This window comes from Pseudovibrio sp. W74 (assembly GCF_001623085.1).
GTDB lineage: Bacteria > Pseudomonadota > Alphaproteobacteria > Rhizobiales > Stappiaceae > Pseudovibrio.
The window spans coordinates 139,232-196,497 of the sequence record NZ_LMCJ01000021.1 but is presented as its reverse complement, the minus strand read 5'-3'; the positions used below and the strand labels follow the sequence as shown (position 1 = coordinate 196,497).

53 protein-coding genes (2 of these 53 running past the window's edge) are annotated in these 57,266 nt (G+C 52.6%); 32 read left to right on the top strand and 21 right to left on the bottom strand.

All coding sequences use genetic code 11. From position 1 onward, the window contains the following. Nucleotides 1-1,213 carry the 3' end of a heavy metal translocating P-type ATPase gene (locus tag PsW74_RS15490; protein ID WP_208988003.1) on the top strand. The gene continues 1,247 nt to the left of window position 1, outside the view, so only the last 1,213 of its 2,460 coding nucleotides appear in the window; its start codon lies off the left edge, out of view; it ends in the stop codon at nt 1,211-1,213. A gap of 16 nt (nt 1,214-1,229) precedes the next feature. Continuing rightward, the gene (gene cueR, locus PsW74_RS15485; RefSeq protein WP_063288854.1) at nt 1,230-1,637 is read left to right on the top strand and encodes a Cu(I)-responsive transcriptional regulator; all 408 of its coding nucleotides are present in this window, start codon (nt 1,230-1,232) and stop codon (nt 1,635-1,637) included. A 10-nt stretch (nt 1,638-1,647) separates the two neighbouring features. On the opposite strand, the gene PsW74_RS15480 is transcribed toward cueR, so the two are convergent. Further along, nucleotides 1,648-2,001, bottom strand: coding sequence for a YbaN family protein (locus tag PsW74_RS15480; protein ID WP_057466196.1), 354 nt, complete (start codon nt 1,999-2,001; stop codon nt 1,648-1,650). A gap of 279 nt (nt 2,002-2,280) precedes the next feature. Here PsW74_RS15480 and PsW74_RS15475 point away from each other — a divergent pair, with 279 nt between their 5' ends. After that, nucleotides 2,281-3,030, top strand: coding sequence for a DUF502 domain-containing protein (locus PsW74_RS15475; RefSeq protein ID WP_057466305.1), 750 nt, complete (start codon nt 2,281-2,283; stop codon nt 3,028-3,030). Between the two features lies 1 nt (nt 3,031). Here the strand turns inward: PsW74_RS15475 and recG are convergent, their stop codons facing one another. Beyond that, nucleotides 3,032-5,134 carry an ATP-dependent DNA helicase RecG gene (gene recG, locus PsW74_RS15470; RefSeq protein WP_063288853.1) on the bottom strand — a complete coding sequence of 701 codons (2,103 nt, stop codon included), beginning with the start codon at nt 5,132-5,134 and terminating at the stop codon, nt 3,032-3,034. Between the two features lie 177 nt (nt 5,135-5,311). On the opposite strand from recG, the gene PsW74_RS15465 reads away from it, so the two are divergent. The 10 genes from PsW74_RS15465 (at nt 5,312) to lipA (ending at nt 17,663) form a co-directional block, all read left to right on the top strand. Beyond that, nucleotides 5,312-5,617, top strand: coding sequence for a succinate dehydrogenase assembly factor 2 (locus PsW74_RS15465; RefSeq protein WP_057466199.1), 306 nt, complete (start codon nt 5,312-5,314; stop codon nt 5,615-5,617). Nucleotides 5,618-5,700: 83 nt separating this feature from the next. Next, complete coding sequence (mfd, locus tag PsW74_RS15460; protein ID WP_063288852.1) at nt 5,701-9,189, top strand: transcription-repair coupling factor; 3,489 nt, start codon at nt 5,701-5,703, stop codon at nt 9,187-9,189. Nucleotides 9,190-9,444: 255 nt separating this feature from the next. Further along, nucleotides 9,445-9,711, top strand: a complete 267-nt coding sequence (locus PsW74_RS15455) for a septum formation initiator family protein (RefSeq protein WP_057466201.1) — start codon at nt 9,445-9,447, stop codon at nt 9,709-9,711. Nucleotides 9,712-9,896: 185 nt separating this feature from the next. Next, nucleotides 9,897-10,946, top strand: coding sequence for a pyruvate dehydrogenase (acetyl-transferring) E1 component subunit alpha (gene pdhA / locus PsW74_RS15450; protein WP_063288851.1), 1,050 nt, complete (start codon nt 9,897-9,899; stop codon nt 10,944-10,946). A gap of 17 nt (nt 10,947-10,963) precedes the next feature. Then, entirely contained in the window at nt 10,964-12,349 is a 1,386-nt protein-coding gene (locus PsW74_RS15445; protein WP_063288850.1) for a pyruvate dehydrogenase complex E1 component subunit beta, read from the top strand. Nucleotides 12,350-12,365: 16 nt separating this feature from the next. Beyond that, nucleotides 12,366-13,703: a pyruvate dehydrogenase complex dihydrolipoamide acetyltransferase gene (locus PsW74_RS15440; protein ID WP_063288849.1), complete on the top strand. Its 1,338-nt coding sequence runs from the start codon at nt 12,366-12,368 to the stop codon at nt 13,701-13,703. 118 nt (nt 13,704-13,821) lie between these two features. Further along, a complete protein-coding gene (locus PsW74_RS15435; RefSeq protein ID WP_063288848.1) occupies nt 13,822-14,685 on the top strand; it encodes an N-acetylglucosaminyltransferase in 864 nt (287 codons plus the stop codon). Between the two features lie 24 nt (nt 14,686-14,709). Next, nucleotides 14,710-16,152 (top strand): dihydrolipoyl dehydrogenase, encoded by a 1,443-nt coding sequence (gene lpdA, locus PsW74_RS15430; RefSeq protein WP_063288847.1) that lies wholly within the window; start codon nt 14,710-14,712, stop codon nt 16,150-16,152. Between the two features lie 93 nt (nt 16,153-16,245). Next, entirely contained in the window at nt 16,246-16,515 is a 270-nt protein-coding gene (locus PsW74_RS15425; RefSeq protein WP_244271761.1) for a hypothetical protein, read from the top strand. Between the two features lie 152 nt (nt 16,516-16,667). Beyond that, complete coding sequence (lipA, locus tag PsW74_RS15420) at nt 16,668-17,663, top strand: lipoyl synthase (RefSeq protein ID WP_057466208.1); 996 nt, start codon at nt 16,668-16,670, stop codon at nt 17,661-17,663. 79 nt (nt 17,664-17,742) lie between these two features. Here lipA and PsW74_RS15415 read toward each other — a convergent pair whose 3' ends face one another. Beyond that, a complete protein-coding gene (locus PsW74_RS15415; protein ID WP_063288846.1) occupies nt 17,743-18,657 on the bottom strand; it encodes a DMT family transporter in 915 nt (304 codons plus the stop codon). 120 nt (nt 18,658-18,777) lie between these two features. On the opposite strand from PsW74_RS15415, the gene PsW74_RS15410 reads away from it, so the two are divergent. Next, a complete protein-coding gene (locus tag PsW74_RS15410) occupies nt 18,778-19,350 on the top strand; it encodes an Ada metal-binding domain-containing protein (RefSeq protein ID WP_063288845.1) in 573 nt (190 codons plus the stop codon). A gap of 41 nt (nt 19,351-19,391) precedes the next feature. On the opposite strand, the gene PsW74_RS15405 is transcribed toward PsW74_RS15410, so the two are convergent. Further along, a complete protein-coding gene (locus PsW74_RS15405) occupies nt 19,392-20,183 on the bottom strand; it encodes a crotonase/enoyl-CoA hydratase family protein (RefSeq protein WP_063288844.1) in 792 nt (263 codons plus the stop codon). A 79-nt stretch (nt 20,184-20,262) separates the two neighbouring features. Here PsW74_RS15405 and PsW74_RS15400 point away from each other — a divergent pair, with 79 nt between their 5' ends. Further along, complete coding sequence (locus PsW74_RS15400; protein WP_063288843.1) at nt 20,263-20,844, top strand: TetR/AcrR family transcriptional regulator; 582 nt, start codon at nt 20,263-20,265, stop codon at nt 20,842-20,844. Between the two features lie 53 nt (nt 20,845-20,897). On the opposite strand, the gene PsW74_RS15395 is transcribed toward PsW74_RS15400, so the two are convergent. Further along, nucleotides 20,898-21,851: an alpha/beta fold hydrolase gene (locus PsW74_RS15395; protein ID WP_063288842.1), complete on the bottom strand. Its 954-nt coding sequence runs from the start codon at nt 21,849-21,851 to the stop codon at nt 20,898-20,900. 258 nt (nt 21,852-22,109) lie between these two features. On the opposite strand from PsW74_RS15395, the gene PsW74_RS15390 reads away from it, so the two are divergent. Further along, nucleotides 22,110-22,562 carry a type II toxin-antitoxin system RatA family toxin gene (locus PsW74_RS15390; RefSeq protein WP_082597188.1) on the top strand — a complete coding sequence of 151 codons (453 nt, stop codon included), beginning with the start codon at nt 22,110-22,112 and terminating at the stop codon, nt 22,560-22,562. A gap of 93 nt (nt 22,563-22,655) precedes the next feature. On the opposite strand, the gene PsW74_RS15385 is transcribed toward PsW74_RS15390, so the two are convergent. The 4 genes from PsW74_RS15385 to PsW74_RS15370 form a co-directional block, all read right to left on the bottom strand. Then, a complete protein-coding gene (locus PsW74_RS15385) occupies nt 22,656-23,108 on the bottom strand; it encodes an NUDIX hydrolase (RefSeq protein ID WP_063288841.1) in 453 nt (150 codons plus the stop codon). A gap of 130 nt (nt 23,109-23,238) precedes the next feature. After that, entirely contained in the window at nt 23,239-23,751 is a 513-nt protein-coding gene (locus tag PsW74_RS15380) for a hypothetical protein (RefSeq protein ID WP_208980785.1), read from the bottom strand. 116 nt (nt 23,752-23,867) lie between these two features. Beyond that, nucleotides 23,868-24,368, bottom strand: a complete 501-nt coding sequence (locus tag PsW74_RS15375; protein ID WP_063288840.1) for a CinA family protein — start codon at nt 24,366-24,368, stop codon at nt 23,868-23,870. A 31-nt stretch (nt 24,369-24,399) separates the two neighbouring features. After that, nucleotides 24,400-25,614 (bottom strand): bifunctional 2-C-methyl-D-erythritol 4-phosphate cytidylyltransferase/2-C-methyl-D-erythritol 2,4-cyclodiphosphate synthase, encoded by a 1,215-nt coding sequence (locus tag PsW74_RS15370; protein ID WP_193775957.1) that lies wholly within the window; start codon nt 25,612-25,614, stop codon nt 24,400-24,402. A 229-nt stretch (nt 25,615-25,843) separates the two neighbouring features. Here PsW74_RS15370 and dusB point away from each other — a divergent pair, with 229 nt between their 5' ends. The 10 genes from dusB to PsW74_RS15320 all read left to right on the top strand — a co-directional run bounded on the left by dusB (nt 25,844) and on the right by PsW74_RS15320 (nt 38,622). Next, entirely contained in the window at nt 25,844-26,839 is a 996-nt protein-coding gene (dusB, locus tag PsW74_RS15365; protein ID WP_063288839.1) for a tRNA dihydrouridine synthase DusB, read from the top strand. Beyond that, nucleotides 26,839-27,987 (top strand): nitrogen regulation protein NR(II), encoded by a 1,149-nt coding sequence (locus PsW74_RS15360; protein WP_082597189.1) that lies wholly within the window; start codon nt 26,839-26,841, stop codon nt 27,985-27,987. The genes dusB and PsW74_RS15360 overlap by 1 nt, the downstream gene beginning before the upstream one ends. Nucleotides 27,988-27,991: 4 nt before the next feature. Next, nucleotides 27,992-29,431, top strand: a complete 1,440-nt coding sequence (ntrC, locus tag PsW74_RS15355; protein WP_063288838.1) for a nitrogen regulation protein NR(I) — start codon at nt 27,992-27,994, stop codon at nt 29,429-29,431. 239 nt (nt 29,432-29,670) lie between these two features. Next, nucleotides 29,671-31,908: a PAS domain-containing sensor histidine kinase gene (locus PsW74_RS15350; RefSeq protein ID WP_057466221.1), complete on the top strand. Its 2,238-nt coding sequence runs from the start codon at nt 29,671-29,673 to the stop codon at nt 31,906-31,908. An 18-nt stretch (nt 31,909-31,926) separates the two neighbouring features. Continuing rightward, entirely contained in the window at nt 31,927-33,294 is a 1,368-nt protein-coding gene (locus PsW74_RS15345; RefSeq protein WP_063288837.1) for a sigma-54 dependent transcriptional regulator, read from the top strand. A gap of 35 nt (nt 33,295-33,329) precedes the next feature. Next, a complete protein-coding gene (trkA, locus tag PsW74_RS15340) occupies nt 33,330-34,706 on the top strand; it encodes a Trk system potassium transporter TrkA (protein WP_057466224.1) in 1,377 nt (458 codons plus the stop codon). A gap of 327 nt (nt 34,707-35,033) precedes the next feature. Continuing rightward, nucleotides 35,034-35,912 (top strand): D-amino-acid transaminase, encoded by an 879-nt coding sequence (locus PsW74_RS15335; RefSeq protein WP_063288836.1) that lies wholly within the window; start codon nt 35,034-35,036, stop codon nt 35,910-35,912. 164 nt (nt 35,913-36,076) lie between these two features. After that, on the top strand, nt 36,077-36,334 hold the full coding sequence (gene hfq / locus PsW74_RS15330) for an RNA chaperone Hfq (protein ID WP_008546823.1): 258 nt from the start codon (nt 36,077-36,079) through the stop codon (nt 36,332-36,334). Next, on the top strand, nt 36,334-37,809 hold the full coding sequence (gene hflX / locus PsW74_RS15325) for a GTPase HflX (protein WP_063288835.1): 1,476 nt from the start codon (nt 36,334-36,336) through the stop codon (nt 37,807-37,809). The genes hfq and hflX overlap by 1 nt, the downstream gene beginning before the upstream one ends. A gap of 195 nt (nt 37,810-38,004) precedes the next feature. Beyond that, on the top strand, nt 38,005-38,622 hold the full coding sequence (locus PsW74_RS15320) for a YdcF family protein (protein ID WP_063288834.1): 618 nt from the start codon (nt 38,005-38,007) through the stop codon (nt 38,620-38,622). Between the two features lie 50 nt (nt 38,623-38,672). Here PsW74_RS15320 and mazG read toward each other — a convergent pair whose 3' ends face one another. Next, nucleotides 38,673-39,506, bottom strand: coding sequence for a nucleoside triphosphate pyrophosphohydrolase (gene mazG, locus PsW74_RS15315; protein WP_063288833.1), 834 nt, complete (start codon nt 39,504-39,506; stop codon nt 38,673-38,675). A gap of 236 nt (nt 39,507-39,742) precedes the next feature. After that, entirely contained in the window at nt 39,743-41,104 is a 1,362-nt protein-coding gene (locus tag PsW74_RS15310) for an aspartate aminotransferase family protein (protein WP_063288832.1), read from the bottom strand. A 311-nt stretch (nt 41,105-41,415) separates the two neighbouring features. Between PsW74_RS15310 and arfB the strand changes: the two genes are divergently transcribed. Then, complete coding sequence (gene arfB, locus PsW74_RS15305) at nt 41,416-41,850, top strand: alternative ribosome rescue aminoacyl-tRNA hydrolase ArfB (RefSeq protein WP_057466233.1); 435 nt, start codon at nt 41,416-41,418, stop codon at nt 41,848-41,850. A 226-nt stretch (nt 41,851-42,076) separates the two neighbouring features. Beyond that, complete coding sequence (locus PsW74_RS15300) at nt 42,077-42,931, top strand: methyltransferase domain-containing protein (RefSeq protein ID WP_063288831.1); 855 nt, start codon at nt 42,077-42,079, stop codon at nt 42,929-42,931. Nucleotides 42,932-42,997: 66 nt separating this feature from the next. On the opposite strand, the gene aroQ is transcribed toward PsW74_RS15300, so the two are convergent. Next, a complete protein-coding gene (gene aroQ / locus PsW74_RS15295) occupies nt 42,998-43,441 on the bottom strand; it encodes a type II 3-dehydroquinate dehydratase (RefSeq protein WP_063288830.1) in 444 nt (147 codons plus the stop codon). A gap of 38 nt (nt 43,442-43,479) precedes the next feature. Beyond that, nucleotides 43,480-44,103, bottom strand: coding sequence for a TetR family transcriptional regulator C-terminal domain-containing protein (locus PsW74_RS15290; RefSeq protein ID WP_063288829.1), 624 nt, complete (start codon nt 44,101-44,103; stop codon nt 43,480-43,482). A gap of 150 nt (nt 44,104-44,253) precedes the next feature. On the opposite strand from PsW74_RS15290, the gene PsW74_RS15285 reads away from it, so the two are divergent. The 3 genes from PsW74_RS15285 (at nt 44,254) to PsW74_RS15275 (ending at nt 48,105) form a co-directional block, all read left to right on the top strand. Further along, nucleotides 44,254-45,630, top strand: a complete 1,377-nt coding sequence (locus PsW74_RS15285) for an MATE family efflux transporter (RefSeq protein ID WP_063288901.1) — start codon at nt 44,254-44,256, stop codon at nt 45,628-45,630. A 298-nt stretch (nt 45,631-45,928) separates the two neighbouring features. After that, nucleotides 45,929-47,269 carry an aspartate aminotransferase family protein gene (locus PsW74_RS15280; protein WP_063288828.1) on the top strand — a complete coding sequence of 447 codons (1,341 nt, stop codon included), beginning with the start codon at nt 45,929-45,931 and terminating at the stop codon, nt 47,267-47,269. Then, nucleotides 47,269-48,105 (top strand): 3-keto-5-aminohexanoate cleavage protein, encoded by an 837-nt coding sequence (locus PsW74_RS15275; RefSeq protein ID WP_063288827.1) that lies wholly within the window; start codon nt 47,269-47,271, stop codon nt 48,103-48,105. Before PsW74_RS15280 ends, PsW74_RS15275 begins: the two co-directional genes overlap by 1 nt. Nucleotides 48,106-48,165: 60 nt before the next feature. Here the strand turns inward: PsW74_RS15275 and PsW74_RS15270 are convergent, their stop codons facing one another. From PsW74_RS15270 to PsW74_RS15255, 4 genes are all read right to left on the bottom strand, one after another. Then, nucleotides 48,166-48,498 carry a hypothetical protein gene (locus PsW74_RS15270; RefSeq protein WP_057466239.1) on the bottom strand — a complete coding sequence of 111 codons (333 nt, stop codon included), beginning with the start codon at nt 48,496-48,498 and terminating at the stop codon, nt 48,166-48,168. Between the two features lie 128 nt (nt 48,499-48,626). Continuing rightward, nucleotides 48,627-49,361, bottom strand: coding sequence for a pyruvate formate-lyase-activating protein (gene pflA, locus PsW74_RS15265; protein ID WP_063288826.1), 735 nt, complete (start codon nt 49,359-49,361; stop codon nt 48,627-48,629). A 308-nt stretch (nt 49,362-49,669) separates the two neighbouring features. Next, on the bottom strand, nt 49,670-51,961 hold the full coding sequence (gene pflB, locus PsW74_RS15260) for a formate C-acetyltransferase (RefSeq protein ID WP_208980784.1): 2,292 nt from the start codon (nt 51,959-51,961) through the stop codon (nt 49,670-49,672). Between the two features lie 680 nt (nt 51,962-52,641). After that, on the bottom strand, nt 52,642-53,769 hold the full coding sequence (locus tag PsW74_RS15255) for an alanine racemase (protein WP_063288825.1): 1,128 nt from the start codon (nt 53,767-53,769) through the stop codon (nt 52,642-52,644). Nucleotides 53,770-54,053: 284 nt separating this feature from the next. Here PsW74_RS15255 and PsW74_RS15250 point away from each other — a divergent pair, with 284 nt between their 5' ends. After that, nucleotides 54,054-54,428 (top strand): carboxymuconolactone decarboxylase family protein, encoded by a 375-nt coding sequence (locus PsW74_RS15250; RefSeq protein WP_057466242.1) that lies wholly within the window; start codon nt 54,054-54,056, stop codon nt 54,426-54,428. Nucleotides 54,429-54,497: 69 nt separating this feature from the next. Here the strand turns inward: PsW74_RS15250 and mgrA are convergent, their stop codons facing one another. The 4 genes from mgrA to erpA form a co-directional block, all read right to left on the bottom strand. Continuing rightward, nucleotides 54,498-55,559: an L-glyceraldehyde 3-phosphate reductase gene (gene mgrA / locus PsW74_RS15245; protein ID WP_063288824.1), complete on the bottom strand. Its 1,062-nt coding sequence runs from the start codon at nt 55,557-55,559 to the stop codon at nt 54,498-54,500. Nucleotides 55,560-55,672: 113 nt separating this feature from the next. Continuing rightward, on the bottom strand, nt 55,673-56,455 hold the full coding sequence (gene xth, locus PsW74_RS15240) for an exodeoxyribonuclease III (RefSeq protein ID WP_063288823.1): 783 nt from the start codon (nt 56,453-56,455) through the stop codon (nt 55,673-55,675). Between the two features lie 112 nt (nt 56,456-56,567). After that, a complete protein-coding gene (locus PsW74_RS15235) occupies nt 56,568-56,834 on the bottom strand; it encodes a hypothetical protein (protein ID WP_063288822.1) in 267 nt (88 codons plus the stop codon). 247 nt (nt 56,835-57,081) lie between these two features. After that, on the bottom strand, nt 57,082-57,266 hold the 3' portion of the coding sequence (erpA, locus tag PsW74_RS15230) for an iron-sulfur cluster insertion protein ErpA (RefSeq protein WP_063288821.1). It continues 157 nt past the right edge of the window; the window shows 185 of its 342 coding nt (coding positions 158-342); its start codon lies off the right edge, out of view; the stop codon is at nt 57,082-57,084.

Here is a 57,266-nt window from a genome sequence, read left to right as displayed (position 1 = left end):
CACGTCGTGGTTTGTGCCAGCCGTGATTACTATTGCGATCCTCACCGTTGCTGTGTGGTTCTTGTTTGGTCCTGATCCCGCGCTTAGTCTTGCTTTGGTTGCCGGTGTTGCTGTGCTTATCATCGCTTGCCCATGTGCCATGGGGCTGGCAACGCCAACATCCATTATGGTTGGTACAGGCCGCGCGGCTGAACTCGGTGTTTTATTCCGCAAAGGCGATGCGTTGCAGATGCTCCAGGAAACCAAGGTGGTTGCCTTGGATAAGACCGGCACGCTCACTGCCGGACATCCGGAACTGACAGATATTATCCTGCAAGAAGGTTTTGAGGAGGACGATGTTCTGCGATTGGTCGCAGCTGTTGAGCAAAGCTCCGAACACCCCATTGCAAAGGCGATCGTGCAGGCCGTCGAAGAACGTGGCATTGCGCTTCCAAAACCAGAGAGCTTTAACTCCTTGACCGGATTTGGTGTTAGTGCGGTTGTGCAAGGGCACGATGTTCTGGTTGGTGCAGATCGCTTGATGGACCGTGAAGGCATTGCACTGGAACAGCTTTCTGTTGATGCAACCGTACTTGCAACTAGAGGAAAAACCCCGCTTTACGTTGCTATTGATGGAAAAATTGCAGCGGTAATTGCAGTTGCTGACCCAATCAAGAAAACAACTCCGGATGCGATCAAGTCCCTTCATGGGCTTGGCTTGAAGGTTGTGATGATCACGGGTGATAACCAGAAGACAGCCAACGCCATTGCAGCCGAACTTGGTATCGACAGCGTGGTTGCCGAAGTTCTGCCTGACGGCAAAGTCCGTGCGCTGGAAGACTTGCGTAAGAACGCTTCCGGTAAACTGGCCTTCGTGGGCGATGGCATCAATGATGCGCCTGCTTTGGCAGCAGCAGACGTTGGTATTGCGATTGGAACTGGCACTGATGTGGCAATTGAAGCTGCGGATGTCGTTCTGATGGCAGGAGATCTGAACGGTGTGGTCAATGCGTTCCACATCAGTCAGCAAACCATGCGCAACATCCGCCAGAATCTGTTCTGGGCATTCAGTTACAATACACTGCTGATCCCGGTTGCTGCTGGCGTGTTATTTCCATTCGGTGGCCCGCTTCTGTCTCCTGTACTGGCAGCAGGTGCTATGGCACTTTCAAGCGTGTTTGTCTTAACCAACGCTTTGCGGTTACGCTGGATCAAAGCAACAATTGCGCATTAAGAGGGATGGAACGACGATGAATATTGGCGAAGTAGCAGAACGCTCCGGCATCCCGACCAAGACCATCCGTTATTATGAGGATATTGGGTTCCTTCATCCCAAACGGAATGAAAACGGCTATAGGATCTTTGAGGAAACGGAGCTGCACAAGCTAACATTCATTGGCCGTGCCCGTTCTCTCGGGTTCAACATCGAAGAGTGCCGGGCCTTGCTGGCACTCTATGAAGACAAAGAGCGCGGTAGCTCTGACGTCAAAAAGATCGCGCAACAACACGTCAAAGAAATCGAGGCTAAAATCGCCGACCTCATCGCCATGCGCGACACACTCACCCACCTCATAACCGCCTGCGCCGGCGACCACCGCCCCGACTGCCCAATCCTTGATAATTTGAGTAACGGGAAGGGGGAAGTAGCGGGTGGTTAGCATTCACACTTCAAGTGGCCAGGGGTTTGGAGGGGCGGCTGGCTATGTAGGCGGCTATGGCGCACATCATGAGGGCGACTGCTACGGCGAGCAGGATTGTTGGGTGAGACATTTTCAGGAACATCAGGTAGCCAAAGATAAGGCCTGTGAAGGCAAAAAACTTTGCTCTTTTGGGGATGACTTTATGTTCCTGCCACTGGATGACACTTGGTCCGATCTTTGGATGTGTCAGGATCCAGTTTTCCAGGCGCGGGTTGGACTTTGCAAAGCAACCTGCTGCAAGGATGAAGAAAATCGTTGTCGGCAGCAATGGCAGAAAGATGCCAACAATCCCTGTGGCCACAAGGGCTAATCCAAGCGTCATATAGAATAGCTTCTTCACAGAGAGCTCCACTTCCGGCAAGCATGATATGCCTTATACGCCGTGTTGGTGAGTGCTGACAATAGTGGGAGTTTGGCTATTGGCGCATCAACCGGCGACCATGGCTAACATATCCACCCTCTTAGATGAGAAGCATGAATTCTTTTTCAAGAGGAACTTGCAAAACCGACAAAATACACTAGTTCGTAAAGAAGCACGGATATACCTGCGCCTTGTCGCTGAAATAAAGCGGAAGGTTCCCGAATTATGAAAGTTTGGCCGATGGGATCTGACGGGGATAAAAAGCCGAAGCGCGTTGGGTTTATGACGCGGCTGCGGAACTATTTCTTTACTGGCCTTGTGATTACAGGTCCGGTTGGCATTACGCTTTACCTGAGTTGGTCCTTGATCCAATTGATTGATGGTTGGGTGAAGCCCTTCCTGCCATCCATCTACAATCCAGATAACTATCTGCCGGTGGAAGTTCCGGGTTTTGGATTATTTGCGGCGTTGCTCGCAATCACGGTGATCGGCTTCCTGACAGCTAACATTGCGGGACGCTCGCTCATCAGCGTTGGCGAGTCCATTCTTGGTCGCATGCCGTTGGTGCGGAACCTTTATTCTGCGTTGAAGCAGATCTTTGAAACTGTTTTGAATGACAGCGGGCGCAACTTCACCAAAGCAGGGCTGGTTGAGTATCCGCGCAAAGGTTTGTGGGCGATTGTGTTTCTTGCCACGGACACCAAGGGTGAAGTTGCTGCGCATCTGGAAGAACAAGCGGATACGGTTTCTGTCTTCTTGCCAACCACGCCGAACCCGACCTCTGGTTTTTTGCTGTTTGTGCCGCGCGATGACATTATCGAGCTTTCCATGAGCGTTGAAGATGCCGCAAAGCTGGTGATTTCAGCTGGTCTTGTTAGCCCGGAATATCCGAAGCTGTTAGAGGGCGAGGATAAAAAGGCCGTTGAGGCGCATCAGCGTAAGAAAGCTGGCAAAAGCGGCGATGGTCCAGAGACTGTCGCAGCTGAATAGATCAGCCGGCTCTGAGCAGTTTGATAGCTTCGTCTCTGGCGAAGAGGTACAGGAGGTGGCGCAAGGCGTCGCCTCTTTCTGTTTCTAGCTCTGGGTCCGTGGCCATGATGAGTTTTGCATCATCACGTGCGATCTCCATCAAATCGGCATGATCTTCAATGGAGGCAAGCCTGAAACCGGGTGTACCGGACTGACGAGTGCCCAGGAGCTCCCCTTCGCCGCGCAGGCGCAGATCTTCCTCTGCGATAAGAAAGCCATCGTTGGTTTGACGCAGGATGTTGAGGCGGGATGCTGCAGTCTCATTAAGAGGGGCTTTGAAGAGGAGCAGACATGAAGAGGCTAGACTTCCACGGCCAACACGTCCTCTGAGCTGGTGCAGCTGTGCAAGCCCGAAGCGTTCGGCGTGTTCAATTACGATGATGGTTGCGTCCGGGACGTCAACGCCAACTTCGATCACAGTGGTTGCCACAAGTACGCGCGCGCCACCATTTTTGAAGGCATCCATGGCGGCTTGTTTTTCATCGGCCTTCTGACGTCCATGCACAAGAGCGACAACCGGGCCAAGAGCGTTCTGCAGGTCGTTGAAGCGTTCTTCGGCAGCGGCGAGATCGATCTTTTCAGACTCTTCCACCAGAGGGCAGACCCAATAAATCTTCTGTCCCTGTGCAATCATCGCTTTCAGGCGGTCAACAACTTCACCGATGCGATCCAGGGATATGGAGACGGTTTTGATTTCCTGACGGCCTTTTGGCTTGTCGGTCAGGCGGGAGACGTCCATATCGCCGAAATAAGAGAGGACCAGCGTGCGTGGGATTGGTGTTGCTGTCATCACAAGCACATCCACGTGGGCGCCTTTGGAGGACAGAGCCAGTCGTTGGTGGACACCAAAGCGATGTTGCTCGTCTACGATTGTGATGCCGAGGTCTTTGAAATTGACCGTTGACTGGAAGAGCGCGTGGGTGCCGACGATCAGGTCGATTTCACCAGCTTCCAGCGCTTCGCCAATCTCGCGTTTAGTTTTGGCAGTGTCTTTACCTGACAAAACGGCAGTGCGGATGCCTGCTGCATCGCAGAGGGGTTTCATGGAGGCGTAGTGCTGGCGGGCCAGAATGTCTGTTGGGGCCATCATAGCGGCTTGAGCGCCTGTCTCGATAACTGCTGCCATTGCCATGAGGCCGACGACCGTTTTACCTGAGCCAACATCGCCCTGTAGTAGTCTCAGCATGCGGGTTGGTTCTTCCAGATCCGCGAAGATCTCTTTCAGCGCTTCTTCCTGACCGCCTGTGAGTTCGAACGGGAGGGCTGCAAGGATCTTTCGGCGTAACGAGCCGTCGCCTTTGCGGGCTTTGCCGCCCATGTGGCGCAGAGAGTTGCGTACAAGAGCAAGGGCTAGCTGGTTTGCCAGAAACTCATCGTAAGCGAGGCGTTCGCGGGCTTTGCCTTCTGGTGCCAGATCTCTGGCATCTTCTGGTTTATGTATGGACCGCAAGGCAACATCAAACGGCGGGAAATCGCGTTGTTCTATGAAGGGCTGATTTTGCCACTCAGGCATTTGCGGGAGAAATTCAAGAGCGGTGCCCATTGCGCGTTGTAGCGTTTTGGAGGCAAGGCCCGCTGTCATTGGGTAAACTGGCTCTACGAGTGGCAGATTTTCAGCTTCTTCCTCAGAGACCATGTGATCTGGGTGCACCATTTGGGCGCGGTCGTTAAACCATTCGACCTTGCCAGAGACGATGCGCTTCTCGCCCTCGGGCAGCGTGCGATGCAAAAAATCGCCGCGTGCGTGGAAGAATACCAGCTCAATGGCTCCGGTTTCATCATGCGCGAGAACCTTATAGGGAGCACGGCTGCCGCGTGGAGGTGCGCGGTGCTGGTCTATGTGAAGCACAAGCGTCACGATTTCCCCTTCGGGGGAGCCGGAGACACCTGGGCGCAAGCGTCGGTCGATAACATTTACCGGAACATGGAAGAGCAAATCGGAAATGCGGGCGTCGCGGTCCGGGCTGCCGACAAGCAGATTTGTTATGGTCTTCGCAATCTTGGGGCCGATACCCGGAAGTTTGGTGACCGAAGCGAAAAGAGGATCAAGGCGAGTAGGGCGCATACCATATAGACCAGAACGTGAACAGCAGATCTGATCTGTGCCATGTTCCTGTGATTTGTGCAACGCCCTTAAGAAAACACTGACAGATGAAAATAAGGGTTGTATACAGGCGAAACATTTTGGCCCTATCTATTTGCAGATAGTGACAAGGATCAGCGACCTTCTAAGGAAACGACGATGGATCAGAGTGCGCAGAGCGAAGATCAAAACGAGAACACTGGGCTGGATAACCGCCGTAAACGTATCATTTTCCGCTGTCACCATCGTGGCATGAAGGAAATGGACATCATGCTTGGCGGCTACGTTGAAAAGCATATTGTTCAGATGAGTGATGAAGAGCTGGATGAGCTGGAAGTGTTCCTGCAGCATCATGATCAGGATCTCTTCTCATGGTTTATTGGTACGAAGCCGGTCCCCGATGAAGCGAACACAGATCTGTTCCGCAAGATCCTCGATTACTACAAGGACAAGGCTGGAAGCTGATTGCGCTGTTGTATCTGATTGGCTGTAGATCAGATGCTTGTTATTGCCCGCCGACGATTTGAAATAATAAGGTTGCCCCTCCCGTGTTTGAAAGTTTGCTCAAAAAAAGTGAAAACATCACGCTTGCTTCCGTTCCTGATGGAGCAGAAGCCTACGTGCTTTCAAAAGTGCTTGCTGAAGTTGAGGAGGGCGGCCTTGCGCTGACTTATGTTGCGCGGGATGCAACTCGTATGGCGGCGCTGACAGAGGCTCTGGGGTTCTTTGCGCCTGATGTGGAAGTGCTTCAGCTGCCTGCATGGGATTGCTTGCCGTATGACCGTGTTTCACCTCATGGAGCGATTGTTGCGCGCAGGTTGCTGACGTTGCTTCGGTTGGCAAAGGGGCTGCCGAAGAAAAAGAAGTTTGTTCTGATCACAACAGTGAACGCAGCTTTGCAGCGAATGCCTGTTCGTGAGTGGACGGCCAATCATATTCTCTCGTTTATGCCGGGCAACCGTATCAATCCCGATAAGATCGTTAAGTGGCTGGAAGTCAACGGCTTTGCCCGTACGCCAACAGTGCGTGAAACCGGGGAGTATGCGGTGCGCGGCGGCATTATTGACCTGTTTTCTCCGGCAACCAAAGAGCCTGTGCGTCTGGACTTCTTCGGGGATACACTGGAGTCCATTCGTTCCTTTGATACGGATAGTCAGAGAACGCTGGCGCAGAAGAAGGGTCTCACGCTTGTTCCTATGAGCGAGATCATTCTAGATCCTGAAACGATTTCGCGATTCCGTCGTAACTATGTGACTGCTTTTGGGGCCGCTGGGCCTGAGGATGTTCTCTATCAGTCCATCAGTGAGGGACGGCGTTATGCGGGGATGGAGCATTGGTTGCCTCTGTTCCATGATAACCTTTCTACCCTGTTTGATTATATTGGTGAAACGCCAGTTGTGCTGGATGCCAGTGCAGAGGACATGATCAAGGAGCGCCTTGAGCAGATTGAAGAGCATTTTGGTGCGCGTCAGGACGGGCTCAACAACAAAGCGCTTTCCTCTGGTGTGCCGTATAAGCCTATTCCGCCAGTTGCCATTTATCTTCAGGACACCCAGTTCAGCTCATTTGTAGCTGACAGGGCTTCTGCTCAGTTATCCCCGTTCGCTATGCCTCCGGGCACGGGCAAGACTGCGATTGATATGGGGGGGCGTCAGGGACGAAACTTTGCGGCTGAACGTGCTGCGGGTGATGTAAACATTTTTGATGCGCTTTCCAAGCATGTGTCAGCTCTTGCCAAGGATGGGAAGAGGGCGGTTCTTTCTTGTTGGAGTGAGGGTTCTCGGGAACGGTTAACCCAGGTTCTGAGCGATCATGGGCTGGACCGGACCGGATATGCGGGCAATTCTGCTGAGCTGGGCAAGGTACCCGCTGGGCTGACGGCATTGATCCTTCTTGGGCTGGAACATGGCTTTGAGATTGATGATCTGGCCTTCATCGGGGAGCAGGATATCCTCGGTGATCGTCTGGTTCGTCAGCGTCGGCGCAAGTCCAAAGGCGCGAATGTTCTGACCGAGGCCACTGCGTTGTCACCGGGTGATCTTGTGGTGCATGTGGAGCATGGCATTGGACGGTTTATCGGGCTGAAAACCATTGAGGCTGTTGGGGCACCGCATGACTGTCTTGAACTGCAATATGCGGGGTCCGATAAGCTTTACCTTCCTGTCGAGAACATTGAACTGCTGACGCGTTACGGCTCAGAAGATCAGGAAGTTCAGTTAGATAAGCTTGGCGGCGGAGCATGGCAGGCTCGTAAAGCCAAGATGAAGAAGCGCATTCTTGAGATTGCCGATGGCCTGATCAAGATTGCAGCAGAACGTGCGTTACGAACCGCTCCTGCGATTACAGCTCCTGAAGGGGCTTATGACGAGTTTTCTGCGCGGTTTGTCTATGATGAGACCGATGACCAGATGAGTGCCATTGAATCTGTGTTTGATGACATGGCATCAGGGCGTCCGATGGACCGGCTTATCTGTGGGGATGTGGGCTTTGGTAAGACGGAAGTTGCTCTAAGGGCTGCGTTTTTGGCGGCGATGTCTGGGAGGCAGGTGGCGATTGTGGTTCCGACCACGTTGCTGGCGCGTCAGCATTACCGGACTTTTGCGGATCGTTTTAATGGATTGCCGATTGAAGTGCGCCAAGCTTCGCGACTTGTCCCCGGTAAGGAGCTGTCTGAGACCAAGAAGGGGCTGAAAGAAGGCTCTGTCGATGTCGTCATTGGAACGCATGCACTTCTGGGAAAAGCTATTGGTTTCAGGGATCTGGGTCTTCTCATTATCGATGAGGAGCAGCATTTTGGTGTGAAGCATAAAGAACGGTTGAAAGAGCTGAAAAGTGATGTTCACGTTCTGACCCTCTCTGCGACCCCGATTCCTCGTACCCTGCAATTGGCACTGACGGGCGTTCGGGAGCTTTCCCTTATTGCGACACCGCCAGTGGACCGTTTGGCTGTACGCTCGTTTATATCCCCGTTTGACCCGATGGTTATCCGCGAGAGCTTGCTGCGTGAGCACTATCGCGGGGGGCAGAGCTTTTATGTGTGTCCGCGTGTGTCTGATCTGGCAGAGGTGAGGGCGTTTCTGGAAGAGAATGTGCCTGAAGTTAAAGTGGTTTCTGCGCATGGGCAGATGCCTGCCGGGGAGCTGGATGACATTATGAACGCCTTCTATGAGGGCAAGTTTGATGTGTTGTTGGCGACCACAATTGTGGAGTCCGGATTGGACATACCAAACGCGAACACTTTGATTGTGCACCGCTCAGACATGTTTGGTCTGGCGCAGCTCTATCAAATCCGTGGGCGTGTGGGACGGTCGAAGACGCGGGCTTATGCTTTGTTTACTGTTCCGGCCAACAAAACGCTGACACCTACTGCTGAACGTCGCCTTAAGGTGCTGCAAAGCCTAGAGAATTTGGGTGCTGGCTTCCAGCTTGCATCACATGATCTGGATATTCGCGGAGCGGGTAACCTGCTTGGGGAAGAGCAGTCCGGGCATATTAAAGAGGTTGGGTTTGAGCTTTACCAGCAGATGTTGGAGGAGGCGGTTGCGCAGCTGAAATCTGGTGGTGAGGACTTCCAGGAGGACAAGTGGTCCCCACAAATTGCCATCGGTACGCCTGTTCTTATCCCCGATACGTATGTGCCGGACCTTCAGTTGCGGCTTGAGCTTTATCGCCGTCTGGCGGACCTCATGGAGCTTGAAGATATCGATGGCTTTGGGGCCGAGATGATTGACCGCTTCGGGCCACTTCCTGAGGAAGTTCAACACCTTCTGAAGATTGTCTACATCAAGGGGCTGTGCCGCAAAGCGAACGTTGAAAAGATTGACGCTGGGCCGAAGGGCATCGTGATTGCTTTCCGTAATGGCGAGTTTAACAATCCGGCAGGGCTGGTATCCTACATCGCGGAACAAACTATCCTCGCCAAGATCCGCCCGGACCAGAAGGTGGTGCTGACCCGTGACTGGCCGTCTGCGGACGACCGGTTGAAGGGCGCCGCTGCTGTGTTGATTAAACTGTCACGGCTGGCGGAAAACGCCTGATTTTTCTTCCTGATTGGCTCATTTGCTGGGGTTCCATACAAACCCCAGCTTTGCGTTGCTATGTGCGTTCATTTGCGTTTTTTAGCGATTATGTGAAAGGTTTTTGCGAATTGAGAAGATTTCCGGGTTTTCGGAAACTCTTGGTTAAGGGCGTTGTGAAATAGTGCGGGCATGTGACCATTTTTGTAATGAGTAGGTCAATCAGTGCTAGCTACCACACGTCAGCGGAAACACTCCTATCTAAAGAATTTCCTTGTGCCAGGAATTGCCATTGGTGCGCTGTGCTACTTTGCATTTCATGCGCTCAACGGTAAGCTGGGTCTTGTGGGCCGACCACAGATTGAGCATGAGATTCTTGCTCTTGAACTTGAGCTTGATGAGTTGCGGGAAGAACGTCTGCAATTACAACGCCGTGTCATGTTGCTTGACCCGGAGAGCCTTGATCCAGACATGGTGGATGAGCGGGCTCGCGCTTCCCTAAATCTGGCGCACGTGAATGAAGTTGCAATCATGCGCAACTAAAACATCAGCGTGTATTAACTTGAATTGGGTTGATTTGATTGAATTAACCTAATTTAAGTTAACTTGAAAATATCAGTAAAATCAACATCTTAGATAAATTCCCAAGTGTTTCTGCTCATATTGGCATTCAGCGCTATGGGCGATAGTGTGCTTTCACCAATTCACGTCACAAAGAGACGAGGCTCATGGCTGGAACTCAATCCAAGTCTTCAGGCGGTCGCGCTAAAAGTGCTACCAAAGCCCGCGGTGCGATGAAAAACGTACCTGCACTAGTAGAATTCTCCAAAGATGAAGAGCTAAACGCTTATCGCGAAATGCTTTTTATCCGTCGCTTCGAAGAAAAGGCGGGTCAGCTTTACGGTATGGGTCTGATCGGTGGCTTCTGTCACCTTTACATCGGCCAGGAAGCTGTTGTCGTTGGAATGGAGATGGCCAAGGAAAAAGGTGATCAGATGATCACTTCTTACCGTGACCATGCTCACATGCTCGCTTGCGGCATGGACCCGAACGGCGTGATGGCCGAACTGACTGGTCGTCAGGGCGGTCTGTCCAAAGGTAAGGGCGGTTCCATGCACATGTTCTCCAAAGAACAGGAGTTCTATGGCGGACACGGCATCGTGGGTGCTCAGGTCTCACTTGGTACCGGTCTTGCGTTTGCGAACCGTTATAAAGAGAACGGCAAAGTTTCCATGGCGTTCTTCGGCGATGGTGCTGCCAACCAGGGCCAGGTTTACGAGAGCTTCAACATGGCGAAGCTTTGGAACCTGCCAGTGATCTACGTCATTGAGAACAACAAGTACGGCATGGGTACCTCCATTGAACGTGCTTCTTCCACGACAGATCTTAGCCAGCGCGGTGCTTCCTTCGGCATTCCAGGTGTTCAGGTTGATGGTATGGACGTGCGCGCGGTGAAAGCTGCGACCGACTATGCGATGGAATGGTGCCGTGAAGGCAATGGTCCTTACATCCTTGAGATGATCACCTACCGTTACCGTGGCCACTCCATGTCTGACCCTGCAAAATACCGCAGTAAAGATGAAGTCCAGAAGATGCGCTCTGAGCATGACCCGATTGAACAGGTTCGTGCTCGCCTTCTTGAAAAAGAATGGGCAAGTGAGGACGATCTCAAGGCTATCGATAAGGAAGTGCGCGCTGTTGTTGCTGCTTCTGCTGAGTATGCACAGAACGATCCTGAGCCGGATCCATCTGAGCTCTACACAGATATCGTGCTCTAAGGTCGGGATAATACATTATGGCTGTTGAAATTTTAATGCCTGCGCTTTCTCCGACCATGGAAGAAGGCAAACTTGCTAAGTGGCTTAAGAAAGAAGGCGACACCGTTACTGCAGGTGACGTGATTGCTGAAATCGAGACCGACAAAGCAACCATGGAAGTGGAAGCGGTTGATGAGGGCGTGCTTGGCAAGATCCTCGTTGCTGAAGGCACCGAAGAAGTAAAAGTGAACGCGCCGATTGCAGTTCTGCTGGAAGAGGGCGAAGACGCCTCTGCTGCTGACAACCTGGGCGCTGCCCCTGTTGCGCCGGCGGCTCCTGCAGCTGCTGAAGCACCAGCCGCGCCTGCTGCACCGGCAGCTCCTGCGGCACCGATTGTAAGCGTTGCACCTGCTGACCCGGAAATTCCTGCGGGCACCAAAATGGTGAGCATGACCGTTCGTGAAGCTTTGCGCGACGCGATGGCGGAAGAAATGCGCCGCAATGAGAACGTGTTCCTGATGGGCGAAGAAGTTGCTCAGTATCAGGGCGCCTACAAGATCTCTCAGGGTCTCCTGGATGAGTTCGGCGAAAAGCGCGTGATCGACACTCCAATCACCGAGCATGGCTTTACCGGCCTTGCTGTTGGCGCTGCGATGGCAGGTTTGAACCCAATCGTTGAGTTCATGACCTTCAACTTCGCAATGCAGGCGATTGACCACATCATCAACTCTGCCGGTAAGACGCTTTACATGTCTGGCGGTCAGATGGGTGCACCAATGGTGTTCCGCGGTGCAAACGGTGCGGCTGCTCGTGTGGGTGCGCAGCACTCTCAGGACTTTGCTGCATGGTATGCTTCCATTCCGGGCCTTAAGGTTGTTCAGCCTTATACCGCTGCTGATGCGAAGGGCCTTTTGAAAGCTGCGATCCGCGACCCGAACCCGGTTGTGTTCCTTGAAAACGAGATCCTTTACGGTCAGCACTTCGATGTGCCGGATGTTGAAGATCTGGTTCTGCCAATCGGCAAGGCGAAGGTTGTTCGCGAAGGTACTGATGCGACCATGGTTTCCTGGAGCATTGGCATGACCTACGCGCTGCAGGCTGTTGATGAGCTGGCAAAGCAGGGCATTTCTGTTGAGCTGATCGATCTGCGTACCATTCGTCCGCTGGACATGGAGACTGTTCTGGCCTCCGTTCGTAAGACTGGCCGTCTGGTAACTGTAGAAGAAGCCTTCCCAATCTGTTCCGTTTCCTCTGAAATCGCTTATCAGGTTCAGAGTGAAGCCTTCGATTGGTTGGATGCGCCAGTTCTGCGCGTGACCGGTAAAGATGTTCCAATGCCATATGCAGCAAACCTTGAGAAGCTGGCTCTGCCAAACACCAAGGAAGTTATCGACGCTGTTAAGGCTGTGACCTACACCGCCTAACCGGGAGACAAGTGGTATGCCAATCAATATTCTGATGCCTGCGCTTTCTCCGACTATGGAAGAAGGCAATCTGGCCAAGTGGCTGGTTAAAGAAGGTGACGCGATTTCTGCAGGCGATGTGATTGCAGAAATTGAAACCGATAAAGCGACCATGGAAGTGGAAGCTGTCGATGAAGGCACCATCGGTAAAATCGTGGTTGCTGAAGGTGCTGAAGGCGTGAAGGTGAATGCACCGATCGCGATCCTTCTGGAAGAGGGCGAAGACGCTTCTGCGATGGATGCAGCACCTGCTGCACCAGCCGCTGCTGCTGCCCCTCAGGCTCCTGCAGCACCTGCTGCTGAAGCGGCGCCGGCACCAGTTGCAGCTCCTGCACCTGCTGCTCCGGTTGCAGCTTCTGGTGAACGCGTGTTCTCATCCCCTCTGGCGCGCCGTCTGGCGAAACAGAATGGTCTGGACATTGCACTGATCAACGGCACCGGCCCACATGGCCGCGTTGTCAAGCGTGACGTTGATGCAGCGATTGCTGCTGGCACTGGCAAGGCTGAGGCTGCTCCGAAAGCTGCGGACGCACCGAAGGCTGCTGAGGCTCCAAAAGCTGCGCTGGCGTCTGGTCCATCTGATGAACAGACCCTGAAGTTGTTTGATGAAGACAGTTACGAGCTGGTTCCTCACGATGGCATGCGTAAGATCATTGCCAAGCGACTGACCGAGTCCAAACAGACTGTTCCACACTTCTACCTGACACTGGAGTGTGAACTGGATGCTCTGCTGGCTCTGCGTGCGCAGCTTAATGCTTCTGCACCGAAGGACGGCGACGGCAAGCCAGCTTACAAGCTGTCTGTCAACGACATGATCATCAAGGCGCATGCATTGGCACTGAAAGCAATTCCGGCTGCTAACGCATCTTACCTTGAGAGCGGCATGGTTATGCATAAGCATGCTGACGTTGGTGTTGCTGTTTCCATCGATGGTGGCCTGATCACTCCGATCATTCGCCGCGCTGAAGAGAAAACGCTTTCCACCATCTCTATCGAGATGAAAGATCTGGCAAAGCGTGCTCGTGAGCGCAAGCTGGCTCCAACCGAATTCCAGGGCGGAACAACCTCTGTTTCCAACCTTGGCATGTTCGGCATCAAGGAATTTGCAGCGGTGATCAATCCTCCGCATGCAACCATCCTTGCTGTTGGTGCTGGTCAGAAGCGTCCAGTTGTGAAGGGCGATGAAATCGTCCCTGCGACTGTGATGTCTGTGACCCTTTCCACTGACCACCGTGCGGTGGATGGTGCGCTGGGTGCAGAACTTCTGCAGGCCTTCAAAGGCTACATCGAAAACCCGATGTCCATGCTGGTTTAATCAGGACTTATCGGCAGAAACAGGAGCCCCTGCTTTTCTGCCGGTAAATCCAAGTGGTAGGTGTGAGCAATTAGAGTGGAGTAAGCTGAAGACCGTTTGAGCAAGGAGACCGTATGATATGGTCAAAGTTGTCGATGGCTTCACGTTTTTCAACGAACTCGATACCCTGGAAATTCGCTTGGGCGAACTTTTCGATGTGGTGGATGAGTTCATTCTTGTAGAGGCCACCAAAACCTTTACCGGACACGAAAAACCTCTCTATTTTGCTGATAACAAGTCGCGGTTTGCACCGTTTTTGAGCAAGATTCGGCATATCATTGTCGAGGACATGCCAGAGACACCGCAGAACGCCTGGTCGAGGGAGTACCACCAACGCGATTGCATAGAACGCGGCCTTAAAGATCTTGCGGTGAAAGATCTGATCATAGTTTCCGACGTGGATGAAATTCCAAAGCCGGAGGCGCTGCTCAGAGCGAAAAATGACCCCAGGAGCTGTAAAAGCCTGACATTCTTTGGCGCAGATATTTTCCGATACAGACTGAATTTCAAAGACGATGTCTCGGATTTTACCTCGTGCCCGCGAATGATCAGCGCGATGTTTTTCAAAGGTGCTCAGGCTTTGCGGCGTGAGCGGGCCTTGCAGAGCAAAAGCCTCTCTCCTGTTCTCGAGGCTGCTTTGTGGCAATGGAAAGCTCTTACACGGCACAGCCGGCTTATGCGACGTCAATTGATCAGGTCTTCCAGCTGGCACTTCAGCTTTTTGGGGGACATGGACAAGGTGGTTACGAAACTTGAGGCTTATTCACACACCGAACACATGAATGATGCCTATCTGGGCCGTGCGCAAAGAACGCTGGACCGTCTGGATGCGGGCGATGGCAGAGGAAAGCTGGTCGCTAAGGACAGCGGAGAACTGCCCGACTACGTTTTGGAGAATTTTTCGAAGTTCTCCCACCTTTATGTGGAGCCTCAAGCTCCTTGATGCCGATTTGGCGAGGTTAAAGAGATGAGTGGCAACGCCTACGACGTGATTATCATTGGTTCTGGTCCTGGTGGCTATGTAACCGCAATCCGCTCCGCGCAGCTTGGTTTCAAGACCGCGATTGTCGAGCGTGAACATATGGGCGGTATCTGCCTGAACTGGGGCTGTATCCCAACCAAAGCGCTGCTGCGTTCTGCTGAGATCTACCATTACATGCAGCACGGCAAAGACTACGGTCTTTCCGCTGAAGGCGTGAGCTTTGACGCTTCTGCTGTTGTGAAGCGCTCCCGTGGTGTTTCCGGCCAGCTCAATGGCGGTATCGGCTTCCTGATGAAGAAGAACAAAGTGGACATCATCTGGGGTGAAGCAAAGCTCACCAAACCGGGTGAGATCGCTGTTGGGCCTTCTTCCAAAGACGCTATGCAGCCACAGCACCCAACACCTAAGGGTGTGAAGGGCCACGGCACTTATTCCGCCAAGCACGTTATTGTTGCAACTGGTGCGAAGCCGCGCGTCATTCCGGGTCTTGAGCCTGACAAAGAAAACATCTGGACCTATTTCGAAGCGATGGTTCCAGAAAAAATGCCTAAATCCATTGTTGTGATGGGTTCCGGCGCGATCGGTATCGAGTTTGCATCTTTCTATAAGACAATGGGCGTTGACGTGACCGTTGTTGAAATGATGTCGACCATTATGCCGGTTGAAGATCCTGAAATCTCCGCGATTGCGAAAAAACAGATGGAGAAGCAGGGCATCAAGTTTGTGATGGAAGCGAAGGTTTCCAAGGTTGTTAAGGGTAGCGGTCAGGTGACTGCGACTGTTGAGACCAAAGACGGCAAGACGCAGGAAATCACCGCTGAGAAGCTGATCTCCGCTGTTGGCGTTGTTGGTAACATAGAGAACCTTGGCCTTGAAGCGCTTGGCATCAAGACAGACCGTGGCTGTATCGTGACTGACGGCTTCAGCCGCACCAACGTTCCTGGCGTTTATGCGATTGGTGACGTTGCTGGTCCTCCAATGCTGGCGCACAAGGCTGAGCATGAAGGCGTGATCTGCATTGAGAAGATCTCCGGCCTTGATGTTCACCCGATGAAGAGCGAGCAGATTCCGGGCTGTACCTACTGTAACCCGCAGGTTGCTTCTGTCGGTCTGACTGAGCAGCGTGCGAAAGATGCTGGTTATGAGCTCCGCGTTGGTCGTTTCCCGTTCATGGGTAACGGTAAGGCGATTGCTCTTGGTGAACCTGAAGGTCTGGTCAAGACGATCTTTGACAAGAAGACCGGTCAGCTGCTGGGTGCCCACATGGTTGGCGCTGAAGTGACCGAACTCATTCAGGGTTTCGTTGTTGCCATGGGTCTTGAGACCACCGAAGAAGAGCTGATGCACACTGTCTTCCCGCATCCGACCCTTTCCGAAATGATGAAGGAAAGTGTTCTGGACGCCTACGGACGCGCTCTGAATATGTAAATCAATTCCCTCTCACTGGAATTTTACCAGTGAGGGGGACTTAATTTTTCCCGGGTACTCTTCTTATCAAAAAGGAGAAGAACCGTGGACTTTATGAAATCAATCATATGGCTGGTGACATCAGCCGTTTGTGCCGTTGTAGCTACTGTGCTGGTGATGGCTACAGTTGGCGGAGACTTCGCCGTGTTGATTATCGCCGGATTTCTCGGTGGTATTTCAGGGGTTTACTTGTTCGAATTTGCGGATGTGGAAGTTTCCCTGGGGAATGAATATCTCGACCAGGCGGTCGTTGCGATGGTTGGCGCCATTGCGTTTGCTCTGATTGCCTCACTGATTGGTGGGGATGCAATTGGCTTTGAATAGGCGTGGTCCTGAGGCGCGGAACTGACTGAACACCAGTGTCTGGCATTGAGAGATGCTTCATTTCCTGTTATGGACCACTAAACTTATAAGAGACAGTGACACTGACCCTTAAGGCAAGTGTGAAGCAAAGTCTCGGACCTGACGGAACTGATATGGTTACACTGGTAAATACACTCGATCCTAATCATAAAAGCCAAACGGCGTCTGCACTGCAGGAAAAAGAGCGTCCGCGCCATCCGGAAAAAGCACATCGCCCGGATAATCCTGTTCAGCGCAAGCCAAAATGGATCCGTGTTAAGGCGCCCACTTCTCCTGTCTACAAAGAGACCCACGAGCTGGTTCGCAAGAACAACCTCGTCACGGTTTGTGAAGAAGCTGGTTGCCCGAATATCGGTGAGTGCTGGTCCAAGAAGCATGCGAGTTTCATGATCCTGGGTGATACCTGTACCCGTGCCTGTGCGTTTTGTAACGTGCGCACCGGGATGCCTGGCCCAGTTGATCAAAATGAGCCTGAAAGCATTGGTAAAGCTGTTGCGTCTATGGAACTGCAGCACGTTGTTATCACCTCTGTGGACCGTGATGATCTTGATGATGGCGGTGCAACGCACTTTGCCAACGTGATTGCTGCGATCCGTAAAGCTTCTCCAAAAACAACTATTGAAGTACTGACACCTGATTTCCTTCGTAAGGAAGGCGCGGTTGAAATTGTTGTTGCGGCGAAACCTGACGTGTTCAATCACAACATGGAAACGGTTCCTTCCAACTATCTGAAGGTTCGTCCGGGCGCACGCTACTTCCACTCCATCCGCCTTTTGCAACGCGTGAAGGAAATTGACCCTGAGATGTTCACCAAATCCGGCATCATGGTTGGTCTGGGTGAGGAGCGCAACGAAGTGCTTCAGCTGATGGATGATCTGCGTGTGGCTGATGTGGACTTCCTGACCGTTGGCCAGTACCTGCAGCCAACCAAGAAGCACCATCCGGTGATGAACTTCCCAACACCAGACGAGTTCAAGGCCTATGAGAAGATTGCTTACGCAAAAGGCTTCCTGAAAGTTTCCGCGAACCCACTGACCCGCTCTTCCCACCACGCTGGCGAAGACTTTGCCGAGCTGAAAGCAGCCCGTAAGGCAAAACAGGGCAACTAAGCACTGATTCCACTCCACGAATTTTTAAGAGCGGCACACTGCACGGTGTGACGCTTTTTTGTTTGTGGGTGTCACAAGATCAAGTTGTCTTCTTCGTTAGTCGCGGAAGTTTTATCTGTCCGGCTGCCAGCGCTACTCCTGTAAAGATAAAGAGCAGACCGGTCAGTAGGTTTGTCGTAAGGGTTTCGCCCAGAAACAATACTCCCAGGACTACGCTGAAACCGGCCCTGAGATAGCTTCCTGTTGTTACTCCTAAAGGGCCAAGCGTGCGTACAAGGCGGAAATAAAGCACCATTGCAAGTGCAGTGGAGAACACGCCCAGAGCAAGGATTGAGGCCAGAGATTCAGGCGATGGTGAAAGCTTCAATGGATGGTCGAATGTGAAAGCAATGGGGCCCATAAGACAAGCTGCAAGGGTCATCGAGCATGCTGCTGTCAGCAGTGGTGGTTGATCTGAAAAGCGCTTTGCGTTCAGGGCAGCTAAGGCATAACAAAGGCTGGCCCCTGTGATTGCCAATTGTCCGAGTGCTGAGTTTTCTTCTCCTGCAAAGGCCGCAGGCCCCATGATGACACCAATACCTGCAAATCCAATCAGAATGCCGAGGAGCTTTTTAGCGTCTACGGTCTTGTCCTGCAAAACAAAGTAGCTGATCAAAAATACGAATAGGGGTGGTGTTGTATTTAGAAGACCTGCAAGGCCACTGGAAGTATGCAGCTGTCCCCAACTGATGAGCGTGAAGGGGAGCGCGTTTTGCAAAATGCCTTGCACAAGAAGTTCACCCCACCGTTTGGCGGTGTTGGGGAAAACGGTTCCGCTGATCATGACCAGTGTGATGAGGACTACAGCACCAATCAGCAGCCTGAGAAGAACGATGGTTGCTGGTGGAACGGTGGTGATTGCAACTTCGATAAGTGTGAAGGAAGCTCCCCATAGGAAGGACAGGATTATGAGAAGGCAGAGCTCCGGAATGAGCTTGGCAGATGTTTGAGGCATAGTTGTCCTTTCAGAAAACCATAATTTCTTGCCACAAATGATCTGCTGAAACTCGCCGGATACGGACTCCATCGTCGATTAAAGATCGACAGATTCAAATAAAAAGAATTTACTGCTGCAATGATTGATGTGGCTGCAGAGTTCCCAGATTGGAAGACGTGTGATCGAGCGCGGTTAGCTAGAGATCGCAGCTATGATGGGGTGTTCTTCTCGGGAGTTAAATCTACTGGGATTTATTGCCGTCCTGTTTGTCCTGTTCGCCCTGCAAAATCAGTAAACGTTAGTTTCTATCCATCTGCTGCTGCTGCGGAACAGGCAGGGTATCGTCCGTGCCTTCGTTGCAGGCCCGAGGCCGCGCCCGGTAGCCCCGCATGGATGGGGACTGCAACGACAGTTGGACGTGCGATGCGTCTCATCCATACGGGGTATCTTGATAGTAACAGTGTCCAGCAACTTGCTGAAACTCTCGGCATTGGTAGTCGCCATTTAGCGCGCTTATTTTCCCAGTATCTTGAGGCAACTCCTAGCCAGGTTGCTGCCACGGTAAGACTTCAGCGTGCCAAGCGGCTGATTGACACGACTGATCTCACGTTGGCAGAGATTGCGTTTGCCTCGGGCTTTGGGAGCATACGACGCTTTAATGCCATGTTTCAGAATTTGCACGGCAGGCCTCCATCTTCACTTCGTAGGTGATGATTGTTTGCGTGCATAGGTTTACCGTCTGACGCTCCTCTCTAATTGCCGGCATAGGCGGGGGATCGGCGTTCTATCCAGGCGTTGAGGCCTTCGTGGATGTCGTTGGTGGAGACCATTTGGGCGAATTGGGCGGCTTCGATTTGGAGGCCTTCGGCGATGGTTGTGTTGAGGCCGCGGGTGACGGCGGTGAGGATGCGGGCGGCGGCGAGTGGGGAGTGGCGCAGGATGCGTTCTGCCAGAGCGAAGGCTTCCGGCAACAGGTCATCGTGCGGGACGACCTTGTTGATGAGACCAAGCTCACAGGCTCGGTCCGGACCGAACGGGTCTCCGGTGAGCAACAGTTCCAGCGCGCGCTTGCGACCAGCGAGACGGGGCAGGCGCTGGGTGCCGCCGAAGGTGGGCGGAATGCCAATGTTGATCTCTGGTTTGGCAAAGACGGCACGGTCTGAGGCGATTGCCAGATGGGCGGCCTCGGTGATTTCGCAGCCGCCGCCAAAAGCGATGCCGTTGACGGCGATGATGATGGGCTTGGTGAAGTTTTCTATGCGGCTGGTCATGGTCTGACCGCGGGCTACGAATTGTTTGACGACAACATCTGTCCCTTTGGTGATGCTCTGGGAAAATTCATGAATGTCACCACCGGCGGAAAATGCGCGCTCTCCTGCGCCTGTGAGGATCACGGCGCTGATTTTCGGGTCATCTTCAATCCGGTCCAGAAGGTCCATAAGGCGGTCGTTGGTCTGGTAGTTCAGTGCGTTGAGCTTTTGCGGGCGGTTTAACGTGAGCAGTGCAATGCGGTCTCTGATTTCAAACAGAACGAGCTTTTTCATGGTGTTTCCCTCATTTCAAGCTGGATTGACTCGAGGGTAGGAGTGCTGCACTCTTCAGTAAACTCACTGGTTAGTATACATGGCTCAGAAAACTCAGCGGGTGACCCGCGATCGCATCTTAGATGCTGCAAACAAGTTGTTTTATGGTGAGGGCATTCGTGCTGTTAGTGTGGACGCCGTTGCCGAGAAAGCAGGTATCACCAAGAAGACGCTCTACTACCATTTCAAAAGCAAAGATGATCTGGTGACTGAGTATCTTATCTCCCGGGACCAACCCAATCTGGAAGCATTTGCGACGTGGTTTGATGAGGCGGAGGGGTGCGCTGCGGACAAGACTGCTGCAATTTTCCTGCGTGTTGCCTCAAACGCCCGGCATCCGAAATGGAAGGGATGCGGTTTCATTCGCACAGCTGCGGAACTGGCTAATATGCCGGGGCATCCGGCTGTTGTGGTGGGGGCAAAGCACAAGAAGGCGTTTGAGGCCTGGCTGGCAGAGCGTTATACGCTTGCCGGACTGATGGAGACTGAGGTTCTGGCACGCCGTGTGGTGTTGCTGATGGAGGGGGCATTTTCAACCATGCTTATTCATCGTGATCCTGCTTATGCTGAGGAGGCGGCTGATACGGCAAAGTGCCTTGTTGAACTGCAAGGTAAGGCTTAGCTGGTTTTGGTGTGTGAGCGCCTCACCACGATGGGAGGCGCTTCTTTAGGAGCTCAGCTGGTTGCCAGTGCTCTGGTGGTGCTCATGTTCTGCAGCCATGTGGTGATGTAGGACAGGCTTTCCTCCCAATTGTCTTCCAGCATGATGTCGTGTCCGGCATGGGGCACGATTTTATGCGTTGCCTCATAGAGGGCAGAAGAGTGCAGGGAGCGGTTGAAGGGGATGATGGCGTCTTCGCTGGCTGTGAGCCATAGTTTGGGTGTTTCATCATCTAGCGGGGGAAACCATTGCGGTGGGCGATGTTGTAGGAGCACGACGTCGGATTCTGGCCCAAGCTGGCTTTGAATGTACTGGGCAACCGGGTTCGAGCGATCTGCAAGGAACCACTTTGCCACGGTTTTGGGGGATCTGAACTGGAACTTGTATCCCAAAACAGGTGACAGCGCTGTTCCAAGCCAGTCGATGGACATGGCGTTTTTCAGGCAGTCTTGCATAACGTCAATGGCGGTCCATGAGGCGACAAAAACGGCTGCTTTCAGCCCGCCGACATATTTCAGATACCACTGCACCAAAGCGCCGCCCATGCTGTGGCCGATCAGAACGGCTGGCTGGTCATGGCGGGTAACCTCCTCCTGCACAAATCGGAGGTAATAGCCCAGTGTGGCTTCTGCTGTGGGGCGTTGTTCTGGTGAGTGACCGTGGCCGGGCAGGCTGATGGCGATACTCTCCCAGCCGGATTCTGCGAGTTTTTCCTGATAGTTCTTCCAGCACCATGCCCCATGCCACATGCCGTGGATGAAGATGAGCGGGGTTTTGTGCCGGGCTTGGTGGGGGATGTATCTGATGCGTTCAATTCCGCCTTCGACCACTGTGATTTGATGGTATTTGGCGGTTTCTTCGCGGCTGATGACCTGCACAGGACTATCTGTAAGAGTATTAGTGGTTTTAATGTAATCTTCTTCTCCGCCTTCTTTGGCGAGGTGGGAAATTTTAAAAGGACTAAGCATTGGGTTTGCTTTCAAAAAGAGCTAAGTATTAGCGCATAGTGTAGAATTGAGTTTTGAGTACTGACCAGAGTTTTGAGAATGAAACGGTTGCGTTAGATCGTCGCGGTATAATTGCGACTTGAAAATTTCTGATGCTTTTGGCTCACAGGGGCCTGCTTGATGAGAGAAAACCTGAAAATTTTCTTGGCAAATCAAAAAAGGTCGCTTAGAGCATCCTGAAGAATTTTTGAAAAACTAGAAGAAAAAGAACGCGAGCATATGCCGTCTTTCGAAAGCACACACCGGGTTCAGCACAGTGCTGATGATATGTTTGATCTGGTTGCAGATGTGGAGCAGTACCCCCAGTTTGTGCCTTTATGTCAAGCATTGCGTGTGCGCGGACGTAGGAAGATTGATGACCACCGTGAAATGATGGTGGCGGATATGACTGTGGCTTACAAAGTTTTCAAAGAGACATTTGCCAGCCGTGTGACCCTTGATCGTGAGGCGAGTAAAATTACGGTTGAGTATCTGGATGGCCCGTTTCGCCATCTGGAAAATGTCTGGAGCTTCGATCCGGTTTCCGAAAAGGAATGCGATGTGAGCTTCTATATCAATTATGAGTTCAAGAGCCGGACACTCGGCACCATGATGGGGGCCATGTTCGATCGCGCCTTCCGCAAATTCTCCAGCGCCTTTGAAGACCGCGCCGACAAAATCTACGGCACCTAAAAATCTGAAGACTGATGTCCGCTAAAATTGGGCGCGTTTAGATAATCTGAATATATTCCATAATCATAAGGGTAGCTCATATTCTTGTGTGGGCTATCGCAGGATCTCCAGGTGTTGCTTTAATCCTGCAGGGAAGAGGTCAACGTCGTTTGGGGTGAGTTCTTCGGGATCGAACCAGCGTGCGGTGATTTCCGTTCCGCTGTCTTCCAGAAATGTGATCGTTTCCTGCGTGGTGAAGGCATTTGGCGGGAACGTCACATTTGCGATGAACAGAATTTCGTGACCTGTGTGGCCTTCGTGTTCATAGATGTTTTCCATGACAACGGGATCGCCAGAGATTGTGACCTGGATGTTCAGTTCTTCTTTGAACTCTCTGATCAGAGCGGTCTTCCAATCTTCGCCAAACTCAACAGTGCCGCCAAGAGGGCGGACGCCTTTGAGGTTGCCTGCGTCATCATAGACTTCTGCTGCCAGCAGGCGATTGTTGCGCCAGTGCAGGCCGAGAGATTTCACCCTGATCGTTTGTGCTGGTCGCCAAATATGCATTTCGCCGCTGCTCCTTCATGCAAAATATTCATGTACAAAGAGCAGCCGAATAAAGTGCATTGGTGCTGATCAGTCGGTTGTTTTCAGGTCTTCCGGCATTTCATTGGCTGAAAGACCTCGGAGAAACGGCTTAATTCTTGTCGCGATTGTTCAGGAACTGGCTCAGGCGGGAGCCTCTCTTCTCGTAGTTTTTAGTAATTTCGGCTTCAGCCTGCTCTGGGGTAAGGCCGTTGCGCATGACGAAGGTGCGCCGGATTGCCTGAAAGCGGTTGGTGAGTTCCTTGTCCGGATCACCATGCTCCATGGTCTTTTCAAGAGAAGCGTAAATGCCGACGTCTTTGAGGTTCAACTGTGTGGTTGGTTTGGTGCACAGAACCACCCAGCCATAGCCCTGGTTTACTTCAAGGCGGATCTTGTGGCCAAGCTGTTCTTCCCATTTTGTCCAGGCAACAGAGTAGGGGCGCACCCAATAGGACTGGCCGCACAGGCGCAGCTCCTTATAGCCACCGCGTGGCATTTTCTGCACTTCGTGAGAGCCGATGAACTCGTCATCGAACCCTCGTGAAATGAGGAATACATCTGATGCCGCATAAGCTGAGGTGCTTAAGCACATGCCCAAAAACAAACTAGCAATATATCTCATGGGTATACCGTGACATTCCGTTGTAAATTTAAAACAGATTTTATCTAAGTTTTCTTAGAATGTCATAAGGTAGTAGTGCCTACCCGGTACTCTTTTAACGAGAAGGTAAATTTCGATTAGCTAGTTTCAATAAAATTTTCTAATAATTTTAATGCTTGTACCAGCGCCTGAAAGCGTATTCCCTCGCGTCCGGTGTTCTCGAAGAGGCATTGGACGTGCTTGGTTTCCTCTTGGTCAGCTGCAAAGCCAAAGTGGACAAGTCCGACAGGTTTGTCTTTGGTGCCACCGTCCGGTCCGGCGATGCCCGTGATGGAAACGGCCACGTTGGCATTGGAGCAAAACAGAGCGCCGCTTGCCATGGCTTTGGCAACTTCGCTGCTGACCGCGCCGTAGCTCATAAGCAGGTCAACGGGGACGCCGATCATCTCATGCTTGGCTTCGTTGGAGTAGGTGACGAAGCCACGATCGAGCACGGCAGAAGAGCCGGGCACTTCTGTCAGCAGGCCTGCGAGCAGGCCGCCGGTGCAGCTTTCTGCCGTGGTGATCTTGATCTCTTTTTCAGCGTATCTGGAGACGAGAACGCGTGCTCTTTCCTTAAGGCTGAGGATGTCGGTCATGGTTCTCTCTCCCTTGTTTTGGTGGCTTCGTTTAATCTTCAAACGGAAGCCGGATGGTTGCGCAGGCTTGCGCAGCAATGCCTTCCTGGCGACCGGTGAAGCCCAGCTTTTCAGAGGTGGTTGCTTTCACAGCCACGCGGCCAATGGGCAAGTCGCAGATCTGTGCGATCTGTTTGCGCATTTCTTCCCGGTGTGGGCCGATTTTCGGAGCTTCACAGATCAGCGTTAAATCCAAGTGTGCGATCATGCCGCCGCGCTTGTGAACCCGGTCTATTGCGTATTTCAGGAACTGGTCAGAGGCCGCACCTTTCCACTGCATGTCAGAGGGTGGGAAGTGCGAGCCGATGTCGCCATCTGCCAGTGCGCCGAAGATGGCATCCGTCAGGGCGTGAAGGCCAACATCCGCGTCGGAATGGCCTTTGAGTTTCTGGGTGTGCGGGATGGAGATGCCGCCGAGAATGACGGCGTCACCGTCTTCAAATGCGTGTACGTCGTAGCCCGTTCCAACACGAATGTCGCCAAGGTCTGCGAGTTGTTTCATGGCGATCTGTTCCTGTGCGTTCGTCATGTCTTTGAGTGTGGTGAGTTTGATGTTCTGCGGGTCGCCTGTTGTTATGGTGACAGGTTTGCCTTGCCATTCGATGAGCGCCGTATCATCGGTGAAGCTGTCGATGTTCTCATTGATCGCTTGCTGATGTGCCGCCCAAATGAGCGGATACGGGAAGGCTTGCGGTGTTTGTGCTGCCCAGAGGTGGGTGCGATCGACGGTTTCCAGAACCTGCTGGTTTGCATCTGCCTGCTTTAACGTGTCTGCGACAGGTACTGCAGGAAGGGCAGCTTGCGCGCCGTTTTGCAGGGCCGTGATGGCGTCTTCTATCACCGCTGGTGCTATGAAAGGGCGGGCGGCATCGTGGATCAGGACGTAGTCCGGGGCGTGTTCTTTCAGTGCTTTGAGGCCGCAGGCTACAGATGCCTGTCGTGTAGCTCCGCCAGTGACAGGTTTGATCAGGCGATTGTCTGTCAGTGTGCTCGCGGCACCTTGATAGGCCTTAGTGTCTTCTGCGTGGATGACAGGGAGGACAATGTCGACCTGTGTGGCGGATAAAATTGCTTCCAGTGTTCTTTGCAGAACAGTCTTTCCGCCGAGGTCCCGGTATTGCTTTGGGCTGCTGTCATTTTGCGTCGACATGCGTGAACCGCGTCCGGCTGCAACTATGATACATGCAATTTTTTCAGTGGACTGCAAAACTGGATCACCTGAATGAGTTGAAGCTGCTCCCTTATGCCAAGAGGCGTGAGCGGCTGCGTGGAAACCGTGTTGGTGAGGGTTTTGCTCGATTTAAGAGCGAAGCTCAACACTTCAATCTCTTCTCTTTAATATTCCCTTGCCTAAATTTTTAGTTTGGTTAGAATATGTGCAACTTCATATGCTGCTTATCAAATGTGCAACTGGGCTCTTTCAAGAAATATGCGTAATGCTTACGATAGGTAATATCCCTCTCAAAAACAAAGTTATTCTTGCGCCAATGTCCGGCGTTTCGGATTTGCCGTTTCGCCGTATTGCCCTGCGCTATGGCGTGGGTTTAGTGGTGAGTGAAATGGTTGCCAGTGAAGCGCTGTGTACCGGGCATCCAGAATCGCTGATGCGGGCTGAAGGTGAGGGGATCGATCCTCACATCGTGCAGCTGGCAGGCAAAGATCCTCACTGGATGGGCGAGGGCGCGCGCATGGCTGAAAAAGCCGGTGCGGATGTGATCGACATCAACATGGGCTGTCCTGCCAAAAAGGTGACCTCTGGTTATTCTGGTTCTGCTCTTATGAAAGATCTGGACCACGCCATGACGCTGGTTGAGGCGACGCTGGAGGCTGTGTCTGTTCCGGTGACGTTGAAGATGCGCCTGGGCTGGGATGAGACTTCCATTAATGCGCCGGAGCTTGCCAAACGGGCGGTGGATGCGGGTGTGAAGATGATCACCGTGCATGGCCGTACGCGCTCGCAGTTTTACAAGGGCAAGGCGGACTGGCGGGCAATCCGGCAGGTGCGGGATGTTGTTCCGGATGTGCCGCTGGTGGCCAATGGTGATTGCTGCAAGTTTGAGGATGCCGACGAGATGTTGGCGCAGTCTGGCGCTGATCTGGTGATGGTTGGCCGTGGTGCTTATGGGCGCCCGTGGGTGCCGGGGCGGATTGCACATTATCTGGAAACGGGTGAACGGCTTGCTGACCCACACGGGGAAGAGCTGGCCGCGCTTGTTGTGGAGCACTACGACGCCATGCTGGAGCAATACGGCTTTGAAATTGGCGTGCGGGCCTTCCGCAAGCATATGGGCTGGTATCTGGAAGCTGCGGGACGGCTTGATGATGCGCCGCAAGGATTTATGCGAGGGCTTATGACCAGTCTGGATGCCGATCTGGTGCGGAACACCCTTTATGACTGGTTTGTTCAAGTCCCTATGAGGAGCGCTGCCTGATGTTGGAGACGGGAGGAGACACTCTGACAGAAGCCGAGGCTGGTTTGGGCAAAGGTGTGCCGGGACAGGCCGTTTTGGATTCTCTGCCGCACCCTGTTGTGGTGGTTGGAGGAGATGACAAGATCGTTGGGGCAAACAGTGCGGCGGAAGACTTTTTCCATGCCAGTTTGTCGATGTTGAAGCGCCGTGAGGTGTCCTGGTTTGTGCCGTTTGGCAGCCCGCTGCTGGGTTTGATTGCACAAGTGCGTGAGCGCGGCGGTGCGGTTAATGAGTATAAGGTGGACATTGGGACACCGCGCATTGGGCAGGAGAAGCTGGTTGATATTCACGCTTCTCCTTTAAGTGATGCTCCGGGCGGCGTTGTGCTGCTGTTTCAGGAGCGCACCATGGCGGAGAAGCTGGATAAACAGCTGACCAGCCGCGGTGCTGCGCGTACCGTGACGGGCCTTGCTGCCATGCTGGCCCATGAGATCAAAAACCCGCTTTCTGGTATTCGCGGCGCAGCTCAGCTGTTGGAGCAGTCAGCCAGTGAAGATGATCGCACTTTGACCCGTCTCATCATGGAGGAGACGGACCGGATCGTGAAACTGGTGGACCGGATGGAGGTGTTTTCCGATGAACGCCCGATTGACCGCGAGCCGGTGAATATTCACGTGGTGCTCGATCACGTGAAACGTGTTGCGGAAAATGGCTTTGCCTCCAAAGTGCGGATCGTCGAGGATTATGACCCCTCCCTGCCGCCCGTTTATGCCAACCGCGACCAGTTGGTGCAGATCTTTATCAATCTGATCAAAAACGCGAGCGAGGCGTTGAGCGGCGTGAACGAGCCGGAGATTGTTGTCTCCACGGCCTTCCGTCCCGGTGTGCGTTTGTCTGTGCCCGGCGTGCAGGAGCGTGTGAGCTTGCCGCTTGAGTTTTGTGTGCGCGACAACGGCTATGGTGTGCCGGAAGATCTGCGCCCACATCTGTTTGACCCGTTTATTACGACAAAGACGAATGGCTCTGGCCTTGGGCTGGCGCTGGTTGCCAAGATCGTGGGTGATCATGGCGGCGTGGTGGAGTGCGAGAGCGGCAATCGGGGCACGACCTTCCGCATTCTGATGCCTGCCTTTACCGGGCCTGACGTACATTCTGGAATTGAGGACTAAGAGTATGCCGAGTGGAACCATTCTTGTTGCTGACGACGATTCTGCGATCCGTACCGTTCTCAATCAGGCTCTGTCCCGTGCAGGGTATACTGTTCGGCTGACGTCCAACGCCACCACGTTGTGGCGCTGGGTGAGTTCGGGCGAAGGGGATCTGGTGATCTCCGATGTGGTGATGCCGGATGAGAACGCGTTTGATGTGCTGCCGCGCATCCGCAAGCTGCGTCCGGAATTGCCTGTGATCATCATGAGTGCGCAAAACACCTTCATGACGGCGATTAAGGCCTCTGAGCAAGGGGCCTATGAGTATCTGCCCAAGCCGTTTGATCTGAAAGAGCTGACGGGTATTGTGGGCCGTGCGCTCGCTGAGCCTAAAGGCCGGCAGTTTGATATGAGCGGCGAGGGGAATGACAATATTCCACTTGTGGGTCGTTCTCCTGCCATGCAGGAAATCTACCGCGTGCTTGCCCGCTTGATGCAGACTGATCTGACCGTGATGATCAACGGTGAAAGTGGCACTGGTAAAGAGGTTGTTGCGCGGGCGCTGCATGATTATGGCAAACGCCGGAATGGTCCGTTTGTTGCGGTCAACATGGCGGCGATCCCAAAGGATTTGATTGAATCTGAGCTGTTTGGGCATGAGAAGGGCTCGTTTACTGGCGCTCAGGCGCGTTCTTCTGGTCGGTTTGAGCAGGCTGATGGTGGTACGCTGCTGCTGGATGAAATCGGTGATATGCCGATGGAAGCGCAGACCCGTTTGCTGCGTGTGTTACAGCAGGGCGAGTATACCTCTGTAGGTGGTCGTACGCCGATCCAGACAGATGTGCGGATTATTGCGGCGACGAACAAAGACCTGCGTCAGCTGATCAATCAGGGGCTGTTCCGTGAAGATTTGTATTTCCGTCTGAATGTTGTGCCAATTCGCCTTCCGCCTTTGCGGGAACGGACTGAGGATATTCCTGATCTTGTGCGCCACTTCTTCTCTATTGCAGAGAGCGAAGGTTTGCCTGCCAAGCAGATTGAGGTGGCAGCGCTTGATAAGCTGCGCCGTTATCGCTGGCCGGGCAACGTACGTGAGTTGGAAAACCTTGTGCGCCGTCTGGCAGCGCTCTATCCGCAAGATGACATAACCGCCAGTTTGATCGATCTGGAACTTTCTCAGCCTTCTACGGCTGTGAATGATTTGGATGCGCCGTCTGTTCAGGATCTGGGTGGGTCTGTGGAGCGGTATCTGGGCGATTACTTCGGCGGGTTTGGTGAAGATCTACCGCCTCCGGGCCTTTATCACCGTATCCTGCGTGAGGTGGAGTACCCCTTGATCAGTGCCGTGCTGGCAGCCACCCGTGGCAACCAGATTAAGGCCGCTGAACTTTTAGGTGTGAACCGCAACACCTTGCGCAAGAAAATCCGCGATCTGGACGTTCAGGTGATCCGCAGCTCTAGATAATCGATTTTTATCGAGTGAAACTTTCAAAATGGCGCGATCTCTTGCGCCATTTTGCGTTTAATGGGGTGAGAGTGCGTTTGAGTTGTGCGCTGCATGCTTATTCTGACCTGTGGATTTTTCGGTTTTCCCCATCAAGAGTGTGACTAATAAAACCCATTGTCGCATTTTGGCAACAATTCGTGCTAATAGTCTGTTTCCAATATTAATAAAGTTATCGCAGGTGCGCAGGTTCGCGTTTCATGATTTTCAAGTCAAAAGCAGAAGAACATACCCCAAAGCTTGATGCGAAAGGCCGCAAGTCTCGCATGTTTGGCCTTTCCGTGGTGTTGCTGGCGCTGTGTTCCATCGGGGTTTCCTTTCTGGTGCTGATGGGTGTGACGCCTATCGTTCCTTCTGAAACGGTTGTTTACATTGCGCTTGGATTTAATGGCGCACTGGTGTTCCTGCTTATCGGCTTGATCATCTTTGAGCTTGTGAAACTGTTGCAGGCGCGGCGCCGTGGGCGTGCTGCGGCCCGGCTGCATGTGCGCATTGTGACTATGTTCTCGCTGGTGGCTGCACTGCCTGCGTTTATTGTTGCTGTGGTGGCAACGATTACGCTGGATCAGGGGCTTGATCGCTGGTTTGAGACAAGAACGCGCAATATCATCACCAACGCCCAGTCGGTTGCGGCCGCTTATGTTCAGGAGCACGGAAACTCGCTGCGGTCCACGCTGATTGGCATGGCCAGTGATGTGGATCTGAACCGTAACTCTTATTTTTATGACCCCACTCGGTTTGACCGCTTTTTTGAGACCCAGACCTGGGTTCGCGGATTGCTGGGGGCATATGTTCTGAAAAATGATGGCACCGTCGTGATGCGCGTGTTGCGCGATCCGAAGGTGGAGCCTTTGCTGCCGCCGCAAGTGGCGATGAACCAGGCTAAAGACGGGGCTCCGGTTCTTATTGCGCCGGGTGTTTCCAACCTTGTGGGCGGCGTGATTAAGCTGTCTGCTTTTGATGATCTTTATCTTTATGTGACCCGTGCGCTTGATCCTCGGGTGGTTGAGTATCAGCGTCTGGCGGAAGCTGGTGTCAATGAATATGCGGAGCTGGAACAGCGACGCTTTGGTGTTCAGCTGGCGTTTGCCCTTGTTTACGTTGGTGTTGCGCTCGTTTTGTTGCTCTCCTCCATCTGGGTGGGCTTTGGGTTTGCCAACCAGCTTGTGCTGCCAATTCGTAATCTTATTGGTGCTGCAGATCAGGTTTCCAAAGGCAATTATTATGTTGAGGTTGAAGCTGCGAAAGCCAGTGGTGACCTTGAGAGCCTTGGTCGGACCTTCAACAATATGACGGGTCAGCTGCGTGGGCAGCGGGACGCGCTATTGGCTGCAAATGACCAGATTGACCGACGTCGTCGCTTCAGTGAGGCCGTGCTGTCTGGCGTGTCCTCCGGCGTAATCGGGATTGATGATGAGGGCGATGTGACCATGGTCAATCGCTCGGCAACACGACTTCTCAGTCAGGATGAAAACGAGCTTCTGGAAAAACCGATCTACGACAATCTTCCAGAGGTGCAAGAGGTTGTGTCCAAAGCGCTTGAAGAAAGCTCGAGCGGCTCACAGGTGGCGCAGGTTGCCATTATGCGTAAGGGGCGTGAGCGCACTGTGAATGTGCGTGTGACGACTGAGGAAGCGACCCGTTCTGAGCATGGTTTTGTGGTGACGCTGGACGACATCACAGACCTTGTTGCAGCTCAACGTAACTCAGCCTGGGCGGATGTTGCCCGCCGTATTGCGCATGAGATTAAGAACCCGCTGACTCCGATCCAGCTTTCTGCAGAGCGTATCCGTCGCCGCTATGGCAAGCGTATTGAAGATGATGACCGTAAGGTGTTTGACCAATGCGTGGATACGATCATTCGTCAGGTGGGGGATATTGGCCGTATGGTGGATGAGTTCTCCTCGTTTGCGCGTATGCCAAAACCAAAGATGGAAGAGGCTGATCTGCGCTCGGTGGTACGCGAGTCCACCTTTATGGTGTCTGTTGCCAATTCTCAGGTTCATTTTGAAACCGATGTGCCGGATGAGGCTGTACGGGCAACATTTGACAGCCGTCTGGTTGGGCAGGCTGTTGGTAATGTGATCAAGAATGCGTCGGAAGCTGTTGAGGCTTATCTGGCGAGCGAAGAAAACCCGGAGCAGGGCTCTGTTCTGGTGAAACTTTATAGGGAAGGTCCGGTTCTCACGATTGATGTGATTGATAACGGGATTGGCCTTCCAACTGAGCACCGCACGCGGCTTTTGGAGCCGTATATGACGACCCGCGAAAAGGGCACCGGCCTTGGGCTCGCGATTGTGCGGAAAATTATGGAAGATCATGGGGGTGGAATTGAACTGCTGGATGCGCCATCTGTTGCCGAGGGCGGGCATGGTGCCATGGTTCGGCTGACTTTGCGCAGTTTTGATGTTCCTTCCTTCACTGAAAATGTAACGTAAGAATGGTGGTGATAAGCCGTGGCAAGTGACATTCTGATTGTTGATGATGAAGCAGATATTCGTGAGCTGATCGCCGGAATTTTAGAGGATGACGGCTATAATACCCGCACCGCTGGCAACAGTGATGCGGCGTTGGCTGCGATTGCGGACCGTCGTCCTTCTCTGATTATTCTTGATATCTGGCTCATGGGCAGCAAGCTCGACGGGCTTGAAGTGCTTGAGGTGATCAAGAAAGAAAACCCTGATCTGCCTGTTGTGATCATTTCTGGTCACGGCAACGTGGAGACAGCGGTATCTGCGATCAAAAAAGGCGCCTACGATTACATTGAGAAACCGTTTAAGGCAGACAAGCTGGTTCTGATCACCGAGCGCGCGCTGGAAGCTTCTTCCATGAAGCGCGAGATCAAGGAACTGAAGCAGCGTGCTGGCGACGTTTCCAATCTGGTGGGCAGTTCGTCCTCCATTAACAACCTGCGCATGACGATTGAGCGCATTTGTCTGACCAACAGCCGTGTGATGATCACCGGGCCGTCTGGTTCTGGCAAGGAGACCGTTGCGCGGACGATCCATGAAGCGTCTCCTCGCTCCAAATCACCGTTTGTGGTGCTTTCTGCGGCGAATATCACACCGGAGCGGATGGAAGAGGAGCTCTTCGGCATTGAAGAGACTGACTCCACACCGCGCAAGGTGGGCGCGCTTGAAGAGGCGCATGGCGGGACCATCTATCTTGATGAGATTGCCGATATGCCGCTGGAGACGCAGAATAAAATTCTGCGTGTGCTGGTGGATCAGACCTTCACCCGTCTGGGTGGCCACAACAAGGTGAAGGTGGATGTGCGTCTCTTGTCTTCCAGTGGCTACAATCTGGAAAACCGGATTGCGGAAGGCTTGTTCCGTGAGGACCTCTATCACCGTCTGGCTGTTGTGCCGCTGCGGGTGCCTGCGCTTGAAGAGCGGCGTGAGGATATTCCTCAGCTGATCCATTTCTTCATGAAGCAGATTTCCAACTCCACTGGTCTGCCAATGCGCCGGATTGGTGAAGATGCGATGGCTGTGCTGCAAACGCATGACTGGCCAGGGAACTTGCGCCAGCTGCGCAACAATGTTGAACGTTTGATGATCCTGACACGGGCTGATTCAGAAGCTGTGATTACAGCGGATCTTCTGCCTGCTGAGGTGGCATCGACTGTACCAAGCATGCCGGGGTCTTCTGGCGGTGAAGAGTTGATGTCCTTGCCACTTCGTGAAGCACGGGAACAGTTTGAACGTGAATATCTGCAAGCACAGGTTAAGCGTTTTGGCGGTAATATCTCGCGTACCTCTGAATATATTGGTATGGAACGGTCAGCATTGCACCGAAAGCTCAAGTCTCTTGGTCTCACCTGATTGGTGAGCTTTGAGGTGGAGCAAAGGACTGAATTATGAAGGTTGTAATTTGTGGCGCCGGACAGGTTGGGTACGGCATTGCCGAAAAACTTGCAGCGGAGCAGAACGACGTTTCTGTGATTGATACCAGCCCACAGCTGGTTCATGCCATTCGTGACACACTGGATGTGCGCGGCTTTATTGGCCATGGTGCGCATCCGGATGTGCTGGCGCAGGCTGGTGCTGATCAGGCTGACATGATTATTGCCGTGACCTTGTATGACGAGATCAACATGGTTGCGTGTCAGGTGGCGCACTCTTTGTTTAACGTGCCGATCAAGGTTTCGCGTGTGCGTGCGCAAAGCTATTTGCAATCCCATTACCGCAATCTGTTTTCGCGCGATAACATGCCGATCGACGTGATCATTTCTCCTGAAATCGAAGTGGGTGAGATGATCCTGCGGCGCTTGTCGCTGCCAGGTGCAATGGAAACGGTGCGCTTTGCGGATGATAACATGATCATTGTCGGGATCGACTGTGGTGGTGACTGTCCGGTGCTGGATACGCCACTGCGCCAGTTGACCGAGTTGTTCCCGGATCTGTCGGCTGTTGTTGTTGGTATCGCGCGTGAAGGCAAGGTCTTTGTTCCGCACAGCTCTGATATGATGCGGGAAGGGGATCTGGTTTACGTTTGTTGTGAACGTGGTCAGGTGCGCCGTACACTGAGCATCTTTGGGCATGAAGAGCCTGAAGCTAAGCGTGTTCTTATCGCTGGTGGTGGTAATATTGGTGCTTATGTTGCTCGCCGTCTTGAGGAGAAGCAAAGCAGAACCAAAGTAAAAATTATCGAACATTCCCGCGATAGGGCTATTCGTATTGCGGATGAACTGCGCAGAACTGTGGTGTTGCATGGCAGTGCGCTAGATCAGGTGATGTTACAGGAAGCGGATGTCGAAGATTCCGACATGATGGTGGCGCTGACCAATGAAGATGAGGTGAACATCCTGTCCTGCGTCATGGCTAAGAAAATGGGCTGTGAACGGAACCTTTCCCTGCTGAACAACACCAGTTATCCAGCTTTTGCGCATGCTTTGGGCATTGATGCCTTTGTGAACCCGCGTCAGGTGACGATTTCCAAGATTTTGCAGCATGTGCGCCGTGGCCGTATTCGGGCAGTTCATGCGCTGCAAAACGGTGCTGCTGAGGTGATTGAGGCTGAGGCGCTGGATACTTCGCCGCTCGTTGGTCGTCCCCTACGTGAGGTTGAGCTTGCTGAAGGCATTCGCATCGGTGGAATCTTGCGTGATGGCAAGGTGGTGACACCGTGCGGCGATGAGCGTATCCAGGCCCATGACCGCGTTGTGATTTTTGCTATTGCAGACAAGGTGCGTCAGGTGGAGCAGATGTTCCGCGTGTCACTGGAGTTCTTCTAGAGCCAGTTTTGCTACATGGTTCCGGCGCTCTCGTATGAAAGTGCCGGAACATCAAGTCGTTAAGCCTGAAACGCGAGTGTTCGCGACTGGCCAGCAGAGGTGTCGTGGCCTTTGTTTTTTCTTCCCGTCTATAAACCTGTGATTTTAAGTATTTCTGGCTTAAACGCCCGGATAGTAGGTTGGTTTTAGCTTCCCAAAACGGAAGCTCAGGTTTTCTCAGTGATCCCACTCGGAAATATCTAGTTTTATCTGCTGTTAGCCACTTGATAGTATTCAGTAAATGCCCTTAGATGTAACCTGTTGAATGTTCCTGAACAGGAGAGGCTGATGAGCCGTGTTGCCTACGTAAATGGACAATATGTGCCACATTCTCATGCAGCCGTGCATGTGGAAGACCGGGGCTACCAGTTCTCTGATGGCGTTTATGAGGTGTGTGAGGTCTGGAGAGGCCAGATTGTGGACATGAGCGCCCATCTGGACCGGCTGGATCGGTCACTGAGTGAGTTGCAGATTTCAGCCCCTATGTCACGTGGGGCCTTGACGCGGGTGATGAAGGAAGTGATTTCGCTCAACCGGGTGAAGAACGGCTTGATCTACATGCAGGTTACGCGCGGCGTGGCTCCGCGCGACCATTATTTCCCGCCAGCTAATACTCCACCGTCTATTGTGATGACTGCAAAATCGGTGCCGTCACACAAAATGGACCAAATTGCGGCCAAGGGTGTTGGGGTCATTACGGTTGAAGAGAATCGTTGGGACCGGGTCGATATCAAGACTGTTGGTCTTTTGCCTAATGTCCTTGCTAAACAAAAGGCTAAGGAGTCTGGTGCCCGCGAAGCATGGTTTGTGGATAAAAAAGGCCTGATAACTGAAGGCGGTTCAACCAATGCTTGGATAATTCTAAAGAACGGCACTTTGGTGACGCGACCTGCTACCCACGGAATCTTAAAAGGAATTACCAGAGCGGGCGTTCTAAAACTGGCGGAAATGAAAGGCTTTTCCGTAGAAGAACGCGGTTTCTCTCTGGAAGAGGCAAAAAGTGCGCAAGAGGCATTTTTAACAAGTGCATCGGGGCTTGTCATGCCCGTCGTGAAAGTAAATGGAACAATTTTGGGTGATGGTAAGCCCGGTCCAATCGTTCAAGACTTAAGAAAATCATTCCATGAAGCGTCAGAGTTGATTAAACTGACGGTTGCCGGGGGTTAAGTGCCTCCGGTGTTTGCTGAAGGGAACTTAGGAAAGACGGCGCACCTTATTAGTGTTGGGGCATCTCTCTTGTGTTTGTGAGTGTCACTTGGCCGTTTCGAGGATGGGAACAGTAAATGGTGGATGCCGCGGCCGTGTCCACTGAGAACAGGAAAAAAATAGTTATGGCTGACCGCGCTCAAAATCTTCAAGATACATTTTTAAATCATGTCAGGAAGCAGAAGACGCCACTGACAATCTTTTTGATCAATGGTGTAAAACTGCAGGGTGTAGTTACTTGGTTCGATAATTTCTGCGTATTATTGCGTCGTGACGGGCACTCCCAGCTCGTTTACAAGCACGCTATCTCAACAATCATGCCAAATAGCCCTATACAGCTGTTCGAACCAGCTGAAGAAGAAGGCGAAAAAGCAGGAGGCTGATGAAGCCCCAATCTAAAAAAGAGGCCGGTCTGAACCGCAAGCAACGCGATGCGAATGTTGAGGCCGGCGAAGACGAAGTGACCCGGGGAACCCGGTCACTCGTCATCGTACCGATTATTCAAAGTAGAGCTCTGGCGAGAGGGAAAGGTGCTCCTGAGCGCCCCTTTGGTGCCGAGCGCAGCCCACAAGCCAGACTGGAAGAAGCTGTTGGACTAGCAGCTGCAATCGAGTTGGAGATTGTCTCCTCAAGTCTGGTTCGATTGGCAAATGTAAAACCGGGAAGTCTGTTTGGCTCAGGCAAGGTGGAAGAGATCCGCTTGCGAATTGATGTCGAAGAGATTGAGCTGGTTGTTGTTGATCATCCGCTCACCCCAATCCAGCAGAGAAACCTGGAACGAGACTGGAACACCAAGGTTATTGACCGGACGGGTCTTATTCTGGAGATTTTTGGTGAACGTGCGCAGACCAAGGAAGGTCGCCTGCAGGTCGAGCTTGCTCACCTGAGTTGGCAGAAATCCCGTCTGGTGCGGTCCTGGACCCACCTTGAGCGTCAGCGCGGCGGTCTTGGTTTTGTTGGTGGTCCGGGTGAGACCCAGATTGAGGCCGACAGGCGTATCATTCAGGATCGTATCACGCTGCTGAAAGGGCATCTGGAGCAGGTTCAGCGCACCCGTAAGCTTCACCGCAAAGCACGTAAGAAAGTGCCGCATCCGGTCATCGCTTTTGTTGGCTACACCAATGCGGGCAAATCTACGCTGTTTAACCGCATGACCAATGCGGAGGTGTTTGCCAAGGATCTGCTGTTTGCGACGCTTGATCCTACGCTTCGCCGTTTGAAGCTGCCGCATGGCCGTGAGGTCATTCTGTCAGACACGGTTGGCTTCATTTCCGAGTTGCCGCACAATCTGGTGGCTGCTTTCAGGGCGACGCTGGAAGAGGTTATTCAGGCTGATATTGTGCTTCATGTGCGCGATATTGCTCATGAAGACACCAAGGCGCAGTCTCAGGATGTGAATGAAACGCTTGAGATGCTTGGTCTTAAAGTGTCTGAGAGTGATCGTGTCATTGAGGTCTATAACAAGATCGACATGCTGGACGAGGCACATCGCGCCAAGTTGCTGGAAAGTAACTCGGTTGATGAGGGGCCGGTTGCGGTTTCTGCTCTGAGTGGTGATGGGATCGAAGATCTGATTGCCCGCATCGAGACGCGTCTGGCTGAGCAGCTGGATACCGTGACGATGGTTCTGCCGCACAGCGATGGGCAGGGGCATGCATGGCTCTATCAGAACTGCGAGATCCTTTCGCGCGACGATACAGAGGACGGCATTCGCTTGTCTGTTCGCGTCCCTGATGCGCATCGATCTCGCGTCCGGGAGCGTTTCGCGAAATACTTCGTGACCGGGCTGGAGCTGGCTGAAGAGCCGACTTCAGAAGATGGTGATGAGGATGACGACAGTGGTTACTCACCAATCTGATTGCCTCTGAGAGACGAATGAAAACAAGAAAGCCCTGCTCATGCGAGTGGGGCTTTTTTGTTGGTGGGCTGGGATATGCCGTAGGCATCCGCGTTATGCGCGGTCTTCCAGCCTTTCTGCTTGTGAGGGATTTGAAGGAGTATTGTTTGGTGTAGCGTTGCTGGTTGTTGTTTTGGCCGTTAGTCTGGTTATGTCATGACCTGCGCAGCCAATTCACATTTAAAGCTTACACCTCAACTGATCGCTGAGATTGATCGGTATTTGCTTGTCAGAACCGAGATCCGAAAGGCTGATCTGTGTTTGCTGTTTGGGTCTCACAGAAGTGCTGAGGCGCGGGTTCAGGTCACGGTGCAATTGTGGTGTGATGGGCTTGTTGGGCGAGTTCTGATTACTGGTGGTGAGTACACAGCGTCAGGGCAACTTGAGGCGCATGAGATGTGTGAGGCACTTGTCGCTGACGGTGTGCCAAGGCACCACATGATTTTGGAGGCCAGCGCGACGAATACGGGTGAGAATGTAGCGTTCTCAATTGAGCGTTTGAAGGAGCTTGGGCTTTTTGAGGCCATTGGCTCCGTGATTGCCGTTGGTAGTGTGAGCGCGTCCCGTCGCTATTTGATGACGTTGGAGCGGCATTGGCCGGGGGTAATCAAGATGATTGCGCCTGCAAACAAGTATCCGGTGGACGTGGCTGACTGGTCTGCTCATCCAGAGTTTGTGGCTGAGGTTTTGGAGGAGTGGGGCAAGATACAGCCGTATCTTAAGGTTGGATACCTGTGCGAGCTGAATCCAGAGACATGCCCTTTGATTGAATGAATGGACTGAGTTTCAGGCGAACATGGTGTCTGCTCGCCCGATGATATTCTTCAGCTTGCCGGATCAAACTTCTTGGCTGCTTGCCAATGGGCTTCCATCTCGTCGAGGAAGAGGTCTTTGAGCGGGCGTTGTTCGGCTGTTGCTGCGTCTTCTATGTGGGCGAAGCGACGGCGGAATTTGGCGTTTGTGCGTTTGAGGGCGGCTTCTGGCTGGATTTCCAGATGACGGGCGAGGTTGGCGATTGCGAACAGCACGTCGCCGAGTTCGTCTTCGATTTTTCTGCGGTCTGGCGTATTGGCTGTGACTTCAACGGTGAGTTCTTCGACTTCCTCTTTGATCTTGTCGAGGACGGGCTCTGCTGCGCCCCAATCAAACCCAACTTTGGAGGCGCGGTGCTGGAGTTTTTCGGCTTCTGTCAGAGCTGGGAATGCGGATGGCACTTCATCCAGAAAGCGTGGCATTTGATCAATGAGGCCCATTGCAGCGCGTTGTTGTTTGCGCTCCTGCTTTTCCTCTTCCTTGATGCGATCCCATGTGCCTTTCGGGAAGCCCGCTGCTTTTTGCTCGTCATCTCCGAACACATGCGGGTGGCGGCGGATCATCTTTTTGGTGATGGCTTCAACCACGTCGCCAAAGGCGAAGGCGTCTTCTTCTTCGGCCATGCGAGAGTGGTAAATGACCTGAAGAAGCAGGTCTCCCAGTTCTTCTTTCAGATCACTCAGGTCTTCACGCTCGATTGCATCGGCAACTTCATAGGCCTCTTCGATGGTGTAGGGCGAAATGGTTTTGAAGTTCTGCTCCAGATCCCAAGGGCAGCCGGTCTCAGGTGTTCTGAGGGCTTTCATGATTTCGATGAGGCGGGAAATGTCGCGGGAAGGTAGCATGGGAGTCCTGGTGCGTGAGAGCTTTTGTAATTCGGGCCGCACATTATCAGCCTCGTGGTTTCATGGCGAGGGGCTTTGTTATGCTTGCTGGGATATGTGGTGAATTGCTGCTCAGGAACTGGTTAAAGTTAATAAGGATTAACTTTAGAGTGTGCGTTTAAGTTACTTATAACGTTGCGGTATGTAAAAAGGAGGCGCCGGGGCGCCTCTTTGAAATTCCATGCTGAAACAGGAACTTAATCCAGATTCTTAAGGACGTCGCGTAGTGTGCTAACCAGTACGTCGATCTCGCTTTCTGAGATGACGAGTGGTGGAGACATTGCGATTGTGTCGCCTGTGGTGCGGATGAGAATATTCTTCTCATAAGCTTTCAGGAAGGCGGTGAATGCACGCTTGGTTGGCTCTCCTGCAATCGGCTCCAGCTCGATTGCGCCAATCAGGCCGATGTTACGAATGTCGATTACATTCGGGCAATCGCGCAAGGAGTGAAGGGCGTCCTGCCAATACGCGGCCATTTTGGCGCCGCGTGTGAGCAGCTCCTCTTCAGCGTAGACATCCAGCGTTGCCAGAGCAGCTGCACAGGCAAGTGGATGAGCTGAATAGGTGTAGCCGTGGAACAGCTCGATCAGATGCTCAGGGCCGGTCATGAATGCGTCATAGACCTTGGAGCTGGCAAACACCGCACCCATTGGTACAACGCCGCTGGTGAGGCCTTTGGCTGTGGTGACGAGGTCCGGGATGACGTCAAAGTAATCGACACCGAACGGAGTGCCCAGACGGCCAAAGCCGGTAATGACTTCGTCGAAGATCAACAGGATGCCATGCTCATCACAGATGTCGCGTAGGCGCTTCAGGTAGCCTTCTGGTGGAAGGATCACACCAGCTGAGCCCGCAACTGGTTCCACAATCACTGCTGCAATAGTGGATGGGTCGTGGAGCTGGATGAGACGCATGAGATCTTCAGCGTACTCAATGCCGTTTTTCGGCACGCCCTTGCTGAACTCATTGCCTGCAATGCCATGGGTGTGACGTATATGATCAACACCAGCGAGCATCGCACCAAACTGCTTGCGGTTGGCAACCATGCCGCCAACAGAAATGCCGCCGAAATTGACGCCGTGATAGCCGCGCTCGCGCCCAATCAGGCGGGTCCGTGAGCCTTCTCCCTTAGCCTTGTGGTAGGCCAGTGCCATTTTGAGGGCGGTTTCAACGCTCTCGGAACCGGAGTTGGTGTAGAACACGTGGTTCAGCGGGTCTGGCATGAGAGCTGCTAGACGGGCCGCGAGCTCGAAGGACTTTGGATGTGCCATCTGGAAGGCAGGTGCGTAATCCAGCTCGGCGACTTGCTTCTGCACAGCTTCGACGATCTTCTGGCGTCCATGGCCAGCATTACAGCACCACAAGCCTGCTGTGCCGTCCAGAATCTGACGGCCATCGGCGGCGGTGTAATGCATGTCCTTGGCCTTCACGAGAAGGCGTGGATCTTTCTTGAACTGCCGGTTTGCCGTGAATGGCATCCAGTAGGCATCAAGGTTGTTTGTAGTCAGGCCGGTGATCTCTTGGATCTCGTCCCGCGCCAATATGTTAGTCTCTGTCATTTCCCCTCCAGTAACGCTTGAGACGAATATTGCTTGTTCGGCTGAGCGCCTTAATTATTTTACCCTCTGGCAGGATATGGATTCGAGACTAGGTAGAAGAACTGACTAAATCAAGCGATATCAAACATATACGTGCATTATACGTTCGCCTATACCTGCGGTGGAGCGTGGCTATGTTGCGTAAAACTTTGCAAATCTGAGGGGCTGGTATTATAGCGTGCACTGTTGCTTTACTGGTTGTTTTTTGACCAAAGAGTAAAATTTCTTATTTCAATCAATGCTATGCATGCGTGATGTAACGGGCGGGCCAGATGAGCGAGCGCAAAAAAATAAAGGTGAATGAGCGCTACTCAATTGAGGAACGCGACATCAAAGAAGACTTCATCAGGGCGTCCGGACCGGGCGGTCAAAACGTGAATAAAGTGTCTTCTGCCGTGCAATTGCGATTCAATCTGGATGGAAATGCGACTCTCCCGGATGACTTAAAGACTCGTTTGCGCAAGATCGCAGGCTCACGCCTGACGCTGAAGGGCGAGGTCGTTTTGACAGCTGATCGCTTCCGCACGCAGGAGCGCAACCGAGAAGATGCGTTGGAGCGGTTGCTGGAGCTTATTCGCAAAGCAGCTTATGTGCCCAAGACGCGCAAAGCCACACGGCCAACGCTGGCCTCCAAGCGCCGGCGAATGGAAGGGAAGAAGCAGCGCGGCAACATCAAGAAGCTGCGTAGTTCCAAGAATTACGACTGATTTGAAGGCTTGGCTCCTCCGGTAAGGCTAATCGCCCATATGCTTATGAGTGCGAGGGTGAGCCTGTCGCGCCCCACGGGACGACCAAAAAACAACAGCGCATCCAAACTGTCTGACAAAAATACAAAGAGATATTTATCAAGCAACGTAAGTCTTCATCATGTTTTTTTTGATCTAGTCCTTTTATGAAAAACACCTTGTTTGCTTTAGGCAGAGGCATGTCACGATGATGAACATCAATTTCAATTCAGACGATGAAGACAATCCAATACATGCTGCGCTCAAAAAGTTCTTGATCGACTGCCAGGTGCAGGATCTTAAAGAGGCAGGTAAGACCGAAGAAGCTGAGCAGCTTGCTTTAAAAAATGTAGAGCAGGATTTAAGCGCTATCGAGCAAGAGCAGTTAGCATCTGGATCGAACGATGAGAATTACACACCTGACACAGTGCCTGAGCAGTGTGTGAGCAAGACTTTTGACAATTATGCAGACAACTTTGATCAGCACCTGACGAAACAGCTCAACTATGCGGTGCCTCTGATTATTCAGGAGATGGTCAGCAAGTTCACAGAGGGCAGGTTTAAACGCCTTTTGGATTTAGGGTGTGGCACTGGTTTGTGCACTGAGGTAATCGGCGATCTTGTACTGCATAAGACGGGAGTAGACCTTTCTGAAGGGATGCTTGAGAAGGCCGATCAGAAAAGTCTTTATGACGATCTTTATTTGAATGATCTGACTGAATTCCTGCAGAACGACTGGGATGAACGCTGGGACTTAATCATCTCTGGCGATACATTTATTTATCTTGGGGCACTGGAGGAGGCTGTCGCTGGCCTTGCGAAGAACATTGAGCTTAATGGCAAGGTCATTTTCACAACGGAAACAGCGGCAGACGAGGCTTTTTCAGAAAAACCATATGTGATGAGCAATCGTGGAAGGTTTGCCCATTCTGCTGATTATCTACGCAAGGTGCTGGCGGATAACGACTTTACACTTATTGAACTGGATGAAATTACGCCGCGTTTTGAGGATGGAAAGCCCGTTCTGGGGCTTGTTGTTGTTGCACAGTATAACGGCAAATGAACTCATAGAGCGCTTGAGTTTTCTGAGTTCGCCCGATGAGACAAAGTGGCTGAGCCGAACTGTTGCTTAGTCTTCTTCTTCCAAAATTCGAAGTGCAGCGTCCATGGCAAGTGTGTAACCGTGCGCGCCGAGACCGCAGATCATTCCGTTTGCGACCTTGGAGATGTAGGAAGTGTGGCGGAACTCTTCCCGCTGGTGGATGTTTGAGAGGTGGAGTTCGATCACCGGGCGTTCCACACTGGCGATTGCATCCATGATTGCAATTGAGGTGTGGGTATAAGCGCCTGCATTGAGCACGATTGCGGTCCGCGTCTGGCGGGTCTCGTGAATCCAGTCGATCAGCTCGCCTTCATGGTTGGATTGCTTACATTCTATGTCGAGGCCGAGCTGTTTTGCGTGGGCGCGGCACTGATCTTCAATTTCTGCAAGGGTGGTGGAGCCATAAACTTCTGGCTGGCGCATTCCAAGCAGGTTCAGGTTCGGTCCATTGAGGATGAGGATCTTCTTCATGAAAGCTCTCTGAAGTTGTGCGGTGATCAAGTCTCACCTTAATGGCTTGAAAGCAGCTGAGACGCAAGGTCTTTGCTGTTGAGGCCGAGTGTTGACTTCAGTTCTTCCTTAAGGATCTGGACGGCCATGTCTGGCGTCAGATCTGTGTCGGGCAGGTTGGACACGTCGTAGAGATTAAAGGCCAGTGACATGAGTTTCCATGCAACAAGTTCGGCGGGTAAGGTGAGGGCGTACTCGCCGGTGCGGATGCCTTCCTTGAGGTTGTTGCAGATCCATTCCTGGATTTTGTTGGTTTCTTCAGCGTAGACACGGGCAAACTCCGGTTCTCTGTTGGCTTCATCTGCTGCACTGATCCATATGCTGGTCTCTGCCTTTTCCTGAGGAGTTGCATTGAAGCTGATGAGGCGGAGCAGGGCTTGTGTCGGTGGAAGATCTTTGGAGACCGAGATGCAATTATCGCCGTTCTTTTGAGAGAGGTAGCGCAGGGCTTCGCACTTTAAGTCTGTGAGTGATTTAAAATGGTGATGAACAATGCCGGTTGCGGCGCCAAGCTGTTTGGCTACAGCGCGGGTGGTGATGCCAGCAAACCCATTTTCCTTCACAACGTCCAGCGTTGCCAGAATGATTGCTTTGCGGCGTTCTTCCTTCGCCAGATAGGCCATATAGCGTTCCAGATTAGCTCTTTAAATTGGTCAATCTTGACATAGCATGAAATTGAGCATATGTCCAAGTTGATCGATCGTTCAAATTCAATTTCTTATCAATTTTGATTGGAAATGTGGGAGAGCACTCTCGTAGGCAAAGGTGAAAACATGTCAGTGGCAATGGCAAACGAGCAGATGACCAAAGGACATCCGGCGAAAGAATTTTTCCGGTTTGCGGTTCCTGCTGTGCTTGGCATGATTTCCATTGCTTCTGCCAGTATTGTTGATGGCATCTTTGTCGGAAACTTTGTTGGTGCGACGGCATTGGCTGCGCTCAGCTTGATTACGCCTATGTTCGCGCTTTACTTTGGCGTGGTGGTGATGTTGACCGTTGGCGCTGCGGTGATGGCAGGCAAGTTCATCGGTGAGAAACGGGAAAGAGATGCCTCCAACATCTTTATGAAGGCACTGATCAGCGTCCTGGCCTTTTCCGTGGTGTTTGCGGCATTGCTGCTTATCTTTACACCAACAGCTGCACGGATGCTTGGTGCAAACACGGAGACTGCTGAGATGGTGGAGACGTATATCTTCACCGTTGCCTGGTTCTTTCCCGGTTTGAGCCTTGCGGTTGCGCTGTCGCATTTCGTCCGCGTTGACGGTCGCCCCAACTTTTCCCTTGCCGGCATGGTGATGATCACTGTGGTCAACATTGTGCTGGATGCCTGGATGATCGGGTATCTGGGATGGGGCGTTTGGGGTGCTGCGCTGGCAACGGGGCTGGCCAGTCAGGCTGGCATGCTGTTTCTGCTTTTGCATTTCGCCAATAAAAGCGCCAAGTTGCGATTTCTACGGCCCTTTGGATCCTGGCGAGTGATGTACACGGCTGCCTATAATGGCCTGTCTGAGTTCATCAATGAGAGCTCCGGTGGTATAGTCGTGTTCCTGTTCAACTGGATCCTGATTACCGAAATTGGTGCGCAAGGCGTGGCTGCTTTCACCATTGTGAACTATCTGTTCTTCAGCGGTATTATGGTGTTTTATGGTGTGGGTGAGGGGCTTGGGCCTCTGGTGAGTGTCAATTTTGGTGCACGAAAACCGCGGCGGATTTATCAGTTTTTGTCGCTTGGTGTTGGGACTAACTTCGTTGTTGGCTTGCTGCTGGCTTGTCTTTTGATTTTCCAGCCCATGTTGCTGGCAAGTGCCTTTGTTGGAGGTGCAGATCAGTCGACAGTAGAGCTGACGATTGAGATCATTGGTGTGATCTGGCCTGTCTTCCTGTTCAACGGGGTTAACATCGCGTTTTCCGGCTATTTTACAGGTATGCATTGTGCGACCCAGTCGGCACTGATTGCGGTGTCCCGGTCTCTGGTTATGCCGCTTTTGCTGATTGTCGTCCTGTGGTTTGTGATTGGCCCGATGAGCGTGTTTTATGCTCTGCCTGTGGCTGAAGCGCTGACGTTGGTCATGACGCTTTTGATGTTTTCGCAGAAAAAGCCACACTGGATACTTCGTCAGACACGGCGTACGGCTTCGGGCGTGCTCTAGGTCGTTCAGATTTTACTGAGTGAGTCTTTCGGCGACTAAGTAACTTTCACGTAAGCTGCACGGGGTTTTGCGTAGTTGGGTGTGGTTCCGTCTAATTTTATTGCCGGAATTTGTAGTAAAATATCTCAACTGTCTTTTGTGCGGGTGTCTCCGATCACAATCTGGAGATATTTCATAGTTTTTTATGGACAAGTACTTTGACGTAGGCAATGTGGTGCCTGTGCAAAATGTCACGCGTAGTTTTGCGTGTCTATGGACGGTCAATCGAACAACAGAGCTACAGCCCGGAGGCTGTAAAATGAGCCACATCTTTCCTAGAAACACCCGTGTAACACTACCAACAGCTGCTAAAGGCGACGGGTGCTACCTCATTGATTCCACTGGTAAGAGATACCTTGACGCCTGTGGGGGCGCCGCGGTTTCCTGCCTTGGTCACTCTAATGAACAAGTGATCGACGCGATTAAGGACCAGCTGGATAAGTTTTCGTTCGCTCACACTGGCTTTTTTGGCAGTGAGCCGGCGGAAGAGCTTGCCGATAAACTGGTGGCCCAAGCTCCTGAAGGCATTGACCGTGTCTATCTGGTTTCAGGTGGATCGGAGGCAATGGAGTCTGCTGTTAAACTTGTGCGGCAGTACTTTGTTGAAAAGGGAGAACACCAACGCTCACATATGATTGCGCGTTGGCAGAGCTATCACGGAAATACGCTGGGAGCGCTTTCCGCTGGTGGCAACAAGTGGCGCCGTGAAATGTTCGGTCCATTATTGATCGAAATGTCTCATATCGATCCTTGTTACGCTTATCGCTACAAGGAAGAGAGTGAAACGCTCGAAGAATACGGGCAGCGTTCCGCCAATCTTCTTGAAGAAGAGATTTTGCGTGTTGGACCGGAGAAGGTTGCTGCGTTCTTTGCTGAGCCTGTTGTTGGTGCAACCATGGGCGCGGTACCGGCTGTTAAGGGCTACCTGAAACGTATTCGCGAGATCTGTGACAAATACGGCATCCTGCTTGTGCTGGATGAAGTGATGTGTGGCATGGGCCGCACCGGTCATATTTTCGCATGCAACGAAGATGAGGTTCGCCCGGATATCGTTGCTATCGCGAAGGGGATTGGTGCTGGTTATCAGCCACTTGGTGCAATGCTCTGTTCTAAAGAGATCTATGACACCATCGCGACGGGTTCTGGCTTCTTCCAGCATGGTCATACCTACATGGGGCATTCTCTGGCTGCTGCTGCTGGTGCTGCTGTGATGGACCAGTTGACGGCTCCAGGCCGTATGGAGCATGTGCGCACCATGGGTGAGAAGCTTTCTGCTGCGCTGCATGATGAGTTTGGTCAGCACCCATATGTGGCTGACATTCGTGGCCGTGGTCTGTTCCGTGCTCTTGAGCTGGTGAAGGATCGGGATACGAAAGAGCCGCTTGATCCGTCCTTAAAGCTTCATGCGAAAGTGAAGCAGAATGCCATGAAGGCTGGTCTGATGTGTTACCCGATGGGTGGTACGGTTGATGGCAAAACGGGGGATCACATTCTTCTTGCTCCTCCATTCATCATTGATGACAGTCATATCACTGAGATCGTTGAGAAGCTAAGCCTTGCAATGAAAGAGAGTTTCACGCAGGCCGGAGTTTCTATCTAATGACAAAGCGGCTCATCATGAGTGCGCCGAATGGTGCGCGTCGTGGCAAAGCGGATCATCCGCAGCTGCCGGTGACGATTGAAGATGTCGTTGCTTGCGCAGTGAGCGTGGAAGCGGAAGGCGCTGATGCCCTCCATGCCCATGTGCGCGGTGCAGAGGGGCAGCATGTTCTGGATTCTGGTCTTTACAAGGAGCTTATCCTTGAAGTGACGGCCAAATGCCCTGAACTGGCTGTTCAGATCACCACTGAAGCTGTTGGTCGGTACAGTGCGCAGGAACAGTATGATGTTGTTGCTGCTGTAGAGCCTGAGGCTGTTTCTGTTGCCATGCGTGAAATGGCGCTGGAAGGCGGTGATATGGATCTGGCGCGCCGGTTCTATCATGAAGCGAAGGAAGCGGGCCGTGCGGTTCAGCATATCCTGTATGCTCCGGAAGATGTAGCTCGTCTCGATCTGCTGATGGGTGAGGGGGTTGTTCCGGCCGGGTATGGCAGCCAGCTTTATGTGCTTGGCCGTTATGCTAAGGATCAGGAGAGCGATCCACGTGACCTTCTTGGTTTCCTTAGCGCTCGCGATGATGCAGCTCATATCGCGCAGGACAACCCGTTCATGCTTTGCGCCTTTGGGCGGGCTGAGACGGCGTGTGGTGCTTTGGCGTTTGGTCATGGTGGACATGCGCGGATCGGCTTTGAGAACAGCTTGTGGCACGGTACTGGCAAGCTTGCCAGGGACAATGCGGAGCGTATTCAGGTGGTCTCTCATATCCGCAGTGAAATGGGATATGAAGGTGCTGTTTCCAAGGATGACGTACTGAGAGTGCTTGGAAAACCGCAGTAAAGTGGGATTTCGAGACCAAGAATTCAAAAGGCTGCTATCACACCGATAGCAGCCTTTTTGTTATTTGCAGTCTTTGCTGTGTTCTTCGATCAGGTCTTCGCGGTGGTCTGGGTCGGCTTCCAGAATGGCGGAGATCTTGCCGGAGCCGTAGCCCAGGGCGTAGATGGCTTCCTGCTTCTTCATGCCTTTGGCATAGGCCATGGCTGTGATGACGCCTCTGGCGATGTCCTGCTTGCTGCTCTGGTTCGTCAAGCCGTAGAGGTAGTAGCAGATGATATGTTTTTCGTTTTTCCTGGCGAATTTTTCCGCTCTGCTTTGATTAAAGCCTGCATCTGCAACTGATGCGCTTGCGGTGAGCATAGCCAGCCCACCGAGGATAACTCGTTTTTTCATGAAAAAGCCCCCATGTTTTCGAGGGCTAGTCTGAGTATGTATTGTGGCGACTTTTTCCTAAAATTCAGGAGAACCTATGTAATCGACAGGTATCTTTGGGGCGCCTGTGGCCTAAGCATGGCAGATGTTCAGTGCACGTCCAGTCCGTACTTACGGAAAGTTTCTTTTGCGGCTTCCGTTTCTTCAGCTGATGGCTCGCTGGTGTCTTTGAGCTGATAGGATTTGCCCATGGACTGCCATTTGTGTTCGCCCATTTTGTGGAAGGGCAGCACATCAACGCGCTTCACGTTGCCAAGCTCGGAGACGAACTTTGCGACGCCTTCGACGTTCTCAGGTGCGTCTGTGAGGCCTGGTACGAGCACGAAGCGGATCCAGACGTCTTTTTCCATCTTTTCCAAACGCTTTGCGAACTCGAGGGTCGGGCCAACTTCAACGCCGGTGACCTTCTTGTAGGTTTCTGGCACCCAGGATTTGATGTCGAGCAGGTAGAGGTCTGCCATGTCGATGGTTTCATCATCGAGGTTGGCGTGCAGATAGCCGGATGTGTCCACGGTGGTGTGAACGCCCATCTGGTTACAGCCCCAAAGAAGCGTTTTGAGGAACTCTTTTTGTGCCATAGGTTCACCGCCACTCACGGTCAGGCCGCCGCCACCGGTTTCAAAATAAGTGCGGTAGGTGGAGATGTCCTTCAAAAGCTCATAGGCGGAGGATTGTTTGCCAGCTTTCAGTTTCAAAGTGTCCGGGTTGTGGCAGTACAGGCAGCGCAGCGGACAGCCAGAGGTGAACACAATGTAGCGCAGGCCCGGACCGTCTACCGTTCCGCCTGTTTCTACTGAGTGAACATAGCCCATGGTGTCTTGCATGGCTGGCGTCCTTTATCATTGTTTGCGAGCGGCCTGTTTTTGATAGGGAGTGAGGATTTTTCCTCGGGCAGCTTCTGCTTTTTATAATGCTTTAAAAGTAAGGCCTTTGACCTTGTTTTTAAAGATGAAATTGTGCAACGCAGCCATCCATTTTCGGTGCATGTGCGCTCCTGTCGCACTCATTTTGAACAATTGGAGCACGTTTCAGCGGATTTGTCGCAGCAAAGAAGGCGCGGGACTGAGTCCCGCGCCTTGTCTTGGAAATTGAGAGGTGAGCGTTATAAGCGCTGACCGTTGGCCCAGTGCTGTTAGCGCTGACCGTGGAATGTACGGTTGATCACATCCATCTGCTGTTCACGGGTCAGCTTGATGAAGTTCACTGCGTAACCGGAGACACGAACGGTGAGCTGTGGGTACAGTTCAGGATGTTCCATCGCATCTTCCAAGGTCTTGCGGTCGAACACGTTCACGTTGATGTGGTGACCCATGTCATGCATGTAACCGTCGAGCAGGTGGGACAGGTTGTCGATCCGTTCAGCTTCGTCCTTGCCCAGTGCGCCCGGGATGATGGAGAAGGTGTAGGAGATACCGTCCTGGCTGTCTTCGTAAGGAAGTTTGCAGAGAGACTTCATGGAAGCCACTGCGCCCTTCTGGTCACGGCCATGCATTGGGTTTGCACCCGGTGCAAACGGTTCACCTGCTTTACGTCCATCCGGAGTAGAGCCAGTCTTCTTACCGTACACCACGTTGGATGTGATGGTCAGGACAGACTGTGTCGGTGTCGCATTGCGGTACATTGGCTGATTGCGGATCTTACCCATGAACTTCTTCATGATGTCTTCTGCAATCACATCAACGCTGTCGTCGTTGTTACCGAAGCAAGGGAAATCACCCTCAATTTCGTAATCAACTGCGAGACCTTCGTCGTTACGGATGATGTTGACCTTCGCGTTTTTGATTGCGGAGATACTGTCAGCAACAACGGACAGGCCAGCAATACCACATGCCATGGTGCGCAGGATGTCGCGGTCATGCAGCGCCATTTCAACGCGCTCGTAGTTGTACTTGTCGTGGCTGAAGTGGATGCAGTTCAGCGCCTGAACGTAGACCTTTGCAATCCAGTCGAGCATCTGGTCGTAAAGTGGTTCCAGCTCATCCCATTCCAGCACGTCGCCGGTGATTGGGTGCGCTTTTGGACCAACCTGTTTGCCAGTTTTTTCGTCGATGCCGCCGTTGATTGCGTAAAGCATTGCTTTTGCAAGGTTGGCACGTGCACCGAAGAACTGCATCTGCTTGCCAATGCGCATTGCAGATACACAGCAAGCGATACCGTAGTCATCACCCCAATAACGACGCATCAGGTCATCATTTTCATACTGAACAGAAGAGGTCTCAATGGAGATCTTTGAGCAGTAGTCTTTGAAGCCCTTAGGCATATGCTCGGACCACAGAACGGTCAGGTTTGGTTCTGGTGCAGGGCCGAGGTTCACAAGGGTCTGCAGAACACGGAAGGAGCTTTTGGTGACCAGTGTGCGGCCATCGACGCCCATGCCACCGATGGATTCAGTTACCCATACCGGATCGCCAGAGAACAGCGCGTTGTAATCTGGAGTACGCATGAAGCGAACCATACGGAGCTTCATGACGAAGTGATCCATCAGTTCCTGTGCTTCATCTTCCGTGATGATGCCTTTGTCCAGATCGCGCTGGATGTATACGTCAAGGAAGGTGGTTGTGCGGCCCAGAGACATGGCTGCACCGTTCTGCTCTTTGATCGCAGCAAGGTAGCCGAGGTAAAGCCACTGAATAGCTTCTTGAGCGTTTTCTGCAGGGCGGCTGATGTCGCAGCCGTGTGCAGCGCCCATTTCCTTCAGTTCAGCGAGGGAGCGGTACTGTTCTGAGATTTCTTCACGAAGGCGCAGTGTTTCTTCATTCAGGACGTTGCCGTCCAGAGAAGCATGCTGTGCTTTCTTGTCTTCCATCAGCTTGTCGATGCCGTACAGCGCAACGCGGCGGTAATCGCCGATGATGCGGCCACGGCCATAAGCATCTGGAAGGCCGGTTACGATGCCAGCGGAACGAGCGCGGCGAATTTCCGGAGTGTAGAGATCGAACACACCGTCATTGTGTGTTTTGCGGTGCTTAGAGAAGACCTCAGCGGTTTTTTCTGAGAGTTTGTAACCATTGCTCTCCAGAGCGGCTGCTGCCATTTTCAGGCCGCCGTAAGGCATCAAAGCGCGCTTCAATGGGGCATCGGTCTGCAAACCAACGATCTTTTCGAGATCTTTGTTGATGTAGCCTGGTGCGTGGGAAACGATAGAAGAAACAACTTCAGTGTCAGCGTCGAGAACGCCTTTCTTGTTTTCTTCTTTCATCAACTCAAGAACGTTGTCCCAGAGTTTGGTTGTTGCAGCGGTTGGGCCAGCAAGGAAGTCGTCAGCACCTTCATAAGGGGTGTAGTTGAGCTGAATGAAATTGCGCACGTCAATTTCTTTGTTCCAGTCACCCTTTTTGAAACCTGCGTAAGCCTTGGGTCCGTCGTCTTTCAGAAAAGGAAGAGTGTCGGCGGTAGCTTTATCGATGTTCTGGTGAACGCCCATTTTTAGGTCCTTCATCATTTGAGCAATTTAGCGTGGTGCTACAAGTAAATTCCAAAGGCTTGCAGAGAGTTACGCTTCCTTGCGTCCAGTGCTTGTTGACATTGACTGTACGCTTCAAGTGGGGCCGCATCTTGATTTATGTCAATTCCGAAATGGCTGGCAGACCTGCAAAAAATGCAAGGCAGAATTATACAAATGCATACATTTTGGATATTGGGCGGCCAATTGTGGGTAGTGATATAACTCGCTCAAGTTGTGTGCGTTGCGAAGAGGTCTGGAATGGATCTAATTCTATGAATTTACTTATGAAATTGCGTGTTTAGAGACGCGAATTTTGTGCGTTTGCGAAACAGTGCAACAGGGCGCCCGCATTTTCACTTAGGCGCGCTCTAAGTACATTATAGTAAGTATAATGTAGGTAGGTCAATTTTGCATAGCTGATATGCGATGTTTGAAATATTAGTGGTGGGCGTGGAAAATCGACTTTTACAGTTCAGGGCAGCACCTGGAGGTGGCCAAAAAGACTCAATTTCACCACAAATCTTGATTGGTAAACGGTGATATCCACGGGAGATTCAGAGGGCCGCAATTGGAAAAAACTTTTGCCAATCAATTTCCTAGTGCGACAATCTGTAGGGCTCAATGAGATGTGACCGATATAATTGATGGAACGGGTTGACCTACCATCTGTTACAGCGCGGCCACCACTCTCCTTCATGGTCTCCATCGATCATATGGTACCCCTCATAGGCGGCGACAGTCATGCAAGAATGGTTGGGCAGAACACGGAGCTGTGATCCCAGAGGGTACAGTTCGAAGGGAAGAGGGCTTCCGTCTCTGGTGGTGATGTAGCCATGCTCCTGACTGACACCTTGCACGTAGAGCAGCGGGTCAATGTGTCCGTCTGCATCGCTTAGCAGGCCGAAACCGCAGTCATTGCTTTGGCTTGCGCAGGAGCGATCCTTGGAGAGTGCCAGTCCGCCAGCATCGACGACAATGCGGTTGAGGTGTGGGGCATGGCTGATGATGCTGGTGAGTACAGTTGCGGCCACATCTTCCATGGCGCACATGCCAAGATTGGCCTGAAACACATCCTGAAACACGTAAACACCTGCCCGGACATCAGAAACTCCGTCAAATGATGTTCCGAAGAGGGCTGTTGGGGTGGAGCCGATGCTGACGTGCGAACAGGGCAGGCCTGCTTCCAGAATGGCGTCTTTGACTGCAAGTGTTGCGGTGCGCTCCTGTTTCGCAGCGGCTTCCAGTTCCTGCTTGCCGTTTGCTGCATAACTCACACCGCCGCCGTGGGCCATAACGCCGGCGAACTCCACGTTAGATGCGTTTGCAAGTAATCTAGCGACATCTACCGCGCGCTGTTGATCTGCCTGCACGCCGGTGCGATGACCGTCCACATCGACCTCCAGATAGACGCGGAGCTTTGGGCCATCCAGCGTCATGGTAGCAAGGTGTTTTGCCATCTCGGTACTGTCCAGACAGATGGACATTTGAGCGCCTGCGCGGTTGAGGTGCATGATGCGTTCCATCTTCTGCGGGATGATGGAGACGGCATAGAGGATATCTTTGAGGCCAAAGGAGGAAAAGTACTCTGCTTCCTTCAGCGTGGAGACGGTCCAGCGGTCTGCACCGTGCTCTTGCAGTATCCGGGCGACATCGATGGATTTGGCTGTCTTGAGGTGTGGGCGCAGCGGAACGCCGATCTGTTTGAACCTGTCTGCCATGCCTTTGATGTTTCGGCGCATTGCGGTTTCATCAAGCAAAAGGCAAGGGGTTTGAAGGTCTTCAAGCATTCAGCGGCTCCGCAGTCCAGTGTGTTCCTCGTAAAAATGCCTAGCAGATCTGAGAAGGAATAAACAGTAGGTGCTGCCGGTTTTGTAAGGGGCCTCTCTTTTCTCACAATTTCAGCTTCTTAGGCGGTCTGGCGAGCCCAAGGTGCAGGCTGGGCTGGAGGAGCTGCAAAGCGAGTATTTGCGGCAATCACCTCAACTTCTCGGTGATTAACACACCGATTTTCAAGAGGAGGCAGGTAGGCAAGTCTGACCGGTGGTTGTTTATGGCTTGAGGAGACTGGCTTATGAATGCGGAGAAAGTCCTGAGTATTTTAAATCCCGAACTGAAGAAGAAGCTTGCTGATAAATATGATGCTGCGGTGCCCGGCATGTCTGAAAGTGTGGTGGACTGGGCCTACGACAAGCATTATGGCCGGGAAGGGGTTGACCTGAAGACCCGGCAGTTGTGCAGCATTGCGGCTTTGACTGCGATGGGCGGGCATACAGGGCCGCAACTGGTCATGAATATTGAGCACACGCTGAACTCAGGAGCACGCCCCTCCGAGATCCTTGAGGTCATCTGGCAAATGGCGGTCTATGCTGGCGTACCCGCCGCCCTGAACGGCCTGAACACAGCAATCGCGTATTTTGAAGAGAAGGGGCTGGATCCGCGGTCTTGAAGGAATTTCCTCGACCTCTCATCTGGAGTGCGAACCTGACGTCCGCACTCCATTTGTCTTTGTAGGCTTTTACTTCTTCTTCGCGGGGCGGGATGGGCCTTCGCGTTCGGAAGATTGGGCCCAGAGGTTGATGTTGGCTTCTGTGGCGTACTGATCGATGGCGGTCAGTTCTTCCTCTGTGAACTCCAGATTGTTGATGGTGGCTGCACAGTCGATCACTTGCTCCTTACGGCTTGCGCCGATCAGTGCTGAGGTGACCCGGCCTTTGCGCAGAACCCATGCCAGAGCCATCTGGGCCAGTGTCTGCCCACGGTTCTCAGCAATCTCGTTCAGCGAGCGAATGTGGTTCAGGGTGGTTTCGTTGAGGAAGCTTTCCTGGAAGGAGCCGACGTGTTTGCCCGCGCGGCTGTCCTGCGGAACGCCACCCAGATATTTGTTGGTCAGCATGCCCTGTGCGAGCGGGGAAAAGACGATCGAGCCGATGCCTTCTTCTTCCAGCGTGTCGAGCAGGCCGTCTTCTTCCACCCAGCGGTTGAGCATAGAATAGCTTGGCTGATGGATGAGGCATGGGGTGCCCAGTTCCTTCAGGATCTTCGCTGCTTCCTTGGTGCGCTTGGAGTTGTAGGAGGAGATGCCAACATAGAGCGCTTTACCCTGACGAACGATCTGGTCGAGGGCCATCATGGTCTCTTCCAGTGGTGTGTCCGGATCAAAACGGTGGGAATAAAAGATGTCGACGTAGTCCAGTCCCATGCGCTTCAAGGACTGATCGCAGCTGGCGATAAGGTACTTGCGGCTGCCCCATTCGCCATATGGTCCCGGCCACATGTCATACCCCGCTTTGGAAGAGATGACGAGTTCGTCGCGGTATCCGGCAAGATCGGTGCGCAGGATCTCACCAAAGGCGGTTTCTGCACTGCCTGGAGGCGGGCCGTAGTTGTTGGCAAGGTCGAAGTGGGTGATGCCCAGATCGAACGCTGTGTGGCACATTTCGCGTTTGGTTTGATGTGGGGTGGTTTCACCGAAGTTGTGCCAGAGACCGAGGGAAATGGCAGGTAGCTTGAGGCCACTCTTCCCGCAGCGGTTGTACTTCATGGCGTCATAGCGATTTTCAGCTGGTTGCCAAGCCATCAGATGTCCTCCCAGACTTCTGTTTATTTGTTTTGGATGGAAAAAATAAGGAGGACTGGTGGCGCGGTCGCCACCAGAATTTTTGGAGGGTACGCTCAAAACGAGCGTGGTATTTAAGCGGAGAGTTCGACCCAGACCGGGACGTGGTCTGATGGTTTTTCCCAGCCGCGGACGTGTTTGTCGATGCCGACGCCCTGCATGATGCGGGCGGCTTCCGGTGAGAGTAGCAGGTGATCGATGCGGATGCCGTTGTCGCGTTGCCATGCGCCTGCCTGATAATCCCAGAACGTGTAGGTTCCGGCAGTGCCGTTGGTGGCGCGGACGGCTTCGGTGAAGCCGAGGTTGAGCAGGGCGCGGAAACGCTGGCGGCTTTCCGGGCGGAAGAGAGCATCACCAACCCAAGCCTCTGGCTTCTTTGCGTCTTCCGGCTCAGGAATGACGTTGTAATCGCCAACCAGCAGGAAGGCTTCTTCCTTTTCCAGCTGCTTAACGGCGTGCTTGTGAAGGCGATCCATCCAGCGCAGTTTATATGGAAACTTTTCGGTCTCTACCGGATTGCCGTTTGGTAGATAGAGGCAGCCAACGCGGATCGGCTCGTTGTCGCCGGCGATAACGGCCTCGATATAACGGGCTTGCTCGTCTTCATCTTCACCCGGCAGGCGGCGGTTAACCTCCTCAAACGGGCGTTTGGAGAGGATTGCGACGCCGTTGAAGCCTTTCTGGCCGTGGGTTTCCAGATTGTAACCCAGCTCCTCAAACGGAGCGCGCGGGAAGTTCTCATCAACCGATTTAATTTCCTGAAAACAGGCGACGTCTGGCTGTTCTTCTTCGAGCCACTTGAGAACCGTTTCTAACCGCGCTTTGACGCCATTAATGTTCCAGCTTGCGATTTTCATCGGGTTTCCTCTCAATAAGGCCTGATAGCCATATTCTGTGTGGTTCTGCGCACTGTTTAGCCCAGTGCGGAGTTTCTCTTATGAAAACTCAGATAAGGGGTGTTGTAGACTCTCAGCTTTGGGTGCGTGCATCAACTAGGCGCTTTAAGTAATCAACGACAAACGCCAGAGCAATTAACTGTCCGCTCCCCCACATAGTTGCTCCAAGGTAATAGAGCATCACAGGAAGGGAGTTGTTGCTGTTATTAAAGAAACCGCCGAAGCCTTGGAGAAAAATAGGCGTAACGATATTTAAGTAAATTTCACCAACGAGCTTGATGGCGCCGAATGCTAAAAGCCCGATTACGACGACTTTGTGGTACTTGTCGAGTTGATGCATTAAATCCTCTGAAATACGTGTAATTCTGAGTGCAATGAGTTCGGGCACCGAATTAAATTGTATGGGGGGCAACCTCCTTTGATTAGGAGGATAACTTGTTTGCGTTGAAATGTGCGTTGGTTTGAGAGGAAAGCGGGAAAGTTGCGTTCCTATGGGGCGGAGCTTTGAAGCCAATAGGGCGTGGTTGCTTTGGGATGCATTCACGCCCGCTTTTTAACTTATTCCCCTGATGTGCGACTGGCTTATCTTAGATGGAGAAGCTTGTGCCGCATCCACAGCCGGCGGCGGCCTGAGGATTTGAGATCTGGAAGGACTGGCCCATGAGATCTGTTACGAAATCAATTTGCGAGCCTGTCATATATTGCAGGGAGATGCTGTCGATGAGAACCGTTGCGCCGAGTTTGGCGAGGACGAGGTCGTCATCTTCCTGTT

Bases quoted from the DNA above. Each gene is read 5' to 3' on its own strand.
- PsW74_RS15275 (WP_063288827.1), top strand. From the start codon at position 47,269: ATGACAAAGCGGCTCATCATGAGTGCGCCGAATGGTGCGCGTCGTGGC.
- PsW74_RS15300 (WP_063288831.1), top strand. From the start codon at position 42,077: ATGATGAACATCAATTTCAATTCAGACGATGAAGACAATCCAATACAT.
- PsW74_RS15380 (WP_208980785.1), bottom strand. From the start codon at position 23,751: ATGAGATATATTGCTAGTTTGTTTTTGGGCATGTGCTTAAGCACCTCA.
- PsW74_RS15425 (WP_244271761.1), top strand. From the start codon at position 16,246: ATGAAATCAATCATATGGCTGGTGACATCAGCCGTTTGTGCCGTTGTA.
- PsW74_RS15285 (WP_063288901.1), top strand. From the start codon at position 44,254: ATGTCAGTGGCAATGGCAAACGAGCAGATGACCAAAGGACATCCGGCG.
- hfq (WP_008546823.1), top strand. From the start codon at position 36,077: ATGGCTGACCGCGCTCAAAATCTTCAAGATACATTTTTAAATCATGTC.
- PsW74_RS15440 (WP_063288849.1), top strand. From the start codon at position 12,366: ATGCCAATCAATATTCTGATGCCTGCGCTTTCTCCGACTATGGAAGAA.
- PsW74_RS15335 (WP_063288836.1), top strand. From the start codon at position 35,034: ATGAGCCGTGTTGCCTACGTAAATGGACAATATGTGCCACATTCTCAT.
- PsW74_RS15320 (WP_063288834.1), top strand. From the start codon at position 38,005: ATGACCTGCGCAGCCAATTCACATTTAAAGCTTACACCTCAACTGATC.
- ntrC (WP_063288838.1), top strand. From the start codon at position 27,992: ATGCCGAGTGGAACCATTCTTGTTGCTGACGACGATTCTGCGATCCGT.
- PsW74_RS15375 (WP_063288840.1), bottom strand. From the start codon at position 24,368: ATGACCGACATCCTCAGCCTTAAGGAAAGAGCACGCGTTCTCGTCTCC.
- PsW74_RS15250 (WP_057466242.1), top strand. From the start codon at position 54,054: ATGAATGCGGAGAAAGTCCTGAGTATTTTAAATCCCGAACTGAAGAAG.
- PsW74_RS15385 (WP_063288841.1), bottom strand. From the start codon at position 23,108: ATGCATATTTGGCGACCAGCACAAACGATCAGGGTGAAATCTCTCGGC.
- PsW74_RS15290 (WP_063288829.1), bottom strand. From the start codon at position 44,103: ATGGCCTATCTGGCGAAGGAAGAACGCCGCAAAGCAATCATTCTGGCA.
- PsW74_RS15255 (WP_063288825.1), bottom strand. From the start codon at position 53,769: ATGCTTGAAGACCTTCAAACCCCTTGCCTTTTGCTTGATGAAACCGCA.
- cueR (WP_063288854.1), top strand. From the start codon at position 1,230: ATGAATATTGGCGAAGTAGCAGAACGCTCCGGCATCCCGACCAAGACC.
- arfB (WP_057466233.1), top strand. From the start codon at position 41,416: ATGAGCGAGCGCAAAAAAATAAAGGTGAATGAGCGCTACTCAATTGAG.
- PsW74_RS15270 (WP_057466239.1), bottom strand. From the start codon at position 48,498: ATGAAAAAACGAGTTATCCTCGGTGGGCTGGCTATGCTCACCGCAAGC.
- recG (WP_063288853.1), bottom strand. From the start codon at position 5,134: ATGCGCCCTACTCGCCTTGATCCTCTTTTCGCTTCGGTCACCAAACTT.
- PsW74_RS15415 (WP_063288846.1), bottom strand. From the start codon at position 18,657: ATGCCTCAAACATCTGCCAAGCTCATTCCGGAGCTCTGCCTTCTCATA.
- mazG (WP_063288833.1), bottom strand. From the start codon at position 39,506: ATGCTACCTTCCCGCGACATTTCCCGCCTCATCGAAATCATGAAAGCC.
- PsW74_RS15445 (WP_063288850.1), top strand. From the start codon at position 10,964: ATGGCTGTTGAAATTTTAATGCCTGCGCTTTCTCCGACCATGGAAGAA.
- PsW74_RS15390 (WP_082597188.1), top strand. From the start codon at position 22,110: ATGCCGTCTTTCGAAAGCACACACCGGGTTCAGCACAGTGCTGATGAT.
- PsW74_RS15280 (WP_063288828.1), top strand. From the start codon at position 45,929: ATGAGCCACATCTTTCCTAGAAACACCCGTGTAACACTACCAACAGCT.
- PsW74_RS15435 (WP_063288848.1), top strand. From the start codon at position 13,822: ATGGTCAAAGTTGTCGATGGCTTCACGTTTTTCAACGAACTCGATACC.
- PsW74_RS15465 (WP_057466199.1), top strand. From the start codon at position 5,312: ATGGATCAGAGTGCGCAGAGCGAAGATCAAAACGAGAACACTGGGCTG.
- PsW74_RS15405 (WP_063288844.1), bottom strand. From the start codon at position 20,183: ATGAAAAAGCTCGTTCTGTTTGAAATCAGAGACCGCATTGCACTGCTC.
- PsW74_RS15400 (WP_063288843.1), top strand. From the start codon at position 20,263: ATGGCTCAGAAAACTCAGCGGGTGACCCGCGATCGCATCTTAGATGCT.
- lpdA (WP_063288847.1), top strand. From the start codon at position 14,710: ATGAGTGGCAACGCCTACGACGTGATTATCATTGGTTCTGGTCCTGGT.
- lipA (WP_057466208.1), top strand. From the start codon at position 16,668: ATGGTTACACTGGTAAATACACTCGATCCTAATCATAAAAGCCAAACG.
- dusB (WP_063288839.1), top strand. From the start codon at position 25,844: ATGCTTACGATAGGTAATATCCCTCTCAAAAACAAAGTTATTCTTGCG.
- pflA (WP_063288826.1), bottom strand. From the start codon at position 49,361: ATGCAAGACACCATGGGCTATGTTCACTCAGTAGAAACAGGCGGAACG.
- PsW74_RS15410 (WP_063288845.1), top strand. From the start codon at position 18,778: ATGATTGATGTGGCTGCAGAGTTCCCAGATTGGAAGACGTGTGATCGA.
- xth (WP_063288823.1), bottom strand. From the start codon at position 56,455: ATGAAAATCGCAAGCTGGAACATTAATGGCGTCAAAGCGCGGTTAGAA.
- PsW74_RS15310 (WP_063288832.1), bottom strand. From the start codon at position 41,104: ATGACAGAGACTAACATATTGGCGCGGGACGAGATCCAAGAGATCACC.
- trkA (WP_057466224.1), top strand. From the start codon at position 33,330: ATGAAGGTTGTAATTTGTGGCGCCGGACAGGTTGGGTACGGCATTGCC.
- aroQ (WP_063288830.1), bottom strand. From the start codon at position 43,441: ATGAAGAAGATCCTCATCCTCAATGGACCGAACCTGAACCTGCTTGGA.
- PsW74_RS15350 (WP_057466221.1), top strand. From the start codon at position 29,671: ATGATTTTCAAGTCAAAAGCAGAAGAACATACCCCAAAGCTTGATGCG.
- PsW74_RS15480 (WP_057466196.1), bottom strand. From the start codon at position 2,001: ATGACGCTTGGATTAGCCCTTGTGGCCACAGGGATTGTTGGCATCTTT.
- PsW74_RS15475 (WP_057466305.1), top strand. From the start codon at position 2,281: ATGGGATCTGACGGGGATAAAAAGCCGAAGCGCGTTGGGTTTATGACG.
- mgrA (WP_063288824.1), bottom strand. From the start codon at position 55,559: ATGGCTTGGCAACCAGCTGAAAATCGCTATGACGCCATGAAGTACAAC.
- PsW74_RS15235 (WP_063288822.1), bottom strand. From the start codon at position 56,834: ATGCATCAACTCGACAAGTACCACAAAGTCGTCGTAATCGGGCTTTTA.
- PsW74_RS15360 (WP_082597189.1), top strand. From the start codon at position 26,839: ATGTTGGAGACGGGAGGAGACACTCTGACAGAAGCCGAGGCTGGTTTG.
- PsW74_RS15395 (WP_063288842.1), bottom strand. From the start codon at position 21,851: ATGCTTAGTCCTTTTAAAATTTCCCACCTCGCCAAAGAAGGCGGAGAA.
- pflB (WP_208980784.1), bottom strand. From the start codon at position 51,961: ATGGGCGTTCACCAGAACATCGATAAAGCTACCGCCGACACTCTTCCT.
- pdhA (WP_063288851.1), top strand. From the start codon at position 9,897: ATGGCTGGAACTCAATCCAAGTCTTCAGGCGGTCGCGCTAAAAGTGCT.
- hflX (WP_063288835.1), top strand. From the start codon at position 36,334: ATGAAGCCCCAATCTAAAAAAGAGGCCGGTCTGAACCGCAAGCAACGC.